Source organism: Bryocella sp. (assembly GCF_058498515.1).
This window is the reverse complement of sequence record NZ_JBMHYI010000024.1, coordinates 57,544-115,040: the sequence shown is the minus strand read 5'-3', so window position 1 is coordinate 115,040 and position 57,497 is coordinate 57,544. Positions and strand designations below refer to the sequence as shown.

Here is a 57,497-nt window from a genome sequence, read left to right as displayed (position 1 = left end):
GGCTTTGGCCAGTGCCTCCGGCGTAGGGAAGTGGTCGAAGAGCTCCGGAGTGACCTTGTTGACGGTCACGTCGGTGGTCTGGGCGGAGAGGATGGTTGCGATCAGCAGCTCGAACGCATTGCGGTGCGTGAGTGCGCAGACGACGTTGGGGTAGGTGCGCTGCAGGGCGTCGAGGATGGCTGCGATGCGCTCCGGCGCGAGGGGGTTCGCCGTACCCCCTTTGACCGACTTCTTCTTCGCGACAGGCTCGCTGGCGGCGATCTTGCGGGCCTTTGCTGCGGACACGCCTTTGACGGCTGCCGCGCGCTTCTTTGGCGAAAGCTTCTGAGGAGGGACGAGGGCTTTGGCGGTTTTCTTCGCTGGCATACAGAGAAAGCCTACCGCAGCTGCGCAGGCTGGGAGCGTCAGGCTTCGAAGCGATCCTTCAGCCGCAGGAACGGCCGCTCGATTGCCCAATAGCTGGCATAGGCCAGCACCGTCGAGCCGCAGAGGGCTGTGAGGACGGCGATGACGCCTGCGGGCGTGGGCGAGTGCCTGAGCGGTCCGGCCAGGAAATCAGCCAGCCGGTCCCAGGCCGATGTCAGGAAGACGTGCCAGAGGTAGATGCCGTAGCTGTAACGGCCCAGAAAGCGCGCGGGCGAGAGCGTGCAGAGGGCGTGGGTCCAGGTGCGGGGCTTGAGAGCCAGCGAAAGGACTCCTGCGGAGAAGGCCGCGGTTGCGGTGAGGCCGAGGGTGTTCATCGGGGCCTCGCCGAGCGAGAGCGAGTGCCCGCGCAGCGTGCACCACGCCACCACCAGCACGCTGGTCGCGATGATGACCCGGCTCCAGCGCGCGCTGGGTAGGCCGCGCAGCGCCATCACTGCGCCGAGCAGCAGGGAGTCCATGCGGGTGACCAGGTTCATCTGCAGGATGTCCTGTGTCGCGCCATGCTGCCACCAGACGAACCGTAGTAGAGGGGAGACAACGATCACCACCCAGCAGATTCGGAGTAGGGTCTGGCGCGAGATCTTGCCTGGGAGGACCAGCCATGGCCACAGGAGATAGAACTGCTCCTCCAGCGCGAGGCTCCAGGTATGAACCAGGGAGAATGGACCGATGGTCTGCGCCGCGGAGTGGAGGATGAGTACATAATTTGCGCCGTAGAAGAGATACCCGAGCTGCCAACGCGACCACCCAAGGTGGCCCGCCGCGATGCCGATGGCCACGATCAGCGCCATCGCGTAGTAGAGCGGAAATAGCCGCAGTGCGCGCCGCACATAGAACTTGCGGATGGCTTGCGGACGCCGCTGCTGGCGCAGCAGGATGCTGGTGATGAGGAAGCCGGAGAGGACAAAGAAAACGTCCACTCCGATCCAGCCGGCGCTGGCGAGCCTGAAGAGGCCAAAGCCTCCGGTGCGGGGAAGGAAGTGGAAGATCACTACGGCCACGACTGCCGCGCCGCGTAGACCGTCGAGGGCTGGAAGGTGCTTCAGCGGGCCGTGGCCCTGGGTCTCGCCTTCCTCCGTATGCTCAATCACTTGCGTAGTTTGGGTTGGAAGAGGCGGCGCCATTCGGATAGCGCGAGTTTATCAGCCGTGGCCGGTTCCATAGCGCTTGCCACTTTGGCTCGGTCGGTGCTCCGTCGTTCCGAAAGCGGTGCACCGTGCCTCATCCCATTTCGGTAGTTCACGGGTCGGGGCGGATCGAGAGGCTCGACCCCGGGATCATGATTCGCCCCGAGATGCCGATAACTGGGGGACGCTCGACGCAAGGCACCGTCGTGTCCGGTGCAGCAAGGGACGGCCCTATGAACTCTGAGCGAGAAACAGCGGATCTGATTACTTCGGATCTCGCCACCATCGTGTACTGCAGCATCAGTGCGATGAAGGGCACGACCGCCGAGGTTCAGGAAGGCCTCTTCGATCTGTTGGCGAAGGCGCGGGTGAAAAACGCAGAGCTCGGCATTACGGGAGCGCTGCTGTACAACGGCAGCCACTTTGCGCAGGTTCTGGAGGGCCCGCGCCAGGCGCTCGATGCCATGATCGCGTCGATCCGCGCCGACGTGCGGAACGAGAACCTTACGGTGGCGATCGACAGGAAGCTGCCGCAGCGGGACTTTCCCGACTGGTCGATGGCATTTGCTGCGAAGAGCGACGATCCTCCTGCCAGCGCTGCGATGGAGGCTGTGCTCACCGGCTCTCCGGTTGCGGGAGAAGAGGTGCTGCAGGTGCTCAAGCGGCTGATTGTCAAGGAAGACGACTGGCTGTTGTAGCTGAAGAGCACTCTGAGCGTCGGTCGATAGGTTTCCCAATTCCCACGAACGAAGGACGTTAACCGTTGCCGCTGTTTCAACGTTGTAAGGGCGGAGGCAATCGTGAACGATCGACGGACACCTACGTTTCTCCCAGCAGCGGTGGGCTCAATAGATAACAGCCGAGCCTGGGCTAACACAGCGCATCTGTTTCTATGGCTGATCGCGGGAGTCGTCGCCTTCCTTCCCTTTGCCCGTAGCACCTCGCCCTGGGACGCGGTAACGCTGAGGGTGCCCGGCAATCAGGGGAACTGGTGGCACTTTCTTGCTGGTGCTCCCTTCTTCCTAGCCTTCCCGATGATCTGGATCGGCGCTCGGGCGCTGTTTAGCACCTCTCCTCTCACAAGCACGGAGCGGCGTTTGATCTGGACTGCGTCCGCGCTTTCGATTGCCGGCACGATTCTCGTGGAGACACCATTCCTGCTTCATCTCGCGGGTACGAGCGCGTGGCAACGGTTCGCTGTCCTCAGCCTCGGGTTTGGAATCATGCTGGCCAGCATGGTGGTCCTGTCCCTCCGCCGCCACACGATCTCGCCGCTCCGCGCATGCTGTATCGCAGCATGTACCGCCTACCTTGCCAACGCCGCACTTTGCCTGGTTGTCTACAGCGATGCTCCAGGGGACGTACCGTCCAGACTCGGCTGGTTTGTATCGATGGTCATCCTCTGGCCAATGGCTCTTGAACTGTTGTGGTTCCTGCGGTGTCCGGAAGCAGCGTGAAGCGTCTTGTTTCAACACCGCCTCGATATACTGACGCAACATGAACAAGCTCATCGTATTTCTGGCGGGTCTCAGCGTCGGCGGCAAGTACACGCTCGTGTTTCTGCTCATGGCTGTCCAGTCGGCCTGCATTCCCATTCCGTCGGAGGTCATCATGCCGTTCGCCGGGTCGGCGCTGGCGCACTCGCAGACGGATCTGATTGTGCTCGCGGTGCTGGCCTCCATTGCGTCGAACCTCGGCTCGATTCCGGCCTACTGGGTGGGAGCGTCCGGTGGGCGTCCACTGGTCGAGAAGTACGGCCGCTACCTGCTGCTGAGCCGCCGCGACATCGACCTGGCGGACAGGTTCTTCCTCAAGTACGGTTCGCTGGCCGTGCTGCTGGGACGCATGCTGCCCATCGTGCGGACCTTCATCGCATTTCCGGCGGGCATCGCGAAGATGAACCAGGTTCGCTTCCACGTCTACACCTTCCTCGGATCGTTCCCGTGGTGCTATGCGCTGGCGTACATCGGGATGAGACTCGGGAACACCTGGCAGACGAACCCGGCGTTCAAGGAGACATTTCATCGCTTCCATCTGGCGGTGGAGGCGGTGATCGTGGTGGGCTTCGTGTGGTTCGTCTGGACGCACTGGAAGAACCGGAATGCGCCCGCGGGGGAGTAACGCTACGTTAGCGCTATAAACCGGGGCACCCCATAGGGCCGAGGCCACGAGCTTCGGCCCTATTTCCGTGCGAGGCGAAGAGCCTTCAACCCGCATGAATACAGCTTTTCCAAGCTATGGGCGATGTCCGCACGCCTCTGCGGCGACGCCCGCGTCGATACAAGGCGAAATGCTGCTGAAGACGAGAAATCCTTGATGAATCAAGGATATTCGCGTGTTTGGGCCGGAATCGCCGTTACGTTACCGTTGTCTTGTAACGCCGGAGTCGGTGCGAAATACTCGCCATGTCTGCGCCAGTCGCGCAAGTCCACCTAGAAGGGTAAGCACATCAACAATGGCAACACCTGACGCTGCGCCAACGAGCGCGGCAAGCATTACGCCCCACACTGGAAAACTTGGCATCATGATCCCGGGCATGGGAGCGGTCGCAACGACGCTCATCGCCGGCGTGGAAGCCATCCGCCGCGGCTACGCCAAGCCCATCGGCTCCATGTCGCAGATGGGCACCATCCGCCTCGGCAAGCGCACGGACAACCGCTCGCCTCTCATTAAGGACTTCGCTCCACTGGCTCCGCTAGACGACCTGGTCTTTACCGGGTGGGACATCTTCGGCGGCAACCTGTACGACGCGGCGAAGACCGCGGCCGTGCTCGACCGCGACCAGCTCGACGCGATGAAGCCGTTCCTGGAGTCCATCGAGCCCATGCCCGCGGTCTTCGAGGAGCGTTACGTCAAGCGCCTCACACCGAAGCATCAGAAGGTCGGCAAGAACAAGTGCGACCTCGCCAACCAGATCCGGAACGACATCGCGGAGTTCAAGGCCAAGTCCGGCACCGATCGCCAGGTGATGATCTGGTGCGGGTCGACGGAGATCTACATCGAGCAGAAGCCCGTGCACCAGACGCTCGAGGCCTTCGAGAAGGGGCTGACCGAGGACGATCCTGACATCTCGCCGTCGATGCTGTACGCCTGGGCGGCGCTCAAGGAAGGGATTCCGTTCGCGAACGGCGCGCCCAACCTGACCGTCGACATCCCGGCGATGCGCGAGCTCTCGAAGAAGATGAACACGCCGATCTGCGGCAAGGACTTCAAGACCGGCCAGACGTTCATCAAGACCGTCCTCGCTCCCGCCTTCAAGGCGCGGCAGCTGGGCGTTGCGGGATGGTACTCGACCAATATCCTCGGCAACCGCGATGGCGAGGTGCTGGACGATCCGGACAACTTCAAGACCAAGGAGGTCTCGAAGCTGGGCGTGCTGGAGCACATCCTGCAGCCGGAACTGAACCCCGACCTCTACGGCGACATGTACCACAAGGTGCGGATCAACTATTACCCGCCCCGCGGCGACAACAAGGAAGGCTGGGACAACATCGACATCTTCGGCTGGCTCGGGTACCCGATGCAGCTCAAGGTCGATTTCCTCTGCCGCGACTCGATCCTTGCGGCCCCGCTGGCGCTGGACCTGTGCCTATTCATGGACCTCGCGCAGCGCACGCCGAGCCTGCGCGGACTGGGCATCCAGGAGTGGCTGAGCTTCTACTTCAAGGACCCCGACTCCGCCCCCGGCGTGTACCCGGAGCACGATCTCTTCATCCAGGCGATGAAGCTGAAGAACACGCTGCGGCACATCATGGGCGAGGACCTGATCACGCACCTGGGACTCGATTACTACGGCGAGTAACTTGCTCCGTGCAAGAAGAGGCCCTGCGACCGGTTTGGTGGCGGGGCCTCTTCCGTTTGGGCCGTCTAGTTCGGGGAGGGCCTTTCTACGTGGTCGACGACGATGACCGGGGCTGGACCTTTGACTGCATCCAACCGCAGGCCAGTTGCTCCCTCAGCGCAGTGTAGAGCGACGGAGGAGCACCGGATTCATTCTCGACCGAGATGTCGTAGCTCCACTTCAGCGTGAAATCGTACCGGCCCGGAAGCGAGGTCTGGTCCACTACAGGGCGGTCCTGGTAGAAGTCGAGATTGAGCGCGAGTTCCGGCATGGACATGTTCGTGAACTTCATCGTGCGTTGCCCTGTGCTTCCGCTGTTGCCGGCGTTGGTAGTCTCGCCCGGATCGGCGACCTTGAGCCGTGGACCTCCCTTGGCGACGGTTAAGGCGTAGATCGGCATCTCGCGCTGCTCCTCGTGAACGACGAGGTGGAAGCGCTCCGCGAGCAGCTTGCGGTACATCTCTCGTGTCTGGGCGAAGTTCGGCACCCCGGGCACGTCGGGCGTGCCATGGATGTCATATCGATCGGTACTGAACCACCTGGGCCCGCCCGCAATCTGTCTGGCCTGGATGCTGTACGCCACGGCGACGATGTCCATGAGCGTGGCTCTCACGCAGGAGATGTGATGACCCTCGGACTCGAAGCTCCAACCACCGGTCGCGTCCGGCGCGCTGGGCGTGATGGCCGCCACCAGGAAACTGGGGCTCGCGTCGGCGGCCATGTTGGGCTCTTTTGCCGGCGGATCGGGCGTTTGGGCAACCGTCCGAGGAAGCGGGAGCAAGAGCACCATCCCTGTACATACACACCAGAGCGGATGCAGGCCATTGCGTCTCATCAGTCGTCCTCCTGCTTGGCGTATCTATCGATATCGAATGTACGACAGCGAGCGAGGATAGTTCCCTGGAGCCGCACCGCGCTCGAAATGCAGGGTTCGTTGCTCTCCTCGGAATGGCCAGAATTGCCGTATCGCACTGCACTAGAATCTAGTGAGTGCAAGCCTTCGATCTTCAGCTCCAGATCCTCCGCACCTACACACGCCTTGTCGACCTTCGCGAGGACTGGGCAGGTGCGCTCGTGTTGTCCTGCGGGCCAGAAGCTCCGCGTAGCGGGGTGGCGCCCGCCGCGTCCATTGCGGGAGCCGCATCGTTGCTAATCGATTCCGATGGCCATGAGATCAAGAAGGCTTTGCGGCGCGGTGAGATCGACTTCGTCATCGACACGCTCGATGAGGCGATTCGCGCGCTCAAAAATGAAGTCCGGAAGAAGCGGCCGCTCAGTGTGGCGTTGATCGCTGAAGTCGATGCCACGCTCGCGGAGATGATGGAGCGTGGTCTGCAACCCGACATGTTCCTCACGCGCGGAGCGTGGCCCAGCGCGGTTCAGCCGCTTCTTGACGCCGGCCTGCAGTACTTCGACACGGAGCTGGAAGTCGATCCCGCACAGGATGCCGTGCGGCCCGCGATGACGATCCACGGCGAGCAACATTACGAGTACTTCATCCCGACCGCGACGCCAACCCGGCTGCGCGAGGCCGATGCGCGAGTACTGCGCTTGCTGCCTCGCGATGAGGCCGTGCGGCGGCGTTGGATCGAGCGGGCGTCGCACTACCTGCGCAGCGCCACGGATGGGCGCTGGAGCTATCTCAGCGAAGGCGAGGCGATGCTGCTGGAATCCGAAGGACTGAAGCTGCGCGAAGGTCCTAGGTTGTCGTCCCCTGAAGAATCGCAGCCCACAGCGCCTTGATGCCGGCATCGGTCTTGGCTGAGACGGGCAGCACCGTGTCGATCTCATGTGCCTTCTTCAGCGCCGCCACCGACTTCGCCAGCTGGTTGTTGCTGAGCTTATCGGCCTTCGTTCCGACGACCACATAGGGCCGCTGCATCTGCTGCAGCGCATGGATCAGCTGTGTGTCGCTGGTCTGCGGAGGGATGTTGGTGTCGACGAGGCACAGGCACAGCGCGAGCTGTTCGCGCTCCTGCAGGTACGGCTCGATGAACGTCGGCCACTCGGCGGAGATGGACTTCGAGATCTTCGCGTAGCCGTAGCCGGGAAGATCGGCGAAGACCAGCGTTGGCGTGAAGGCGTGCTTCTGCGGCGTGCCGGTGTGCAGCGCGAAGAAGTTGATGGCGCGCGTGCGGCCCGGCGTCGCGGAGACCTTCGCCGCCGCCTCGCCCAGCAGGCTGTTGAGCAACGAGCTCTTGCCCACGTTGGAGCGGCCGAGGAAGGCGACCTCCGGCGCGTTGGCGGTCTTGGCTTCGCCGGGGAACTGCTCGGGCTTCATCGCCGAAAGTAGAAATTTTGCTGTGTACTGCATCGCTCTTGAGCTTACCGCTTCGAGAGGAGCGACGGGCATCGCTTTGCGATAATGGATAGGAAAGGCAGGTCCATGACCGAGCAGAACAACAAGTTTGAACACGCCCAGAGCTTCGCGCACGCGATGCTGCGTGAGATCTACGAGCAGCCGGCCGCGCTGGAGCGGACCCTCGATCACTACCTCGTCGACAACGGTCTGAAGACCGAGGCCTTCGACGGCGCGGCCAAGTGCTTCCGCGAGCACAAGGACCTCATCATCGCGGCCAGCGGATCGAGCCGCCACGCGGGCCTCGCCGCGGAGATCATGCTTGAAGACGCAGCCGGCCTGGCCGTGGACGTCGAGTACGCGAGTGAGTACATCACGCGTTCGACCAACACCAAGCGAGATCCCGCGGTGCTGGTGATCTCGCAGTCTGGCGAGACCGCGGACACGCTTGCGGCGCTGCGTGAGGCCATCCGGCGCGGCCATCCGACGCTGGCGGTGACCAATGTTGCGGGCTCGACGATGATGCGTGAGGCCAGCGTGGCTCTCCCTACGGAAGCCGGCGTCGAGAAGGCCATCCCCGCGACCAAGAGCTTCACCGCACAGCTTGCGGTGCTGCGTCTGCTGAGCCTCTTCGCAGCGCAATCGCGCGATGTGCTCGTCGAAGGCGAACTCGCCGCCGCGCTGGCAGCGCTGCGCGGTGTGCCGACTGCGATTGCCGCTCAGCTCGATGGCTGGAGCGAGGCGACGAAGGAACTCGCCGAGCGCTACTACGATGCGAAGACGCTGTTGTTCCTCGGCCGCGGTATTCACTACGCGATTGCGCGCGAAGGTGCGCTAAAGCTGAAGGAGTCGTCCTACATCCACGCCGAGGGATACCCCACGGGCGAGCTGAAGCATGGGCCCAACGCGCTCGTCTCCGACGAGGTGCCGCTCGTCGTCATCGCCACGCGCGATCCCAACGACGCCGAGTCGCAGTCGCGTTACGAGAAGACCGTGGCGTTGCTGGATGACATGCGCAAGCAGGGTGCGCGCACCATCGTGATCGCCAATCGCGGCGATGAAGCGGTGAAGCATGTGGCGTCGGATGTCATCGAGGTCGATGCGGCGAATGAGTATGTGCTGCCAATCCTCGAGGTGGTGCCTCTGCAGCTGTTCGCGTACTTCATGGCCATTCGCAATGGTGTGGATGTAGATCGCCCCCGCAACCTGGTGAAGTCGGTGGTGCGCGAGTAGGCGTTCGGACGCCTTTTTGCCGCTTCGCTCGGTCCTCCCGTTGGTCGGGCAGAACAGCGGTGCTGTGGTCAGGAGATTGTTCGCGCTGGCGTCGTGCACGCCTTCACGCTAGGATGGCTGCGAATCCGTTGCATACAGCAGAGGAGGATTCGTGCCCATCGCGCTGCATCGACGCTGGCTGCTGCTATGCGCGCTGGCATTTGCCGCGCATGCGCAGAGTGCAGGTTCGGCGCTACCGTTGCGTCCGGTGGCTGTTGCGTATGACGCCACGGGCAATGCCTACTTCGCCGACACCGACCGCAACCAGATCTACGAGGCCACGCTGGGCGGGGCGTTGCAGGTGGTTGCAGGCAGTGGGACGCAGGGCTCCTCGGGCGATGGCGGCGCGGCCACCGCTGCAGCGTTGAACGCGCCACAGGGTGTAGCCATCGGCCCCGGTGGCGAGCTCTACATCGCCGATACAGGCAACCAGCGCATCCGCGTGGTTCGCGCCGGAACGATCTCCGCCTTTGCCGGCAGCGGAACGCGTGGATTCAGTGGCGATGGTGGCCCGGCTGCCGCAGCGAGTCTCTCGACCCCCACAGCGTTGGCTGTCGATGCGACCGGAGCCCTGCTGCTTTGCGATACCGGCAACCAGCGTGTGCGGCGCGTAAGCAGTGGCGTGATCGCGACGATTGCAGGCAATGGCACGCAGGGCTTCGCGGGCGATGGGGGCCCCGCTACGGCAGCCGAGCTGGATGGCCCGCAGGGTGTGGCATCAGCCAGCGATGGGCGCGTCTTCGTTGCTGATTCGCGCAATCATCGCATTCGCGTCATCGACGCGAGCGGCGTGATCAACACGCTCGCAGGCACCGGCGTGCGTGGCTATTCGGGCGATGGCTCTGCAGCTACTGCAGCCGCGCTGAACCTTCCGCGTGGGCTCGTGCTCACCAGTTCCGGCGCCTTGGTCTTTGCGGACTCCGACAATCGCCGCATCCGTGCGATCAGCCCGTCAGGCGTCATCGGTACGTTGATCGGTGCGGGCACGCAGGGCGCGAGCGCGGAGGGCACTGCGGGCCTCTCTGCGTGGCTTAACGCTCCGCGTGCAGTGGCCATCTCTTCCTTCGGCGAGATCACGCTGGCCGATGCGGCAAACCGCAACGTGCAGATTCAGGCCCCGGCAGACAATGTCTACAGCGCCGCCGCCCTTGTGCCATCGCGAGCTTCCAACATCGCGCTCACCGGTCCGGCAAGCGCCGTATACGGGCAGTGGGCGGGACAGGTGAGCGTCACCGGCAACGCTTCGACGCCGCTGGGGACGGTGCAGCTCATCGATGGCACAACAGCAGTGGGCAGCGCGTCGTTGAATGCGGGGGCGGCAAGCTTTGCGCTGAGCGCACTCCCCGTCGGCCCACATGCTTTGATCGCGACCTATAGCGGCGATGGCATCAATCCCTCCGCCACGAGCAGCGCGCTGAGCTTGACCATCGGGCGCGCGCCGCTGACAGGGACTGCGGACGCCGCGTCGATGCTCTACGGCCAGGCTATGCCTGCTCTCACCGGCTCACTCAGCGGCGTGCTGCCGCAGGATGCGGGCAACGTAGCCGCGATGTTCCGCACGACGGCGTCGGCGCTCTCTCCGGTGGGGAACTATCCGATCACCGCGAGCCTCAGCGGAGCCGCGGCAGGGAACTACACGCTCAATCTCGGCCCTGCTTCGGGAGAGTTGACGATCGCGCAGGCGCCCTCTCAAACGCAGCTTCCGGCGCAGGCCACAGGAGCCGTCGCTGGAGCTCCGCTGGTCCTGCGCGCGGTGGTCAGCTCGACGACGAGCGGAACGCCGAGCGGCACGGTGAACTTCCTCGAAGGCGGAGCAACCTTTGCGCAGGCGGCGCTTACAGGTGGGATTGCGTCGGTCAACTACAGCGCAACCTCGTCGGGGACCCACACCATCAGCGCGGTCTATGGCGGCGACACGAACTTCCTCTCCAGCAGCTCGGCGGTCCAGGATGTTGTCATCGCCGCGATGCCGGACTTCACGATAAGCTCCAGTGGCTCAGCCTCGCAGACGGTTGTGGCCGGATCCGCCGCGACCTATGCTCTTGTGGTTGCGTCGCAGTCTTCGCCATTTAGCGGAGTGGTTTCGATGAGTGTCAGCGGCCTGCCGGCTGGTGCGGTCGCCACGTTCTCCCCTCCGGCGGTCGTGCCCGGCACCTCGAGCGCAGCCGTTACGCTGACGATCACCACGCCGGTACACGCCCAGCTTCGACTGTCGCATCCGGGTTCGGTGGTTTTCTACGCGTTGGTTCTATTGCCGCTGCCCCTGCTGCGGCGTCGCCGAGGCGCGGTGACGTGCCTTTGCGTTACGCTGGCGATGCTCGCGGTCGTGTCTCTCAGCGGCTGCGGAACGCGCACTGTGTCGCCTGCCTCAACCACGGGCTCCAGCACTGGCTACAACCTCATCGTAACGGGAACAGGCACGAACCTGGCCGGCACGGTGGTCATGCACAGTCTGCCGCTGACGCTCACTGTCGACTGAGCCCAAGCCGGCTTCGGATGTGTAACTTTCGTCAACAGGCAGCTTTTGCACAGGGCTGCTGCATCTACACGGAGGCGACGAGGCTTTTCCCTTCTTCACACCGGGGCCAGTCACTTCAGCATTTTTTTACGAAGCGAGAACCATGCGACGCACCCTTTTGCCGGGCAAGCCCTACCCTCTGGGAGCAACACCAAGCTCCCACGGAACAAACTTCGCGATTTATTCGGAAAATGCCACCGGCGTCAACGTCTGCTTCTTCGAAGAAGACGGAACCCAGGTGGACTGCGTCACGCTGAAAGAGCGCACCGCATTTGTGTGGCATGGCTTCGTGCGTGGCATCAAACCGGGGCAGCGCTACGGCTTCCGCGTCGATGGCCCCTGGGAGCCCGAGAAGGGCATGCGCTTCAACGCTGCCAAGCTGCTGGTCGATCCCTATGCGAAGGCGATCTCTGGAGACGTCGACCACAAGGGGCCGGTCTATCCCTACGATGTGGCGTCCGGCGACGACACCAAAAAGGACGATCAGGACTCGGCGAAGTTTGTGCCCAAGAGCGTCGTGGTGGACCAGTTCTTCGACTGGGAGGGCGACTGTCCGCCCGAGACTCCGATCGCCGACTCGATCATTTACGAGATGCATGTGCGCGGCTTCTCCATCACCAACCCGGAGGTGCCCGAGAATCTGCGCGGCACCTATGCAGGGCTGGCGCACGAGGCGAGCGTCAAGTACCTCAAGCAGCTCGGCATCACCGCCATTGAGCTGATGCCCGTGCATCACTTCATCGATGAGGGCAACCTGCTGGATCGCGGTCTCCGAGACTATTGGGGCTACAACACGCTGGGCTTCTTCGCTCCCATGGCGCGTTACAGCTCCACCGGTGAGACCGGCGGCCAGGTCGTCGAGTTCAAGCAGATGGTGAAGCGCCTGCACCAGGAGGGTATCGAGGTCATCCTCGACGTGGTCTACAACCACACCTGTGAGGGCAACGAGTTCGGCCCCAGCCTTTGCTTCAAGGGCGCGGATAACACGACCTACTACCGCACCATGGCCGATAGCCCGCGCCACTACATGGACTACACGGGCACCGGCAACACGCTGAACGCCTATAGCCCGCAGGTGCTGAAGCTCATCATGGACAGCCTGCGCTACTGGGTCACGGAGATGCACGTCGATGGCTTCCGCTTCGACCTTGCGTCGACTCTCGCCCGCGAGTTCCATGATGTAAACAAGCTCGGAGCGTTTTTCGACATCATTCACCAGGACCCGATCATCGCTGACGTGAAGTTGATCGCGGAGCCGTGGGATGTAGGCGAAGGTGGCTACCAGGTGGGCAACTTCCCGGTGTTGTGGGCGGAGTGGAATGGCAAGTACCGCGACACCGTCCGCCGCTTCTGGAAGGGCGACAGCGGTCTGCTCGCGGACTTCGCCTATCGCCTTACGGGATCGAGCGACCTCTATCAATCGGATGGCCGTACGCCCTCTGCTTCCATCAACTTCATCACCGCGCATGACGGCTTCACGCTGTGCGACCTCGTCAGCTACAACGAAAAACACAACGAAGCCAACGGCGATAACAACACCGACGGCAATAGCAATAACGACAGCTGGAACATGGGCGCGGAAGGTCCGACCGACGACGTGGAGATCAATCACCTGCGCGAGCGCCAGATGAGGAACTTCCTCGCCACACTGCTGCTGAGCCAGGGTGTGCCCATGATCTCCGGCGGCGATGAGATTGCCCGCTCGCAGCGCGGCAACAATAACACCTACTGCCAGGACAACGAGCTGAGCTGGCACGATTGGAAGCTCGACGAGCCTCGCAAGCGGCTGCTGGAGTTTACCTCGAAGCTCGCCCAGTTTCGGCGCGAGCACCCCAACCTGCATCGCCGCCGGTTCTTCCAGGACCGCCAGATCCGCGGTTCCGTGGTGCGCGACGTGGCCTGGTACGGGACCGATGGCAAAGAAGTGTCGGACGAGGTCTGGAACGAGGACTGGAGCAAGTCCATCGCCGTGCTCTTCAACGGCCGCACGCTGGATGTGACGGATGAGGAGGGGAAGCCAGTGGTCGATTGCAGCTTCCTGATCCTTGTGAACGCGGCGCCGGACGGCGTGGACTACGTTCTGCCCGATCCGCCCAACAAGACGCCCTGGCGTCAGGTGCTGGATACGGAGAACCTTGAGGACCCGTTCTATGAGACCGAGGTTCACGACCATGTCATCCTCGGCGGCCGCACTATCCGCGTGTACAGCGATGGCGTGGAGGTCTCCGCCAAGGCACCGAGCAAGACACGGCCGGCGCGGACGCTGTAGCGCGGGCACGGATTTCGTCATCAAATGATGCTAGGATTGGTGCGCAGCAGGAGGATCTGATGCGCACTACCCTTTCTCTTGATGACGAACTCGTCGCGGAAGCCAGTTCCTACACGGGGCTGGAGGAGAAGTCTGCCCTCGTCCGGGAGGCGCTCAAAGCATTGATCGAGCGTGAGAGCGCCCGGCGTCTGGCGAGCCTTGGCGGTACGGAGCCGCGACTGCGCGCGGTCCCACGTCGAAGGGCTGCGGCGCGTTGATCCTGGTCGACACCTCGGTGTGGATCGATCACCTGCGGCGATCGGACGCGGGGCTCATACGAATGCTATTGAGCGGACAGGTGCTGACGCACCCGCTTGTTGTTGGCGAGATCGCCATGGTGAGTCTTCGCCAGCGAGATCTGATCCTGAAACAGATGCAGGCATTGCCGCAGAGCGTGGTCGCACGCGATGCGGAGGTGCTGGAGCTGGTCAAACTGGAGAAGCTTCACGGTCTCGGCATTGGGTTTGTCGATGCTCACTTACTTGCGGCAGTACGTCTCACTGCCGGCTCGCGCTTATGGACGCGCGACAAGCGGCTCGTAGTTGTAGCGCAACGCGTGGGGCTGGTGTTCACCGCGGCGGCAAAGCCCTAGCTGCCCGCCATCAGCTTTTCGTATGCAGCGATCTGGTCCAGCGTGACACGTTGCAGGTCAGCGCCCTGCTGCGAAGCCTTGTACCAGGTCACCAGCCATTCGAGGGCGTCCTCAAGCCGTAGGCGAGGCCGCCAGCCTAGCTCCGCGCGGGCGCGGCTGGCATCGAGCTTGAGGAAGCCAGCCTCGTGCACACCGGGATCTTCGTCGAGCACCCAGTTCGCACCGTCTCCCCAGAATGTCACCATGCGTTCGACGATCCATGCTACGGGCTGAGCGTCGTCATCAAATGGCCCGAAGTTGTAGGCCGTCGCATACCGTGCGGGATCGTCCGAGAGCAACTTCTCTGCGAGCTGGATGTAGCCTGCCAGCGGCTCCAGTACATGTTGCCAGGGGCGAATCGCATTGGGGCGGCGGATGAGCACAGGCTCACCCGCAAGGAAGCCGCGGACGAGATCGGGGATCAAGCGATCAGTCGACCAGTCGCCGCCGCCAATGACATTGCCCGCGCGTGCGGTCGCGATGGCACAATGATGCTCATCCATCTTGGAGACAGGAAAGAAGCTCTGCCGGAAGGCGGCGGAGACGATCTCCGCGCATGCCTTCGACGCGGAGTAAGGATCATAGCCGCCCAGCGGATCGGTCTCGCGATAGCCCCACAGCCACTCCTTGTTCTCGTAACACTTGTCGGTCGTCACGCTGACCACGCCTCGCACCGAAGGCGTGCGGCGTACGGCATCGAGCACGCGCGCCGTGCCGATCACATTCGTTTCGAAGGTGCCGAGGGGGTCGGTGTAGGACAACCTCACCAGCGGCTGCGCGGCCATGTGGAAGACCAGCTCGGGCGCGAAGTCGGAGAGTGCGCGCTCCAGCGCCGCGGCATCGCGGATGTCGCCGCGAACGTCGTCAACGACCGAAGCGAGATTGGCCTGCGTGAAGAGGTTCGGCGTCGTCCAGGGATCGAGCGCATAGCCACGTACGACCGCGCCTTTGGAGGCGAGCCAAAGAGAGAGCCAGCCGCCTTTGAAGCCGGTATGTCCGGTGACGAAGACGCGTTTCCCTTGCCAGAACGAAGCGTTGAGCATCGAGTCTAGGATAAGCCAAGGATAGCCATGCCCCGAATCGTTATGCCGCCAACGTCAGGCGATTAGGAAGCCGGGGGCGGCTGACGGCGCTCCGGAATCGGCGGCACCGCCTGGCTACAGTGGCCGGCGGCATCGCAGGCCTCGATGCCGAAGAAGACATTGTCCTTGGAAACAGGCACGGTGATCTCGGTCTTGTCGGTCGTCGTGTAGCGCTGCCAGTCATTGGCCGTCATGTCCCGCCACAGGACGCGGTACACCGGCGTCGCGCTGGTCGAGGCTGGCGCACTCCACTTCAGCAGCGTGTTGTTGTCGAGGTTGGTCGTGAGCACCTTGACCTCTAGCGGCATACCGGGCGACGCAGCGAGCGAGGCCAGCGTCGCCATGTTCAGCCGCGCCACGTTAGCTATGTAGTTGAAGTCGTCGAATTTCAACAGGTCGCCGTATTCCGTGCCATTCTCGGTGCGGACCTTCTGATGCTGGTGGTTGAAGTTCTCGCGCCACTCGGTGAAGCGCACGGCGGGGAAGTTCAGCGCCGAGAACGAACTGTGATCGCCGCCACGCAGGAAGCGGTCAAGGCGAAGCTCCATCACCGCGGTGAAGGCCGTTGGCGTGTGCGGGAAGTAGCTGTGGTCGGTCTCGAGCACATAGCGAGCGAGCTCCCGCGAGCCAGAGTCATTGTCGAGGCCCAGCGAAAGATCGCGCGCGATGATGTCCGCGGGGTCATGCGGGTTGATGCCCTGCGAGAAGACGCGCACCAGCGACTTGTTCTGCAGCGTCTCGCCCGGCGTGGTATCGCCACCGACGATGTCGTTGTTCAGCACGCCCTCCAGCTGCCAGCCTTCCTGCTTGGCGAGCTCGGCGAGATGCTTGCTGCCGTTGAGACCTTGCTCTTCGCCCGCGACCGTGACAAAGACCAGCGTGGCCAGGAACTTATAGTGCGAGAGCACGCGTGCGGACTCGAGCGAGACGGCCGTGCCCGAGGTATCGTCGTTGGCTCCGGGCGCCGGGCTGTGCGTGTCCATCACGTCGCCTACCCGTGTGTCGTAATGGCCGGTGACCAGGTACATGCGCTTGGCCGCGGTCGGATCCGTGCCATGCAGGATGGCATACACGTTGCGCAGACGCGTGGGTTCGACGATGCGCGCGGCGCGGCCGCCCTTGGGAGGCTGCTCGATGAAGTCGTCGACCTTCACCTCGAGGCAGTGGCCGCAGCCGTCGCTGATGGCGTTGAACTGCTGCTCTATCCACTCCGACGCGGCAATGATGCCTGTGTTCGGCGCGAGGTCCTTCGTCACGGACGAGATGGTGCTGCGGTTGTTGAACGCGATCAGCGACTCGATGGTCTTGCGGATGCGCAGCGGCGAGACCTCATGCAGCGCCTTCACCACCTGCGGATCGGCCTTGTCGGCCACGACGGGCTTGCCGTAGGCAAGCGAATCGCGCTGGGCGAACGCGAGGCCAGGGAGCAGGAGAATGCAGGCAGCAGTAAGATGCAGATTGACACCAAGATCACGACGCAGAACCTTCATTCATCCTCCTCAACCAGCACGCTCGAACCAACCGCAAAGCTCAACCGCTAATGAGTCAACGCTGATCTTCGTCGAATCAGCACTCACCATTTGTGGAACATCTTCGTTTGCGGGTTCTCCGGAAAGAGACGCGGAAGACCACACAAAGGACGCGATGAGCCTGTGAAAGTTGAGGTTACGGGGTTCCTGCGAACAGCATACGGGATTGGGCGGAATTGTTTCTGCACTCGTTTGCGAAGCATCACAACCCCCACGTGTGACGGTGTCGTCTAACGGCCTGTATGCGAATGAAAGCCGCCATTTTCGTTATTTTTGCCCTCGGGCTCACGTTACAGGCGCGAGCAGACGATCCGGCACGCTTCACCCTCGATGGGCCCAAGATCTCCGTGCGTGTCACGCGCGGGACCGTCACTCTGCCCATCGCGCAGGTGCCGAACCTCGTTGCCGGGGACAAGCTCTGGGTGAAGGCTGATCTTCCCGATACGCAGCGCAATCACCTGCTGCTGATCGTCGCCTTCCTTCGCGGCACCACCAATGAGCCGCCGGATAACTGGTTCACCGAGATCGATACGTGGGACAAGAAGTTTCGCGAGGGCTCGACCATCGTCGTGCCTCAGGGCGCAGAGCAGGCTCTCATGTTCATCGCGCCCGAGACCGGCGGCGACTTCAAGACTCTCCGTGGCGCTGTGCGCGGCCGTCCAGGGCTATTCATTCGCGCTGATGCCGACCTCAATGAAGCGTCCTTCGAGCAGCAGCGCATCGAGCACTACTTCGCCGCGATGAAGGAAGCACCCCAGAGCGACGCCAAGGCCATCCAGGACCACTCCGCGAAGCTCGCGGCAACGCTTGAGCTGAAGCCCAACGACAAGTGCTTCAAGGAGCCCGTGGAGGCACAGGTCACCTGCCTCACACAGTCCAGCGCCCCGGTGATTCTCAATGACGGTCATGGCATCGGCGTCGCAGAGGCGTTGTCGTCGGGGCCTTCCTCGGACTTCATCAATCAAGCGTCGTATACGCAACCGGTCGGCGCGGGTGTGTACTCCGCCTACGTCGGTGCAGTCGTCGATCTCGTCCATCTCGTGAGCCTGCTCAAGACCGCGCAGTTCCAGTACATCCCCGGGCTGGGCTTTCCTCAGAACGAGGTCATCAGCCTGAAGCTGAACGCCCCGCCCTCGTTCATCAATCCCAAGACGGTCATCGTCATCGGCCTTCCCGCGATCCAGAAGGCGAAGCTGCCTCCGCTGCATCCGCATGATGCGAACGAAGTCGCCTGCCTCCTCAATCCTAAGATGGTGCTGCCCGTCGAAGGCGCGCCGCTGGTTTTCTCCACGACCTTCGCGCACGACCTCGTCCTGCACCTCAACCGCACAGGCTCGCCGACGGATATGCCGCTGCGTGCCGACGCGTTCGAAGGTGGTCTCGTCATCGCGAAGGATCCGGCCCGCAAGCCGCTCGATCCGCTGAAGCAGGATGAGGCGCCGAGGGGTGGAGGCAAGGCCGGCTCACCGAACGACCTTACGATTACCGGTACCATCGAAGGCTACTGGGGCTTCGATCACTTCACCGGACCCACCATCACGCTGCAGCAAAAAACCGGGGGCGGGTGGAAGGTCGTGGGCGATACGCAAGTCATGGCTGGCAAGGATAGCCACCTGAAGCTGACCGCGGATGGCACGGGTTGCGTCGAGCATGTCGCACTGACGAGCAACAAGGCTAAGGACATCGATGTGGCGTTCACGCCGTCCAAGGGCGGCGATGGCAAAGAGACGAAGAACACGCTGGACCTCGCTGTGTCGCTGAAGGAAGCTGCTCCCGGAGGCTATGCGCTGGGCATTCGGCAGTATGGCGACGCGAACGAGGAGAAGGTTCCGTTGACTGCGTATGACGCGGCGATTCATCTCGACTCGTTGAAGATTCACGCGGGTGACAAGATGGCGTTGCTTGCGGGCAAGGGACTCGGCGATGTCGTCTCCGTCGATCTCGGCGGACAGGCGTTTACCCCCACCGGAGCCGCAGGCAACGACGGCACGCTGACGCTGGTGTCGAAGGAAGCCGCAACCCCCAAGGACGGCAGTGAGGCGAAGGTCAAGCTGAAGGATGGCCGTGAGATCACCGTGAAGGTCTCGGAAGAGCCTGCGCGTCCCACGCTGACATTGCTTTCGATGACTAGTGCACCGCTGGAGCAACAGGGAACTGTGCCGGTGAAGGTTGACTCGAAGGAAGCGATTCCATTGAACGGCACGCTTCACTTCGTGGTGCAGACCAAGGCTGTCTTCCCGCGCACGCAGATGGTGGAAGTGGCGACGGCGGACGGCTCTGCGACCACCAAGCTTTCACTCCCGCAAGGCAATCTTGTGCTGCAGGATGATCACACCGCGGTCGCAACGCTCGATCCGCTGAAGGCCTTCGGAGCCTCCGCATTCGGCCCGCTGGCGATGCGGCCGGTCTCGTCGGACGGCACGGCAGGCGACTGGACGAGACTTGGCGTGCTGGTGCGTGCTCCGCAGATTACAGGCGTGGACTGCGCGGCTGGCGCGACCAACTGCACGGTGCATGGCAAGAATCTCTTCTTCGCAGCGGCCTTCAGTGCGGACAAGGAATTCGCACATCCCACGCAAGTGCCGACGGGCTTTGCCGAGGAATCGTTGCAGGTTCCCGCGCCCAGCGATGGTACGACGCTGTATCTGCGGCTGCGTGACGATCCGAGTGCACTCGCCGCGCTGGCATTGCCCAACCCAGTGAAGCCGGCTGCGACGGCGGCCACTGCGGCGGTTGCCACGCCCATCGCGGCCCCGACCGCTGCCGCGACGCCTCCGCCAGCTGCGCCGCCACAAGTGCCGAAGCTCTAAAGCAGAGATGAAACGCCCTACCAGGTCTTCCAGGGAGCCTTGCCGCTGGCCCACAGCGACTCGAGGTGCTGACGATCTCGAAGTGTGTCCATGGCCTGCCAGAAGCCGTGATGGAAGAAGGCCTGTACCTCGCCTTCATTCACCAGCTTCTCGATCGGCTCGCGCTCGAACATCTGCGAGTCGTCGGTTACGGCTTCGATGGCCTTCGGCGAGAGCACGAAGAAGCCACCGTTGATCCAGCCGCCCTCGTCCTTGGGTTTCTCCTGGAAGCTATAGATCGCGTGGTCCTTGATGCCGAGCGCACCGAAGCGCGCGACGGGTTGCACGCTGGTCAGCGTCACGGCCTTGCCGTGCTCTTTATGGAAAGCAATCGACGCGGTGATGTCGACGTCTGCGACGCCGTCGCCATAGGTCATGCAGAAGGTGTCTTCGCCTTCGAGGTACTGCGCAACGCGGCGCAGGCGGCCGCCTGTGCCTGAGTCCGCACCGGTATCGACCAGCGTCACACGCCAAGGCTCCGCAATGCTGTTGTGCACCGTCATCTTGTTCTCGTGCATATCGAACGTGACATCCGACGTGTGGAGAAAGTAGTTCGCGAAAAACTCCTTGATGATGTAGCCCTTGTATCCGCAGCAGATGATGAAGTCGTTGATGCCGTGCTGCGAGTAGATCTTGAGGATGTGCCAGAGAATCGGCCGTCCGCCGATCTCCACCATAGGCTTGGGGCGCAGCGAGGTCTCTTCCGCGATGCGCGTACCGAGTCCACCTGCGAGGATCACTGCCTTCATCGAAACGTCCTTTTTCCGCGTGCTGTTGGTGCGCCGCTTACGCAATGTGCTTCGCCCTTGGATGCACGAAAGTGCCGTCGCGTCACGGCCCGCTGCGCACCATGATACCTGTTGGGGCCAAAGGGTTTTGCTATCCTTAAGCCAATGAGCGAGCGCGCCGAACAGCTCCGTCAACAGATCCTCCAACTCACGGCTGAGTATCACAGTGAAGCCTTCGCCCCGCGCACGTTTGTTGCGGGCAGCTCCGCCGTCCCGGTCTCCGGTAAGGTGATCGACGCCGCTGACATGAGTGCGGTGGTTGAGTCAGCGCTGGACGGCTGGTTTACGACCGGTCGCTGGGCGAAGGAGTTCGAGCGCAAGCTCGCCAACTTCATCGGCGTGCGTTCAGCGTCACTGGTGAACTCAGGCTCGAGCGCGAACCTCGTCGCGCTGAGTGCGCTCACCTCGCCGAAGCTGGGCGCGCGCGCTCTCAAGCCCGGCGATGAAGTCATCACCGTCGCCGCAGGCTTTCCGACCACGGTCAACCCGATCTTCCAGAACCGCCTCGTGCCGGTCTTCATCGATGTCTCGCTGCCGACCTACGAGATCGATGTGACGATGCTCGAGGCCGCACGGAGCGAGAAGACGCGCGCGGTGATGATTGCGCACACGCTCGGCAACGTCTTCGATCTTGACGCCGTCAGCGCGTTCTGCCGCAAGTACAACCTGTGGCTCGTTGAAGACTGCTGCGATGCGCTCGGCTCGACGTGGAAGGGGCGCAAGGTCGGTACCTTTGGCGATATCGCGACGATCAGCTTCTATCCCGCGCACCACATTACGATGGGCGAGGGCGGCGCTGTACTTACCGACAAGCCGCTGCTCCAGACCCTCATCGACAGCTTCCGCGACTGGGGTCGCGACTGCTGGTGCGAGCCCGGTGTAGACAACACCTGCGGCAAGCGCTTCGACTGGCAGCTGGGCACATTGCCTTGCGGATACGACCACAAGTACACCTACTCGCATGTGGGCTACAACCTGAAGGCGACGGACATGCAGGCCGCGCTGGGCGTGCGCCAGATGGACAAGCTCGAGAGTTTTATCGAGAAGCGCAAGGCTAACTTTGCGTACTTACGCAGTGCGCTCGCTCCGCTCGAAGAGTTCCTGATCCTGCCGGAAGCCACTCCCAACTCCGATCCGAGCTGGTTCGGCTTTCCTATCGGCGTCAAACCGGGGGCGCCATTCAAGCGCGACCAGCTGACGAAGGCGCTGGAGGCAGCGAAGGTTGGCACCCGCAACATCTTCGCGGGCAATCTCGTGCGCCAGCCTGCGTATGTGGGCTGGGAGTATCGCGTCGTTGGCGAGCTGACGAACACCGACTTTGTGATGAACAATGTCTTCTGGATCGGTGTGTATCCCGGGCTTACGAACGAGATGCTGGACTATATCGTGAAGACCGCGACGGAGTTCGTCGTCAACGCGAAGGCCGGCCTCGTCATCGCGTAGTCCTAGACTTCCAGCGACCGCTTGCCATGCAGCAACTGCTCCACGCTGAGGCCGCGGATTGATGCATCGACGAGCTCGACCATGTGGAACGTTGGCAGCTCGGCCGCGCCGCGACGACGCAACGAGCTCATGATCTGCAGCAGGCAGCCGGGGTTTGCGCTCACGACAGCCTGCACATTGACGCTCAACATCTGCTCCGCCTTCATGTCGCCCAGCTGCTCCGCGGTCTCGGGATGGAGCAGGTTGTAGACGCCTGCTGAGCCACAGCAGAGGTTAGGCTCGGGCAGCTCCACGACCTCAAGGCCTGCGATGCGCGACAGCACCTTGCGCGGCTCGGCGAAGATCTGCTGTGCGTGCCGCAGGTGGCAGGCGTCGTGATACACAACGCGCAGCGGCAGCGGATGGCGCGGGTTCACGGGCTCATGCGCTGCAAGGATCTCGCTGATGTCCTTGCACCGTGCCGAAAACGCTGCGGCACGCGCAGCCCATTGCGGATCGTCGCGCAGCAGGTGGCCGTACTCCTTCATGGTGCTGCCGCAGCCTGCGGAGTTGATGACGATCGTGTCAACGCCGGCGAGCTCGAAAACCTCGATCATCTTCCTGGCATACACAGCTGCCTGATCTTCGAGTCCCGAGTGCATGGGCAGTGCGCCGCAGCATTGCTGCTGTTGCGGGATGACCACCTCAAACCCTTCTGCAGCGAGTACCCGCGCCGTTGCGGCGTTCACATGCGCGAAGTAGGCGTCCTGCACGCAGCCGGAGAGCATCCCCACGCGGCCCCGCTTCGCTGTCCTTGCCGCGATATCCGCCGGCAGCGAGTGGAACGGATTCAGCGGCACCGGCGGCAGCAGGTTCTCCATCGCAGAGAGGCGCTTGGGCAGAAGCTTCAGCAAGCCGGTCGCGCGCACCAGCTTCTGCAGCCCGCTGCGCTGATAGATGGCCAGTGGAACGCCAAGCACTCTGAGACGGTTCTTGTGCGGGAAGGTCGCGAAGAGCATCTGCCGATAGAGCCGGTCGGCGAACGTGCGCGGCGCGTGGCGCTCGACCTGGCCGCGCGTGTCTTCGATCAGCTTGTTGTACTCGACGCCCGACGGACATGCGGTCATGCACGCCATGCAGCCCAGACAGTTGTCCATGTGCGTCTGAAAGTTTGCGTCAATCGCAGCTTCGCCGAGCGAGCCTTTGCGCATCATCCAGATGCGTCCGCGCGGAGAGTCCATCTCCTCGTTCCACAGAGCGTACGTGGGACATGCGGGCAGGCAGAAGCCGCAGTGCACGCACTTGTCCATCAAACCGATCTCAGGCGCGTGGTGCGAGTCGAACGCGCTATGAGCTGCACCGCCGAGCTGCACGAGCTCCTGCAGGACGCTCTGCGGCGCGAGACCAACGGCATCACGGGGAGCCAGCGGATTGGGATTCGTGCCCAAGCTAGATACCTCCTACGAAGATGCCGGGGTTGAGCAGTCGCTCGGGATCAAACTCCTGTTTGATAGCGCGCATGACGCTGATCGCTGCGGGAGGTGGACCCCAGGGATCGACCTCGAACGGCAACGCTCCACCTTCAAGCACCGTCACGGTGCCCCCTGTCGACATCAGCCGCTCGCGAAGGTCCGCAACGAGCTCAGTCAGAAGCTTCGGCCCGTATTCATTGGCAATGACGATCTGTGCGGTCACGATGCCGACCGGGTCCGCCACGCAGAAGCATGTGTGATCGGGCAGCGCGTTGAGCTGCGCAAAGCCTGCAACCAGCGCCGCAAGCTTTGTAGGGAGCGCCGTCACCTTCAACGTGGTCGCCCCCCTGTGCTCGAAGAGCCGGTCGCGCGCTGCGAAGACGTCCGGAGCCGCCGTTGCCATGGACAGCGGCCCGGCCAGATCATGCAGCTTCGTCTCCTGTGCCACCAGCACCTCCGGCAGCGAAGCCAGCTCAACATCCAGTGCAAACGCCAAGGAGCCGTTTCGCAGCTGCATCCGCTCCGCCGAGAGTCCATGCTTCAGCACGGCACTCATCAGATCCGCGAGCGGCGCAATCTCCGGTGATTCAATCGTGAACGCCTTTGTATGCGGCTGCAGCCCATGCAGACGGAACGTCGCTTCCGTGATGATGCCGAGCGTGCCAAAGCTTCCGGTCAGCAGCTTGGGCAGATCATAGCCCGCGACGTTCTTCACAACCTTGCCGCCGGTGCGTGCGATGGTCCCATCCGCGAGCACGATGGTCATGCCCAGCACCAGGTCGCGCAGCGAGCCATAGCGCATGCGGAGCAGGCCGCTGTCGTTGGTCGCAAGCACACCGCCTACGGTCGCGAAGCCTGGATGCAGCGGATCAAGCGCTACACGTTGCCCATGTTGCGCGAGCACCTCCTGCATCTGCTGCCAGGTTGTGCCTGCCGCGATCGTTGCGGTGAGATCGCCCCAGCTGTGGTCGCGCACTCCCTCAATGCGCTTGGTGTGCAGCAGCACGTGCGCGTCCACATGCCTGCCCCAGGGCTTGGTTGCAGAGCCTACGGGACGCACGATGAGCTTGTTCGCCGAGCATACCTTCATCACTGCTGATACCTGCTCCGTATCGGCAGGGAAGACCGCGAGGTTCGTGCCCAACTCACGCACGTTGCCTTCGCCAAGCAGCGCGATGAACTCCTGAAGCACCGGTCCTTCCACCAGCGAACGAACGTCGGGCATCAAAACACCTCCGCGATGCCCGCAGCTTCGACGGGATGAGGGATGTACGCTCCGTGGCGGCGCTCTCCGCACAGCCGCGGCGTGGGGAAGAGCTTCTCGGGATTGGCGATGTTCTGCGGATCGAAGGCGCGGCGCACGCGCTGCATGGTGGCAAGGTCGGGCTCGTGAAACTGGTAGCTCATCACACACTGCTTCTCGCGGCCCACGCCGTGCTCGCCGGTGATGGAACCACCGGCATCGACGCAGAGCCGCAGGATGTCGTAACTGAGGATCAACGCCCGGTCCTCTTCGCCTTCGATGGTGCGGTCATAGAGAACCATCGGATGCAGGTTGCCATCACCCGCGTGAAACACGTTGGCGATGCGCAGGCCAGTCTCTGCGCTCATCTCGGCCATGCGCGCGAGCACGCGCGGAAGGGCGGTGCGAGGGATCACGCCGTCCTGCACGATGTAGTTCGGCGAGACGCGGCCCATCGCGGCGAAGGCAGCCTTGCGGCCTTTCCACACCAGCGCGCGCTCGGCATCGGTCTGCGCGAGACGCTGTTCCCACGCGCCGTTCTTCGTGCAGAGCTCGCGCACCTGGATCATCTGCGCATTCACTTCAGCAGTGGGCCCATCGAGCTCCACCAGCAACAACGCCTCGCAATCGGGATAGCCCGCATGGACAGCGGCCTCTGCCGCGAAGATCGATGTCCGGTCCATCAACTCCATCGCGCTGGGCAGCATGCCGCTGGCGATGATGTCGCTGACGGTCTGCGCCGCGCCGTTGACGCTGTCGAAGGCTGCAAGCAGCGTCTGCACCGCTTCAGGCTTGCGCACCACGCGCAGCACCGCACGGGTCGCGACGCCCAGCGTTCCTTCCGACCCGATGAATACGCCCGCGAGGTCATACCCCGGCGCGTCGACGACGCCGTGTTGGGAGCCGAACCACATCGCCTCACCCGAGGGAAGCACCACCTCGCAGCCCAGCACATGCGTCACGGTGAATCCATACTTCAGGCAATGCGCTCCGCCAGCGTTCTCGGCAAGATTACCTCCGATGGTGCAGACGGTCTGTGAGGAAGGGTCTGGCGCATAGAAAAAGCCCGCAGCCTTCACGGCATTGGTGACGCCTGTATTGGTGACGCCCACCTCAACGTGCACCCGCGCATTGTCGAGATCGAGCGCAAGAATCCTGTTCATGCGCGAGAGGCCGATGACAACGCAGTTCTCCGTGGGCAGCGCACCGCCGCTGAGCCCTGTGCCCGCGCCGCGCGCCACAAAGGGCACGGCATGCTGCGCACAGATGCGAACGATGGCCGCAACCTCCACCGTGGTACGCGGCAGTACCACCGCGCCGGGCAGGGTGCGGAAGTTGGTGAGACCGTCGCACTCATAGGTCTGCAGCTGGTTCTGCTCTGCGATGAGACCATGCGGACCTACAGCCGCGCGCAATTCAGCGAGTGCCGCCGGTGTCAGGTTGTTCGGTGCCGGGTTCGGTTCGCTCATGGAAGACGAGTCCAGAGAATCTAGAGAATCCAAGGGGAGCTCAGTGTATCCAACCGCCGCTTATTCGCCGAGCAGGAAGCGTTGCGTGTGGTAAGCGCGCCCTGTTGCTCCATCGCACGAGATCAGCGTAGCGCACATCTTCGGGTTGCCCTTGGCGGCTTCGAACTTGCCGGGCATACCCGTGAGGAAGCGCTTGAGCACAAGCTCCACCTCGACGCCGATCACCGAGTCGAAGGGCCCGCTCATGCCTACGTCAGTCTGGTACGCGGTGCCCTGGGGCAGAATGCGATCGTCTGCGGTGGGCACGTGGGTGTGCGTGCCCAGCACGGCGGTCACGCGGCCATCGAGGTACCAGCCCAGCGCGGCCTTCTCGCTCGTCGCCTCGGCGTGGAAGTCCAGCAGAATGACCTTCGCGCCGGAGTTCTTCTCGATCTGCATCAGCAGCTCATCCGCCTTGCGGAACGGATCGTCGCAGCTGTTCATGAAGACGCGCCCCTGCATGTTCATCACGGCGTACTTCTCGCCCGTCGGCAGCTCGCCTTCGTAGAGCCCAAATCCCGGCGTGGAGGAGGAGTAGTTCGCGGGCCGCAGCAGGCGGCGGCCACGGCCGTGCGAGTCCGCGGGGACGGTCATGTAGTCGAAGATCTCGCGCTTATCCCAGATGTGATTGCCGGTGGTGATCACCTGCGCGCCCAGGTCGAAGAGCTCCTCCGCGATGGAAGGCGTGATGCCGAAGCCACCGGCGGCGTTCTCGCCATTGATGACGAGGAGGTCGACCTGGTTGGATTCGACGACATGGGGAAGGTGCTCGCGAACGATGTGCCGGCCGGCGGAGCCAAAGACGTCGCCGACGAAGAGAATATTCACCCTCCGAGTTTAACGCGCCTGGGTGTGGGTTGGAGGTCGTTGCCGGCTGCTGGGAACGATTCTCCCGGAATCCGCGGAGCGAATCCGCAGGATCGCAAGCTATGCTCTTTGCATGCTCGACCGCCCTATCGATTTAGCCTGGAACTTTCCTCTGCTGCCCGGGCAGGGTGCGGAGTGGCAGGCCTACCTGGAGCGCGCCGTCCGCTCGCTGCACGTCGACGATCCCGTCGAGATGCGCCCCAGCTTCCGCGGCGCCGATGCCCGCCTGCGCGAGCGTGCCGCGCGCTGGCTTGGCGCCGATGCCTCGCGCACGTGGCTTACCTGCGGAGGCCATCACGGGTCGCTGATGTCGCTGCTGGCCGCGGACCTGGGCGGCAAGGAGATCGCGGTCGAGCGCGTGACGTACACCGGCATCATCGATCAGGCGCGCATGCTGCACGCGACGCTGGACGGCTGCGCCTATGACGCGGAGGGCGTGCGGCCGGAGTCGCTCGACGAACGCTGCCGCAACGCCGATGTGCGAGCCGTCTTTCTGATGCCTACCGTGCATAATCCGCTGGGCTGTGTGATGTCGCTGGCGCGCCGGGAGGCCATCGTGGAGATCACCCGCCGCCACGACATCCTCATCATTGAGGACGATGCCTATGGCTACATGGCGCCCAACGCTCCGCCGAGCTTGTGCGAGCTCGCGCCGGAGCGGACCTTTTACGTGCGCGGCCTGAGCAAGAGCATCGCTCCGCAGACCCGCACCGGCTTCCTGGTTGTGCCGGAGCGCTTCGCGGGCAACATCGAGGGGGTGCTCAAGAACACCACCACGGGTACGTCGCTCGCACACAACCTGGCTGCGATGGCGATGATCGAGGATGGCGCCTGGCAGCGCAGCGTGGACGCCAAGCTCGCCGAAGGCAAGGAGCGTAACGCTGCGGCGCGCGAGCTGTTGGGTGAGGCTGCGCAACCCGGAGCGGAGCACGCCTGGCACCTCTGGGTCTGTCTGCATGAGGGGCTCAACGGAGTGGAGGCCGCGCGGCTTTGTCTGGAGCGCGGTGTGATGGTCAGTCCTGCAGAGGGCTTTACGCCTCCCGGGGTTAAGTCTTCCTGCGCGATACGGTTGGGCCTGGGCGGCGAGGTCGAGCGCGAAACCGCGCTCGAAGGCGTGCGGCGGGTGGTTGAGGCGATTCGGACAGCCTAAGGAGACGACACTGCAGCTCGCCTACCTGATCCTCGGACACGCGCATCCGCGCCAGATCGTTCGTAGCATAGAGCGGCTGCGGACCTCGGCGAGCGTGTTCGTCGTGCATATCGACGCGCGCGCCGACGCCAGTGTCTTCGATGAGCTGGCGGCTTATGCGGCGACGGTCGAGGATGTGCTGCTTGCGCCGCGCAGGCGCTGCTACTGGGGAACGTACGGCATCATGGAGGCCGCGTTCGTCTGCATCTCCACGGTGCTGGCGAGTGGCAAGCCGTTCGACTATGCGGTGTTGCTCTCCGGGCAGGACTATCCCATCAAGCCGGCTGCGGAGATTGCGGCGTTCTTCGCCCAGCATGCGGGAGCGGAGTTCGTGGAGGCGTTTCCGCTGGACAAGCCCAATCGCTGGACGGCGCAGGGTGGGCCGTTTCAGGCTATGGCTCGGGTGCTGCACTGGACCTTGAACTTCCGCAGCCGCACGCTGCACATCCCGCTGCGACGACGGTTCTACAAGGGCTGGGAACCGCATGGCGGGTCGCAATGGTGGGTGTTGTCGCACGATGCGCTCGTGTGGATCGACCGCTATCGGAGCTCGCATCCCGCGCTGGAGAGGTACTTCCGGTTCGTGTTCATTCCGGATGAGGCGATGATCCAGACGATGCTGGCGAACTCACCGTTTCGCGAGAAGATCGACGGCACAGCGATCCACTACATCGATTGGGAGCGGCCGAATCCGAAGCCTCCGCGGACGCTGGATGAGGAAGATTTTGAGCGGCTGCGGGAGTCGGTGTGTTTGTTCGCGCGGAAGATGCATCCGGAGATGAGCGCGGCGCTCCTCGACCGCGTAGACCGCGAGCTGCTGGGCTGATCGCGATGCCGGGTGGCCCATCGCTATCGCCCATTTCGTCCGGTACCCATCGTGGACTCTACCCCTGTGCCATCAAGACTTTACAGACAAACACTGGGCTTTCGGTCCATTTTTCTGAAGTCCGGACCTAAAGTCTCTCGATCGAAGACTTTGCGCAAAAGGGGGGGTACCTACTCCGCTGACTCGCCGTGGGCTTCTTCGGTTTCTTCTTCCTTCTCGAGGTTGGTCTTGGCCTGGGAGCGCATGAGGGGGAAGAGGATGACGTCGCGGATGGAGCGGGAACCGGTGAGGATCATGGTCAGCCGGTCGATGCCGATGCCTTCGCCGGCGGTCGGGGGCAGGCCGTAGGCGAGGGCGCGGACGTAGTCGGAGTCCATCTCGCCCATGGCTTCGTCGTCACCGGCGGCTTTTTGGGCGAGCTGGTCGTTGAAGCGGCCTTCCTGGTCGACCGGATCATTGAGCTCGGAGAAGGCGTTGCCGACCTCGAAGCCACCGATGTAGAACTCGAAGCGCTCGGTCCATTCGGGCTCGTCGGGCTTGACCTTGGAGAGCGGGGAGACGGCGAGAGGGAAGTCGTAGATGATCGTGGGCTGGATGAGATGCTCTTCAGCGAGGGCTTCGAATAACCCAGCTATCGACTTACCGTAAGTGAGTTTCGAGCAGTTGGTCAGGGCATCTACCAAACTGGTCCGCAATTTATATAGACGATGGAGGATCGAGGGTTCGTCGGAATACGTCCGGGTATCGGCGACCGCGCTCAGTTCCTTGATTACGGCGGGAAACGCCCACTCGTCGCCCCGCTTTACCGGGGGCATCTCCGCAATGTTGCTATAGCTCTGCTGATCCTTTTTGAGCGGCTTTATGACGTCATCCAGATGGGCCAGCGATCTTCCGAGAAGATATTCAACAGCCTCATAATCTCTGAAGTCTTCGTGGTCTGGAACGGCTCCTAGCGCGAGATCCCAGAACTTGATGATGGCGTCGCGCATCGAGAGCTTCTGCCAGTTGGCAAGGTCGATCTCGACCCACTCGCCGGCGCGGGGGCCTTGGGGTAGGGGGAACTTGGCGACGGTGGTGCCGTTGACTTCCTTGGCGACGAACGTGATGAGTGACTTGGTGAGGTCCATCAGGTCGTGGTAGTTCGCGTAGGCCTGGTAGAACTCGAGCATGGTGAACTCGGGGTTGTGGCGGGGGCTGACGCCTTCGTTGCGGAAGTTGCGATTGATCTCGTAGACGCGGTCGAGGCCGCCGACGACGAGGCGCTTGAGGTAGAGCTCGGGCGCGATGCGCAGGTAGAGCGGCATGTCCAGCGCGTTGTGGTGCGTGGTGAAGGGGCGCGCGGTTGCTCCGCCAGCGACGGGCTGGAGCATGGGGGTTTCGACTTCGAGGTAGCCGCGGGTGTCGAAGAAGGTGCGGATGGCGCGGAGGATGGCGGCGCGTTTGACGAAGGTCTGGCGGACGTTGAGGAGCGGTTCTACGTTGTCCGTTGTGTGTTGTACGTTTTCTGTGGCGGGCTGGGAAGCAGGTCTCTCCGCTGCGTCTCCGCTTTGCTCCGACTTCGGTCGAGATGACACACCTGTAGAGGCGCCGGAGTTCATGATGAGGTCGACGTAGCGGCGGCGGTAGCGGGTCTCGATGTCTTCCAGGCCGGAGTACTTGTCCGGCAGGGCGAGCATGGACTTGGTGAGCAGGACGAGCGCGGGCTGGTTGAGCTGGAGGTCGATGGGGCGGGCGTGGAGGGTGAGCTCGCCGGTGCGGGTGCGCATGAGGGTGCCGCGCACGCCGACGATGTCGCCAAGGTCGAGGAGCTTGTAGAGATCGAAGAGGGGTTCGCCGACGTCGTCCTTGCGGACATAGATCTGGAGGCGGGTGCCGTTCTGCTGCAGCACCGCGAAGCCGGCCTTGCCTTGCTGGCGATGCGCCATGACGCGGCCGGTGATGGCCGCGGCGATGTTCTCGGCGGCGAGCTCTTCGGCGGTCTTGTCGGTTCCATCCGCGTGCTTGCCGAGGGGCAGCAGCTCGGGGATGCCGTCGATGCTCTTGGTGAGGGTGTGGGTGAATGGGAAGCTGTTGGGGTACTTCGCTTCGAGCTCGGTGGCAGCCGGGTTTGCGGTGCGCACGATGTCGGCGATGCGAGTCAGCTTTTCCTGACGCTCGGCAAAGAGCTTCTCTTCAAACTTGGAGTCGAACTGGGGCAAAACGGGGTCTCGCTTGGCGGATTTCTGGAGGGTCTTCGATCTTTGAGTATAGCGGCGGGTTGGGTCCCTCAGCGGCTAAAGCCGGGTGTGTGGGGCTGGCGCTGATGTCATGGCTGAAGCCATGACCTGCCGTTCGTGCAGGGGCCGGACGCGGAACAGCAGATTCCCTGCGGGAATGACAACAAGAGAGGCAAGAGGCGGAGGTGCGGACGCGGAGCCCCTTGGGGAATGACAACCGAAGGGGACGTGTGCGGCGCGTGGAGTTGGGAGCTTCCGCCAGCATTCCTGCGAACCCACATCTCAGAAGCGAGATGTGGGGCACCCGGATTCGTGCGAGTTCAAGAGTCGAAGGAGAGACGGCCGGCCGCTACGGGCGGGAGCCGAGGAGGAGGATGTCGACGAGGCGTTCGGCGGTCTCGCGCCAGTCGGGGGTGTTGGCGAGGTAGGAGACTCCGACAAGGGCCTTGATGAGATCCGCGCCCTTCACGTTCCTGCGCATGATGCCGTGAGCGATGGCCTGGGTCGTGAGCAGGTCGATGGCGCCGTAGATGAGCTGGCCGGATTGCGCGAAGACGCGGGCGGGGCCGCCGGCGAGGTTGTTGAGCGCGGGCGCGATGATCTTCTTGGTCTCGATGTAGTCGATGAAGAGGAGCATCCAGCGGCGGAGGGCTTCCTCGGGCGGGAGCGTGGTGGAGAAGATGGTCGCTGCCTCGGCCAGGCCTTCAAGGCCAGCCCTGTAGACGGCTTCGAGGAGCTCGTCGCGGTTGGCGAAGTGGCGGTAGAGGGTTCCGGGGCCGATTCCGGCCTGCTTCGCGATGTCGTCGAGGGAGACGCTGGCGATATCGCCGCCGGAGCGGGTGAAGGCTTCGCGGGCCACGGCGAGGATGCGGTCGCGATTGCGCTGGGCGTCGACGCGAAGCTTGCGGGGGGCGGCGGGAGGTTCGGAGGGGGTGGGTTTGGGGTTGGGCATGGTGAAAAGGGCGTGACTCCGCTTGCAAGCGGAGGGAGTCTCCGCTTATAGTATCCCTTAGCGGAGGATGTCTCCGTTTTACGGGGTGCAGCTCCCGGAGTCAAGCGGCCGCAAGCGAGCAGGCCCGCCGGGAACGACCTTCGCAAGGAGGAAAGTCAGATGGCAATCGCGATGGAAAACGCAATCGGGAAGAAGTTTGGCAACAAGTCGACCACGGAGGAGGTGCTGGAGGGGGTTCGGCTGGACGGCAAGCGCGTGCTGGTGACCGGTGTTTCGGCCGGGCTGGGCGTCGAGACCGCGCGGGCGCTGGTGGCGCACGGAGCGCACGTGGTGGGAGCGGCGCGCGATTTGAAGAAGGCTGAAGCGGCGACCGCGGGTGTCCGGGAAGCGGCTGCGGCCGGCGGAGGTTCGCTGGAGCTGGTCGAGCTGGATCTGGCCAGCCTGAAGAGCGTGCGGGCGTGTGCGGATGCGCTGCTGCATGATGGGCAGTTCTTCGACGTGGTGATTGCGAACGCGGGTGTGATGGCGACGCCGTTCGGCAAGACCGTGGATGGGGTCGAGACACAGTTCGGGACGAACCACCTGGGGCATTTCCTGCTGATCAACAAGATCGCGCCGCTGCTGCGGCCGGGATCGCGCGTGGTGAGCCTGTCGTCGGCGGGGCATCGGTTTGGCCAGCCGGACCTGGACGATATCAACTTCGAGAAGACGGCCTACGACCCGTGGCTGGGGTATGGGCGGTCGAAGACGGCGAACATCCAGTTTGCGGTGGAGTTCGACCGGCGGCACAAGGCGCGCGGCGTGCGTGCGACGGCGGTGCATCCGGGAGGGATTCAGACTGAGCTGGATCGTCACCTAGCCCCGGGGTGGGTCGAGCAACGGATTGCACAGATCAACCAGCAGCGTGCCGAGGCAGGTCTTGGACCCTACGAGATGAAGACGATCCCGCAGGGCGCGGCGACGTCCGTGTGGGCGGGTGCGGTGGCGGATGCGAACGAGGTTGGCGGACGCTACTGCGAGGACTGCCATGTGAGCCCGGTGGTTCCGAGCACGACGCAGATCATGGGGCTGGGCGAGGGCGTGTATGACTATGCGCTCGATCCGGCGAAGGCTGCAGCGCTGTGGGCGAAGAGCGAGGAGCTGGTGGGCGAAAGGTTCTAACGGCTCTTCGAGAAGAACGCAGGGGGGCGCGGCGAATGCCGTGCCCTTTTGCGTTGGTGCGGCAACGTGGGAAGAACGTCTGCTGTCGAGGTGCGAGGTGACAGGTCTGGGAGGTGCGAGGGTACTTCCAGATCTGGTGGTGGTAGTTTGGTTCACGTGGCGGACGACGGCGACAACAACAAGCAGGGCGGCGTGCTGAAGGACCTGGTGAAGGCCGAAGCGATGCTGCAGCTGGCGATCGCGCTGCCGCTGGGGTGCCTGGTCGGGTGGGGCCTGGGCGATCTGCTGGACAAGCACTTCCACACCACGTGGATGCAGGTGGTGGGGATTTTGCTGGGCGCGGCGGCGGGGTTTGTGCAGATCATCACGACGGCCCGGAGATTTTTGAAGCAGGAAGAGAAATGATTCCGTTGGCGCAGTTTACGGACGCGGATGCGACGCGCACGATTGTGAAGGCGTTGCGGCTGCTGGCGGTGATGGTGGCGATTGCGGCTCCGCTGCTGGCTTGGAAGCTGGGCTGGCAGACGGCGGTGCTGTTCCTGGTGGGGGCGGCGATCTCGGCGGCGAGCTTGTGGAAGTGGCTGCGGCTGATGGTCGCGACGCTGGCGCGGATGGAAGTTCCGGCGGATGGCGTTGCACCAGCTCCGGTACGTCCGATGGCTCCGGTGCTGATGGGTTTCTTCCTCACGCTGGGGCTGAGCGTGGTTGCTCTGTATGTTAGCCTTAGGTATCTGGATGGAAGTGTGTACGCGCTCGCCGCAGGATTGGCGCTGGGTGTGTTTGCGCTAGTCATCGAGGCTCTCCGGCTGGTCAAGGCGTGGACGGTGTGAGGTTGGCTTCGGCTGCCCGCCCGGCGTTCGCGTGCGGCGGCGGAAGGGCTTCGAGTCCTGCCAGAGCGGACTGATATGTCGAACCCATTGTTTTTGACCAAGGCACTGAATCAAGTCTTCGCCGGCCCGGTGGATGCGTTGCTCCGCGCGGTGCATGTGACCCCGGCGAACCCCCATGCGCCCATCAACAACACCTTCGCGATGGAGCTGCTGATCTTCGCCGCGCTGCTGGTGTACTTCCTTGTCGTGCGGCTGACGCTGAACGTGGAGAAGCCGGGCGCTGCGCAGCACCTGGCGGAGCTGACCACAGAGTTTGTGGACGATCAGTCGTCGCAGATCATCGGCCACGGGCATGAGCGCTTTGCGGGCTTCCTGACGGCGCTGGTGCTGTTCATCCTGTTCTCGAACCTGCTGGGCCTCGTCCCGGGCTTCGAATCGCCGACCGCTGATGTGGTGGTGCCGCTGGGTCTCGCGATCTCGGTGTTCCTCTACTACCACTACCATGGCATCCGCGTGAACGGCTTCGGCTACATCAAGCAGTTCCTGGGGCCGGTGTGGTGGATCAGCTGGCTGATGCTGCCGATCGAGATCATCTCGCACTTTGCGCGCGTGCTCTCGCTGACGGTGCGACTTTACGCGAATATGTTCGCGGGCGACCTGTTGACGCTCGCGTTCTTCTCGCTGATCCCGGTGGGCATTCCGCTGGTGTTCCTGGGCCTCCACCTTGGCGTGGCGGTGATCCAGGCGTATGTGTTCTTCCTGCTGGCGTGCATTTACCTGTCGATGGCGGTATCGCACGACCACTAAGGTTCAGTGAATAGTGAAGTAGTGAATAGTGAAGAAAAACGAGGGGCTTTAGCCTTATTCACTATTCACTTCCTCACTATTCCCTAGCAGTTCAAGATCTCGCGGAGGGTGCTCCCTTCCGCGGTGTGTACCCCGCCTTCGAGCGTGAGGGGGCCAGCACGGTGAGCCTCAACCACCCACTGGAAGGCGAAGACTACGGGAGCATGGAGTCACAATGCGTAAGTTGCAATATCTGTTCATGTCGCTGGCCGCTCTGTTGATCGCGGTTCCGGCGTTCGGTCAGGGTGGCGATGCCGCTGCCCAGTGGGTTCCTCTGGCTGCCGGTCTGGGTATGGCCCTCGCGGCTGGTCTCTGCGGTCTGGGTCAGGGTAAGGCGACGGCTTCGGCTACCGAGGCTCTCGCGCGGAATCCGGGCGCGCGTCCTGGCATCTTCATCTTCCTCATTCTCGGCCTGGCCTTCATCGAGTCGCTGGCGCTGTTTACCTTCGTCATCATCTTCCTGAAGGTGCACGCATAAACCTGGCGACGTCTTTCGAGACGATTGGCGAGAGAGCCTCCGCATTCGCGGGGGCTCTTTTGTGCCGTCGTCCAGCACGGAGCTACTGTCTGTTCGAGGAATCCACAGAGAAGCCCCCTCGGATCGCAAGACGTATCGACGTTTTGACAGACTGGCGTAGGATGTTTATCGGTGCGCCTCCGGGGCGCGGTTTGAGGGAATGCTTCTCGCATGAGTCTTTTTGACGTTTTGTTTGGCAAGCCGCTGGCTAGCAGTGAGCAGCATGCGGAGCACATCGGCGTGGCCGCCGGTGTTCCCATCTTCGGCCTTGATGGCCTGACGAGCGCGGCTTACGGCCCGGAATCGGCCATGGCGCTGCTGGTGCCGCTGGGGTACTTCGGCGTTCAGCACTTCCTGATGCCGATCTTCTCGTTCATCCTGGCGCTGCTGGTCATCCTGTACTTCAGCTATCGCCAGACCATCGTGGCGTATCCGAATGGTGGCGGCTCGTTTACGGTTGCGAGCGAGAACCTGGGCGACCAGGCTGGTCTGCTGGCGGCCGCGGCGCTGATGATCGACTACATCCTGACGGCTGCGGTGGGTATCTCCGCCGGCGTCACGGCGCTGGTCTCGGCGGGGCAGGGAACGCGCTTCGGCGAAGACCTGCACAACCATCAGCTGATCCTGTGCCTGGTGATCCTGGTGGTCATTGCGGGCGTGAACATGCGCGGCGTCCGCGAGTCGGGCTTCGCGTTCATGCTGCCGACGATCCTGTTTGTGGGCACGCTGCTGTACACGGTAGGCGTGGGTTTCTGGGATATCTGGAAGTCGCATGGGCACCCGATTCCACTGTCGGCTCCTCCGCCGGCGGACATGAGCAAGATCGAGCACCTCTCCGGATGGCTGCTGGTCTTCTGCATCATGAAGGCGTTCTCGAATGGTTGCGCGGCGATGACCGGCGTGGAAGCTGTGTCGAACGGCGTGACGGCGTTCAAGGAGCCGCGCAGCGTGCTCGCGAACCGCACGCTGACGATCATCATCTCCATCCTGATCGTGCTGCTGTTCGGCCTGGCGTATGTTGCTAAGGCGTATGGCGTGACGGCGATGGATTCCAACGCCAGCAACTACCAGAGCGTGCTGTCGATTGAGGTTGCGGCGGTGTTCGGCCGTGGCTGGTTCTACCTGCTGACCATGGGTAGCGTGCTGGCGGCGTTGAGCTTCAGCGCGAACACGGCGTTTGCGGACTTTCCGCGCATGGCGCGCGCGATCGCGGCGAAGGACTACCTGCCGCACGTGTTCCTGCTCAAGGGTCGACGGTTGCTGTTCTCGCATGGCATCTATGCGCTGACGGGCTTCACGGCGCTGATCCTGATCCTGTTCGACGGCGTGACCGACCGCCTGATTCCGCTGTATGCGATGGGCGCGTTCCTGGCGTTTACGCTGTCGCAGGCGGGCATGGTGCGGCACTGGCACAAGACGATGGATGCGCCGCACCGGCACCTGAAGATGGCGATCAATGGCCTGGGGTCGGTCGCGACGGGTATCACGCTGATCGTGATCCTGGTGACGAAGTTCATGTACGGTGCGTGGGTGACTACGCTGCTGATCCCGGTGCTGATCCTCACCATGCATGCGGTGCGGAAGCACTATGTGCGCGTGAAGCGCGAGACCGAGGACCCGACACCGCTGCGGCTGACCGGACTGGAGCAGCCGATTGTGGTGATCCCGATGGCGCGCTGGGACAAGATCACGGAGAAGGCGATGCGGTTTGGCCTGCTCATGAGTCCCATCGTGAAGGTGGTGCATGTGGACTCGGACGACGCCGACGCCCTGGGGCTGGTGTGGGACGAGATGGTGCTGAAGCCGATCCGCGAACACAGCATGCAGGAGCCTGAGCTGGTGACGGTGAAGTCGAACTTCCGGACGATTCTCTCACCGCTGATGGACTACGTCCTGAAGCTGGAGGACGAAAATCCGGGGCGGAAGATTGCGGTCCTGCTGCCGGAGCTGGTGGTTCGCCACTGGTGGGAGAATTTGCTGCACAATCAGCGCGTGCAGCTGCTGAAGTTGCTGCTGCTGCTGAAGGGAAATCAGCGGATCGTGGTGGTCAATATCCCGTGGTACCTGTAAGGAACTGCGGTCGGCAAGATTGCGGGCGCAGGATTTCGATCCAGTTGACCCTCGGGACGATTCGTCTCGTCTAACCAAATATGCAGGGATTGATGCATCGTCGTGTCTGGACGTTTGGGGCCGCATTTGCGGTCAGTGGGGCCGTGTGTCTGGCGCAGGCTCCGGCGCAGCAGTCTCAGCAGCCTGGCATGCATATGAGCTGCACGATGACGGACGAGAACGGCAAGACGATCAGTCTGCCGGAGTGTGCGAATCCTTCGTCGACGCCTCGGCCGGATACGCCAGCCTCGAAGAATGCGGCGCAGAAGTTTCCATACCCGGGGGAGTCGACGGGGTCGACCGCTCCGGATCAGGGTGCGCCGTCGTCTGGGGCTCAGACTTCTGGTGTGCAAGGGGGCGATACGGGTGGTTCGGGCAATCCCAATGCGGGCAATCCTAACTTGCCGGCATCGAAGCGGTTTCCGTTTCCGGGCGAGACGCCGGACACGCCGGCTCCAAGCGGCAATGCTCCGCAAAGTCAAAATCAAAATGCTGGGCCGCTGCGGGATGCGGGAAGCTCAGGCGAGTCGAGTTCGAGCTCGTCGTCAAGCTCGTCGAACGATCCGGATGCGATGAAGGACCTGGGGCCGAACCAGGAGACGACCGATCCGTATGAGGCCGATGAGGCCGCTGCCCGGGCGCGGGCGGCTTCGCGACGGTCCAAGCGCGAGGCTCCTGCGGCTAAACCCCAGACTGCGGACGAGCGCGTCGCGGAGGACCTGCAGGTTGCGTCGTTCTACAGCGGAGGTGGCAATTTCCGTGGAGCGTATCTGCGCGCCAGGGACGCGGTCGCGACCGAAGCTGAGGATCCAGAAGCCCACTTTGCGCTGGCGGAGGCTGCTCGCAAGCTGGGCAAGCTGGACGAGGCGCAGACCGAGTACAAGGCTACGCTGGCACACGACCCCATCCCGAAGACGAAAAAGGCCGCTGAGCGGGCGCTGAAGGAGATGTCGGGCAAGGGCTGACGGGCGCTTGCTTGGATTGCCCTCAGGGGCTGAAGCTCCTTTGTTTCTCGGGGCATTTTGTCACGGCTGAAGTCGTGACCTGCCGTTCGTGCCTTCTTCGTCGCCGGCCCTGGCCCGCATTGGTGCGGCCTCGGCATCCATTCGTGCCATGCCGTCTATGCCAGCCTCCATCGGACTCAAGTCCCTGGACTACACCCACAGGGAAAATGTTCTAGCGGGCTTGCGGAGGCCGCCGGAGAAAAGCCGGAAGGTCTGTCGGCAGGGGACGCGGGGCTGTCTTGGAGCGTTCGCTGTGCAGAGACTTGGCGTGGGCAGCCTGCAATTTGGGGGCAGTATGCACGGGTTTGCGGTCCTTCTGGGTGGCTTCGGAGCGTGAGTCGGCAGAGTGGCCTTCTCTCTGGGGAACGACAGTGAGCCGGGGAGCGGCTGCCACAACCTCGTGGTCCTCATGCGTGAACGCTTCGAGCAGGTCTGGCGTGTCCAGTGACGTGAGCAAGGGCAGATCCGGCATCATCTCCTCCTCCATGTCATCCGCGACGTGCATGTACTTACGGATGTAGCGGAGTGGCTCCTCGGCGAGGGCCATCTGCTGGAGGTGATAGCGCCAGGCGTCGCGGCGGGCGCTGCGGCGGATGTAGGGCTTGCGGCTGACCTGCGCGACGGAACCATCGGGCATGATGCGGTCGAAGCTGCGCGCGGCGATGGTGAAGGTGATCTCTTCGCCGGGCTTCCAGAAGGAGCGGGCGAACTCATGGCTGAACAGCAGCGAATAGTAGCGGCGCTGTGCGTCGAGTGCGGTAAGGGCTGCGTCCGTACTGATCCACGGAAGCCCAAGACGTGTGACGTACCAGCGCCGGAACTCGAAACCATTGGCGCGTGCACGGCCTACGACGATGCGAAGAAGTTCGAGTCTTGTCATGGGATCCGGTCGTGTACCGTTCCCGGGGAGAGGGTTGGAAAGTAAAAGATACCGTTCCGCCTAGTCGATGTCGTCCGTGGTTTCCTGGCGGATGCGGTTCCGGAGCTCATCAGTTGCTGGGGCTGGAAGTTCATTGGCTTGAGCAAGCTGATGGTGCCGACTATACCAATAGCGTAAGACGAAAACGATTACTACTAAGCCACCTATGGCCAGAATCCAAGGGACGATCCAAGCTACGTTATCGAAGCCGCCGCGTACGGGTGAGGCGAGCACGATGGGGCCGTATTTGGCCATGAAGGAGTCGAGGATCGCCTTGTCGGGATTGCCGAGGTCGATCTGGGTGCGGAGCTCCTGCAGCATGGGGCCGGAGACGGGGCAGCCGACGTGATTGCACTCCGAGAGGATCTGCCCGCAGCCGCACTGGCAGACGAGCTGGTGGCCGATGTGATCGAGGCGGGTGGTCTCGTCGCCCGCGCCCAGCATGGTGAAGGCGAAGACAGCAGCGATGAGGACTCCAAGAACGCGCTGCCAGGGCTTACGCATGATTCGCCCCTGGCTCCGCCTCCAGAGCGGATTTTGAGGCGTAGGCCGCGGCTCTCGCGGCGTGTTCGGCGGCAAGCTTCTCTTCGGACGCGGTGAGGCGGGTCTTGGTGGGGTTTAGGGGTGGAACCAGCGCAATGCCGGTGCCGACGATGACGATCAGGACGCCGAGCCAGATCCAGTTCACCAGCGGATTGAGGAAGACCTTGAGGATGGGGCGCTGGGTGTCGGGGTTCTGGCCTTCGTAGACGACGTAGATGTCGCGGGCGAGGGTGGAGTGGATGGCGACCATGGTGGAAGGCTGCTGGCTGGCGGCGTAGAAGCGGCGCTCGGGCGTGAGGCGGGTGACGAACTTGCCGTTGTGGTAGACGTCCATCAGGGCGTAGCTGGTGTCGTAGTTCGGATTGGTGTCCTGCGAGAAGGACTTGCAGATCAGCTTCCAGGACCCGATCTGGACGGAGTCGCCGAAGCTCATCTCCATTTCCTTGGACTGGTTGAAGGCCGAGCCGGCCAGTCCGATGAACATGATTACGATGCCGAAGTGGATGATGTATCCGCCGTAGCGGCGGGTATTGCGGCGAGTCAGCAGGATGGCGGAGCTGAAGAGGTTGCGGCCGGTCTGCTGGTGGAGGACTGCGGCGCCGCGCAGGAACTCGGCGAAGATGGCGGTGATGACGCCGGCAGAGAGCGACATGCAGACGAGGGAGTAGATGCTGGCCTGGGCGGACTCATCCTGCCAGGGGTGAACCCCGGCGGCGATGAGGATGATGGCCGTCGCGACGACGGCGATGCAGGGAAGGACGAAGTTGCGGCGGATGGCCTTCATCGAGGTCGCGCGCCACGCGAGCAGAGGTCCGACGCCGGTGAGGAAGATGAGGATCAGGCCGATGGGCACCATCACGCGGTTGTAGTACGGCGGGCCGACCGTGACCTTGGAGCCCTGCACGTACTCGCTGATGACGGGAAAGAGCGTTCCCCAGAGGACCACGAAGCAGGAGAGGAGCAGGATCCAGTTGTTGAGCAGGAAGCTGGCTTCGCGACTCACGAAGCTTTCAAGGTGGTTCTCGGTCTTGAGGTGGTCACGCTGCAGGACGAACGTGAACAGGCAGACAGCGAAGGTGAGGACGAGGAACCAGCTGAACCAGGAGCCGATGGAGCTCTGCGCGAAGGCGTGGACCGAGCTGACCAGGCCGGAGCGCGTGAGCAGCGTTCCGAGGATGGAGAGCATGAACGTGATGAAGATCAGCCACATGTTCCAGGTCTTCAACATGCCGCGCTTCTCCTGCATCATGACGGAGTGCAGGAAGGCGGTTCCGGCGAGCCAGGGAAGCAGCGAGGCGTTCTCGACCGGGTCCCAACCCCAGTAGCCGCCCCAGCCCAGCACGGCATAGGCCCAGTGCATGCCGAGGCAGATGCCGCAGGTGAGGAAGAGCCAGGTGACCATGGTCCAGCGGCGGGTGATGTGGATCCACTTCTCGCCGGGGTAGCGCATCATGAGCGCGCCGAGAGCGAAGGCGAAGGGAACGCTGAAGCCCACGTAGCCGAGGTACAGCATGGGGGGATGGATGACCATCTCCGGATACTGGAGCAGCGGGTTCAGGCCGAAGCCATCGGCCTGTAGCGGGCCGGGCGCGAAGGCGAACGGGGGCGCGGCGAAGGCCAGCAGCGAGAAGAAGAAGATCTGGATGCCGGCGAGGATCGTCGAGGCATAGGCGTGCAGCGTGACGTCGGTCTTGTGGCGCAGGCGCAGGACGAAGCCATAGGCCGAGAGCAGCCAGGCCCACAGGACGAGCGAGCCTTCCTGACCGGACCAGAGCGCGGAGAACTTGTAGTACCAGGGCAGCGCGCGGTTGGTGTGGTGCAGGATGTAGTCGACGGAGTAGTCGTTGGTGAAGGCTGCCCACACCAGCGCGAAGGCCGCGCAGGAGATGCAGATGAAGGTCATGATGCCGGCGCGGCGCGAGCTCTCGCGGAGGCGCTCGGGCGCAATGGCCAGCGGGCGGTTTTTGGCGATGGCGAACAACGCCAGGGCGCCGGCCAACAGTGAGTAAGCAGACAGACCGAGCGCGATGAGAATCGCCGCGCTACCGAAATATGGCATGGGATGCATGCGTTGCCGTTCCCTCGAGACTCATTGTCTCAGAGAACGACAGACACCCGTTGTGAGGCAGGTCACCGCGAGGGGGAAACCTGAGTCACAACGGGTAGGCGAAGGGAATGGAGCGGGGATGAGCCGGGCTCGGCTAGGCGTCGCCGTCGACGAGGCGATTGACGCTGGCGAGTAAGTTGTCGGGAAGCAAGGGCTTGAGGCGGAACAGTACATTGAGGCCCTGGTACTCGTCTTCGGCTTCGACCATGCCGCTGATGACCAGTACGGGAATTGTGGGATCGAATTCGCGGAGCTTGCGGACGAACTCGTTGCCATTCATGCCTGGCATGACGTGGTCGGTGATGATGAGGCTGATCTTGTCGGGGTAGTCCTGATTGCGGATCTGCTCGAGCGCGCGCTCCGGGGAGAGGACGGCGATCACGAAATAACCAGCGCGCTTGAGAATCGTCTGCCGTGTAGCAGCCTGCACGGCGTTGTCATCGATGAGGAGAATCGTAGCGGGCATGCGGGCGGGGCCAGTGTTTCCTTTGGGGCTCGAAAGTGCGACTAAGCTGATTGTCATCGGCGGGACGGTAGGGCTCTTCGGGTTCGATGCATATTCGGGACTGAGTATCCTTCGATGCCAGTAGTGTAGCGATACGCTGCCTGATCGGATGCCACTTTCTGGTAATCATGATCCTGCACGGAAGTGGGAAGGAGGGGCGTTGGGGTTTTGAGAGTCACGATGGTTCGTCTTCCACATGGGATGCAACGATTTCGCGACCGCCGCTTGCGATAATGGTGGGAGATGAAGCGCCGCGTTATCAAGCAGTACGAGATCCTGCGCAAGATCGGTTCCGGCGGAAGCGGTGTGGTGTTTCTTGCCAATGACACCCTACTGCAGCGGCCGGTGGTGCTGAAGCTGCTCAAGCGCGGGCAGCAGACGCCTGAGCAGGTGCGAACGACGCAGCTCCGCGAAGCCCGCCTGGCCAGTGCCATCGACCACCCTAACGTGTGCTCGATCTATGAGGTAGGCGAGACGACGGCGGAGGATGGCGGGAACGAAGCCTACATTGTCATGCAGTATGTCCCGGGCAAGAGCCTGGACAAGGTGATCGCCGAGGGACCGGCGAACCTGCAGCTGGTGCTTTCGAGCGGGATGCAGATTGCGGACGGTCTGGCGGCGGCGCATGGGCTGGGCATCTTCCATCGCGACCTGAAGCCGGCCAACGTGATGCTGACGGATGGCGGCCTGATCAAGATCCTGGACTTCGGCCTGGCGCGACAGCTGAAGCGCGAGAAGCTGCAGCCGCAGGAAGATCTTTCGTATGATTTCGATCCGGCGCTGGCGGGCCAGCCGCTGACGATTCCGCCGGGTGCAACCTACACGGCGCGCGGGGGCACGATTGCCTACATGGCGCCAGAGCAGTTCGTGACGGGGCAATCCAGCGTGCAGAGCGACATCTTCGCGCTGGGGCTGATTCTTTACGAGATGGTGAGCGGACGGCACCCGTTCCACCGGCCGGACGCGCAGGAGCTGCAGTCAATCCGGGCAATTCAGTTTGCCGAGCCTCCGTCTCTGAAGGAGATCGTGCCGGATGTTCCCACGGAGCTGGAGAGCGTGATCCTGCGGTGCCTGGCGAAGCAGCCGTCGGAGCGGTATGGCTCGGCCAGTGAGGTGCGCGAGGGGCTAAAGACGATCCTGAAGTCGCGGAACTTCGACTCCATGGTGATGCCGGGCGAGGGCGCGATCTCCATGCCGGTGCAGCAGCGGTTCGACATGGAGACCCCGGAGGAAGGGAAGCGGACGACCGGGATTCTGTCGATGCTGGCGGAGCGGTTCCTCGACACGCCGGGCGAAGAGAACTCCGGAGCGCAGACGCTGGTGGTGCTTCCGTTCCTCAATCTTGGAGGGAGCGAGGAGACGCCGTTCTACGGCTTTGCGCTGGCGGATGCGCTGGGTGCGCGGCTGGCGAAGGTGCCACAGCTGGTGGTGCGGCCTTCGAGCACGCTGTTGAACCTCGACCGGAAGCAACTGGACCCCCTGAGCGTGGGCCGCAAACTGCTGGTGGATTTCGTGCTCGCGGGCAGCTTCCTCAAGTCCGATAAGGGCTTCGACCTGAACTGGCAGATGGTGGATGTGAAGGGCAATAATGTGCGGACGGGTGGGTCGATCAACGTCGCATCGTTCGACCTGATCGCGGTGCAGAAAGAGATCTCGGACGAGGTCTATGCGGACCTGCGCGGCGGCACGCTGATCCCGGGAGGATTGGGCGGCGGCGTGGGCGAGCAGCGCCAGAGTTCGCTGAGCGTGGATATCTCCGAGGACTACCTGCAGGCGCGCGCGCTGCTGTCCTCGTTCATGACGCGGACGGGCAATCGCGAGGAACTGGACCGTGCGCGGCAGATCTTCGAGGGCGTGGTGAAGCGCGACCCTGAGTACTCGCCGGCGTGGGCAGGCCTGGGAATTACGCAGTTGCAGTATGCGCGGCATGGGCTGGGCGGACAGATGTATGTGCTGGAGGCACGGCGCGCGTTCGACAAGGCGCTGCAGTACGATCCGGGCTCGGTAGAGGCGAATCTCTACCGCGTGTATATGCTGCTCAGTCGCGGCGAGAAAGAGAGCGCTCGCCATGGCATCGAGCGCCTACTGCAGGAGGCCGGCAACGACTGGAACGTGCACTTCGTCGCCGCGCTGACGCTGCGCATTGACGGCATGTACGAGGAGGCACTGGACCAGTTCAGCCAGTCACTGCGGCTGAACCCCTCCAATGCACCGAATATCTACAATCACCGGGCGCGGGTGTACCAGTATCAGAACCAGCTGGAGCTGGCGGCGGATGAGATCGAGAAGGGGCTGACGCTGGAGCCGCGGCAGCCGCTGCTACGGATCTCTCGCGGCTATCAGCAGATGCGCGAAGGAAATCTCGCGAAGGCCGTGGAGACGCTGGAGAAGGTGATCCAGGACGACCAGACGCTGCGCATCGTGTTTCCGACGATTGCGCTGTGCTACGTGCAGCTGGGCGATCGCAAGCGGGCGCTGGAGTTCATCACCGAGGACACGCTGGCCGCGGCCGAGGCTGATAGCGAGATGGCCTATCGGCTGGCTACGTACTTTGCGGTCGAGGGCGACGAGAGCGAGGCGCTGCACTGGCTGCGGCGGGCGATCTACCTGGGTAATGAGAATTACCCATGGTTCAGCAAGAATCCGGCGTGGCGCGTGATGGCGGAGAATGCAGACTTTCAGCGGATCCTTGAAGACCTGAAGAAGAGTTTCAAGAAGAACCAGAAGAACTGGAAGCGACTGCTGGCGCAGGTGCGGTAACGCAGCGGCGCGGGACGCGCAGTGAGCGGTCGGTCGCTTCGCTTCCTCCGGTGGAGCGTTGCGCATCGGTGGGCTGCGCCCGTTAGCGGGGAGGCTTTCTGGCCGAATCCCTGGACATCGGAAAGGGAAACGGGGAACCCATTGGGTTCCCCGTTTTCGTGTTTCCGTTGTGGGAAGGTGGCTAGAAGGCGCCGTTGTTCGGCGCGGCAGCCAGGTTGAGCGGAGTGTCGAGCGCGAAGATCAGCTCGCTGCGGGCGGGGAGGATCTGCTCGCGATCGCGGCGCAGGTAGAGGACCGTGCCAACGCCTGCGCCGATGGTCGCACCGACGACGGCTCCAACACCTCCGCCGACCAACGCACCGGCGATGGCTCCGCCGCCGGTGGCGCCGCCGAGGACGGCGGCCTGCGTGCGGTTCACGGCGTTGTCCTTGATGGAACCTTCGGATGTGACGTGGGCGTTGGGGACGTTGTAGATGTCGACGACCTCGGCCATGAGCGGATAGCTGGTGCCGTCGGGCAGGGAGATGGACGTGGCTTCGAGCCGCAGCACGGCCGCGCTGGAGATGCCGTGTCCGCCATGGGCTGACGTCACGCGTCCATGCACGGTGCTGCCGTAGGGCAGGAGGACGCGGCCGTTGCGTACGACGTCGCCGGCAAGGATCGCGGTGAACTGATCGCCAGCCCTGGTTGTCCGCGTGGAGAGCGTGGTCACGAGGCGGGCGCGCAGGAGCGTGGATTGAGGAATCTGGTTGGGCGAGGTGGGAACGTCCATGACCACGCCGCTGGTCGGATCGTCGGTGACCGCGTAGTTGTCGTGGTGAACCGCAGCCGTGGAGGGCGAGGGGTTGTAGGGACGATAGACATCGTCGTCGTGACGTGCGAACTGCGGGTCGTTGGCGCGATCGTACGTGACGCCTGACGGCTGATCGGCGAGTTGCTCGTTCAGCGGGAGGGCGGAGACAGGCTGGTGCACGACGCTCCTGCTCGACGCCGCGCTGGCCGTCCCGTTGTAGGGAACGTAGGACGAGTCGCTATCGTGGCGCGGCTTCACATAATGGTCGGCCTGAGGGGTCGCTGGCGCGGGCTGGTAGTTCTGCACCTCGCCGTTGGGGTAGTTCTGCGACTGGTACATCGGAATGTCGGGCGAGGGCTTCGCGGGTGGGGGCGTTGCCGACTGCGTGGTGACGGGGTCGTCGAGCTGTTCGGGATGCGAGGTGCCTACGCTCTGGGAATAGAGCGGCATGGCGCAGAGGAGAACGGCGGCGGGAACGAGCGACGGCTTCACGATGGCCTCCGGTGCAGATCGTCTGGGCGAGAGACACCCTTGTAGAAGGGTACGGCGCGGGCGGCGTGGCAGCATTCGCATCTAGAGACAGGCATCCGCCCGGTTAATGGAACACAGACGGTTGGACCCGGTTGCGGGGGTGGATGGATTGAATCTCTGGAATGGGATGCCATTCCGGGAGAAGCGCAATTTTGGTTCAGACCGGGCGGTTCAGGGCGGCCACTGGCGAAAGGCGAACGCGGAGGACGCTACGTACGCAAAGGTACGCCACGGGAGCTGCGGCGGTCCTGATGTGTTCGAAGTGACACATCAGGGGTTTCCCGCGGCGGCCCTAGCCTTCGCCGCGGAGCACGCGTTCGTAGAAGTCCTCGTAGAGGGGGATGATGCGGCTGGCGCAGAAGCGGTCCTGGGCGGTGCGGCGGGCGGCGGAGGCCATCTCGTTGAGGCGGTCCCGATCCTGCAGCAGGGCGATGCCGGCAGCAGCCATGCTTTCGATGTCGCCGACCTCGAAGAGCAGGCCGTTGGGGACGCCACCGTTGGAACCGGAGGGTGACGAGCCGTCGTCGATGAGCTCCGGCACGCCGCCGACGCGGGTGGCGATGGCGGGTACGCGGCAGGCCATGGCTTCGAGGGCTGCGAGGCCGAAGGACTCCATCTGGCTGGGCATGAGCATGAGGTCGGCGAGGGTGAGGAGTTCGTTGACGTTCTCCTGCTTGCCGAGGAAGTGGACGCGGTCGCTGACGCCGAGGCGGTGCGCGAGGAACTCGGCGGCGGAGCGGTCGGGGCCATCGCCGATGAGCAGGATGCGGGCGGGAACATCCTTCGCGATGCGGGCGAAGACCTCGACAACATCGAGGACGCGCTTGACGGGGCGGAAGTTGGAGAGATGCACGAGGAGGCGTTCGTCCGGGGCCGCGAAGCGTGGACGAGTTGCGGCGACGAAGTCTTCGTTGCGCTGGTAGAAGTCGCAGTTGACGAAGTTGCGGATGACCTCGATGTGGCGCGTGATCTGGAAGGACTCGCGGGTGCGCTCGGCGAGGTCCTGGCTGATGGAGGTGACGCCGTCGGACTCCTCGATGCCGAACTTGGTGATGGGGAGGTACGAGCGGTCGAGGCCGACGAGGGTGATGTCGGTGCCATGCAGTGTGGTGATGAAGGGCAGCTTGATGCCGCGCGTAGCCAGCATTTGCTTGGCGAGCAGAGCGGAGACCGAGTGCGGGATGGCGTAGTGGACGTGCAGGAGATCGAGCTCGTAGAGCTCGGCGACCTCCGCCATGCGGGTGGCGAGGGCGAGGTCGTAGGGAGGGAACTCGAAGAGCGGATAGTTGGAGACCGGGACCTCGTGATAACGGATGTTGGCGTCGCGGCCGTTGAGGCGAAATGGTTGCGAGTAGGTGATGAAGTGGATCTCGTGGCCGCGCGCGGCGAGCTCGATGCCGAGCTCCGTGGCGACGACGCCGGAGCCTCCGTAGGTGGGGTAGCAGGTGATGCCGATCTTCATAGGACTAGGTAGCAGATGCTAGATACGAGAGGCTAGATGCTAAAGGCGAGATGCGAAGGGCGGGTAGGGGAATTCAGTTGCGAGTTTCCAGACACCAGATGCCAGTGGCGCGTAGGCCATCGTACAGGCGGGACGTTACATCATGCGTTCGTGGCCGGTGGAGGGTTGGTGCTGGCCGAGTTCGCGGAGGAGGCCAAGATTACCGAGGTTGCCGTAGTGGATGAGCTCGGGTTTGTCGGGTGAGGTGAGGCAGTCGAGCAGGGCCTGGCGCTCGATCTCGCGGGTAACGCGGAGGCGCGTGCGGATGGCATCGAGTTCGCGATCGTTGTAGCCGGGATGGCAGACGAGCTCGTAGGTGCCTTCGGCTGGCAGGCGTTGAAGGAGGGCGGCGAGCGTTTCGCGATTGAGGCGGCCGGTGGCGGAGATGCCGATGGTGCCGTCGGTGGTCTCGACTGCGTGGTTGCGGATCTGCGGCAGCTCGCGGAAGCGAGGAGCGAGGAGGCGATCGCAGAGGAGGACTTCGAGGCGGCGGATGGGTTCGGGGCGGCCCGCGCCGGAGGACCATGATTGCTCGAAGGGGCTGCGGATGGCGCCGATGCCGGCGCGCTCGGCGACGAAGAGCAACGGCTGCGCGATGGCCGGAAGCATGTGGGTGTGCTTGTGGGTGTCGAGGTGGGTGACGTCGATGCCGGCGCGCTGCAGCTTCTGCACCTGTGCCATGCCTTCGCGGATGATGTCCTCGGGATCGATGTGGCCGGCGAGGGTGGCGGCGATGAATTCGAGGAGTGAGCTGCGGAAGGTTTTGCCGTCGGCGCCCATGAGGGTGGGAATGGTCTCGGCGTGCGAGACGGGCATGCCGTCGGTAAAGACGATGTGGCAGCCTACGCCGAGCGTGGGATGCGAGAGCGCGATGGCCACGGCGTCGTCGAAGGCGGGGCCGCTGGCCATGAGGGTCGCAGAGGTGAGGGCTCCGGCCTCGTGCAGTTCGGCGACGGCGCGGTTGATGCCGTGCGTGAGTCCGAAGTCATCTGCGTTGACGATGAGGCGCGCTGCCATGTCCCGGGTCAGTGTATCGCGGCGTCAGTACGACCCAAGGTCCTGTGCAAACGAACAAAAGCCCCAGCATGTGCTGGGGCTTTGTTCGTTTGCTGCCGGTCTCTCTGGAAACCCACGTCTCAGAGTCGAGACGTGGGGCACCCGATTGTTGCCAGGTTGGAGACGCGCGTTACTGGATAGAGGAATCGCTGGCTGCGCCTGCAAGGATCCCGTTGAAGAGGAATTTGAAGGTGGAGTGCGGCTGTCCGCGGAAGGTGACCTCGGGGCCGTAGAGCACGATCTTGCCCTTGCCTAGAGGAGCTTCCGCGATGGCGGTGGTGTGGTTGATGTAGCTCTGTCCCCACGCCCAGCCGGAGGCCAGCAGGTTGTCGTCGTCATACCACGCGATGGCGTGCAGGCCGGTGAGGGCAGCATTCGGATCGAGGGTGAACGCCGGGCTGCTGTCGAAGTCCACGATGACGTTGGACGGCACGCCGAAGGCGATGGGGTCCTTGGTGTCGACGTGGGCCTTGAGCAGCGAGCCGGGGATGTAGAAGCGATCCGGTGGAACGGCCTTGAGCTCACCCTTCACCATCTCCATCGGAGCGTTGACGAGCGGGAGCTTGAGGGACGTCGCGAGGGAAGTGGAGCTGCCGATGGTGAGCAGCGAGCCGCCGTTCTGGGCGAAGGCCTGCAGCTGCGGGAACGTCTTGTCCGGAGTGATGGAGCCGAGCCAGGGACGGAACTCGGCAGGGATGTCTTCCGGCTTGGGAGCGCGGCCGAAGAAGCCCATGCCGCCACGGCCGTTGGGGTTGCGGATGACGCCGTCGGCGAAGACGAGGACGTCATACTTGGCGTTCAGGTTGCCGGCATCGAGCTCCTGCGAGTAGACGACGGTGTAGGGGAACTCGAACTGGTCGAAGAGCCAGCGGATCCAGCCGGAGGGCATGGAGCCGCCGTAGACGTCGGCCAGGCCGATGCGTACGGGGTGGATCTGCATCGCTGCGCCAGCCGGAGCCTTGGCCACGGCGTAGGCGGAGATGCCGAGCGACTTGGTGGCATCGGTGAGGGTCTTCGCGGTCTCGGCCGAGTAGGGAAGCCAGAGCGCGCCGGCCGGGAGGGTTTTGCCCTCGACGGTGGTTGCGTCCTTGAGCCAGAACACGGGCTGACCGGCCTTGAGGAGGCGGTTGGTCAGGGTGTAGGAGTCGTTGTACTCGTGGTCGACGAGGTAGCCGGCAGGAGTGCCGGTGACGCCGGCGATCGTGCCCGGGACAGGCTTGGCGAGGTCTTCCTTGATCGGAGCAAACGGGCCGGTGAAGGGCTCGGTGTAGCGATCGAAGTGGACGCCCATCTGGAACGCGAGGGTCCAGCCGGTGGTGTCATAGGGACGGTTCGGAGGACCACCCGGGTAGGGGAAGTCGTTGGGGTGATCCTGGGGCTCGAACATGTCGAGCACCTGCGGGCGGAAGGCCTGCGCGGTGTAGACGACGTACGAACCGGCGGGATACTGCTTGCCGTTGACGGTGAAGGCAGCAGATGCCTGCTGGACCTCGACGCCGGTCTTCATGAGGCTGTCGACGAACTTGGTGGCGGTGGGGAAGTCAGGCTGGTCGGCGGAGATGATGTAGCCGCGTGCGTCCTTCAGCTTGGGGTCATGCAGCACGGTGTCGTAGAGCTCGGAAGGGATACCCTGCGTCCGAGGCCCAAGGGCGTTGCTGGCATCGGGCGAGAGCACGCCGCCACGGGCCACGCGGGCGCCGGACTTCTCGGCAGCGGCTTCCAGAGCATCGACGCGCTTCGGCGTGGTGGTCCAGTGGTCCTCGCTGCCTTCTGCGATGGCGTTCCGGCCCATCAGATAGATGTTGTAGAGCAGATGGCTCTTCTCGCGCGAGGCATAGTCGAGCACAGCGCGATTGTTGGTCTGCTCGTAAGCGATGGACGTAGCGTAGTGCCACATCTGGGGCTTGATGGGGGCGACGAGGTCGGCGCGCGGGAGCTGCTGGCTGGGAAGCAGCGGGAGCGGCTCGGGCGTGGGGTTGCCGATGATCTCGGTGAGCAGGCCGATCTGGTTGTGGAAGTACGACACCGTGCGGAGGCTGCCATTGAACCATGTGGAGTAGGGAGCACCGGTGCGGGAGGTCGAGCCGAACTTGCCCTCTTCGACGAGGCGTTCGTGCATCGATGTGCCGACGGCCTCGATGCCGAGAACGACGAGCGGATCGTAGAAGTAGCTGGCGGGATCGCGGAAGGGCGGCATGAAGATGACCGTGCCCGCCGGGCCGGCCTGGTGGTGGTTGTAGACGATCTGCGGGAACCACTCGCGGCTCAGCTGGCGATTGACGTTGGTCGTCTCGGCCTGGTTGCTGATGTAGAAGTCGCGGTTGTCGTCGTGGCCGATGTACTTCTGCCAGAGGCGCGGCACATTCATCTCACGCTTGGTCTGGTCGGCATTACGCATGTACCAGTTGGAGACGAGTTCCATGCCGTCCGGATTGGCGAAGGTACAGAGCACGATGTCGTCGTTGAGGAAGCGCATCGTTTCGGGATCGGTCTTGGAATTGAGCTCGTAGATGGTCTCGATGAGCTGCTGGGCGCCGACGGTCTCGGAGGCGTGCAGGCCACCATCGATCCAGACGACTGCCTTGCCCTCTTCGGAGAGCTTCTTGGCTTCTTCGTCGGTGAGACCCTTGGCCAGAGCCAGTTTCTTGCTGATCTCCTTGTAGTGGTCGAGCTTCGCCATGTTGGCCGGGGAGCTGATGATCGACATGTACTGGTGGCGACCTTCGGCGGTGAGACCGATGTCGACCAGCTTCATGCGGTCGGACTCCTTGGCGAGCTTCTGCAGGTATTCCGACTCCTGCGTGTAGTTCACCAGCTGGTAGTCATCGCCGATGTCGTGTCCGAACTGCTGCTTCGGGGTGGTGATGGTGCGAGGTTTCTGTGCAGATGCAAACGGCGTCAGGGCAAGTGCAGCCATGCCTAGCGCGGTGGCGACGAAAAGCGGAGTGCTTCGACGAACCAGCACGGGATCTCCTTATCGGGCGATATCCGGGTGTTGAGAATATGGGGTTGATCCTACAGACGAACGGGCGGCATGCAAAGTTTCGGGCGTGTGAATCGGGCGATTTTTCTTTCTGTCGGGGCGCTTGGGAACGTGGCACAACCTGCGGTACAGTGAGTCATCCCCCCGGTTTATTCACTCCCAAGGAGCACGCCTTGCGCCGTCTTGCCGTCTCTTCGTCGAAGCTTCCTGCCGTTCTCGCAACCCTTGCACTGTTCGTGCTGCCTGCTGTGCTTCCGGCACAGGGCGGTGGCGGACAGGGTGGGGGACAGGCCGGCGCTCCCGCTGCACGTCCCGCTGCTTCTGCGCCTGCTGGAGGCGGCGGCGGCAATGGGGAAGACATCCTGCTGAAGCGCATGGATGACCTGATGTGGTACCAGAAGATTGGCGACATCGCGGAGATCGACAAGAGCGAGTTTGGCGGCGCGCCGAATGCGCACGTGAAGAACAAGAAGGCTCCGGGCGCGACCAACCCGCTGATCATCCACGTGTACACGTTTATCCCGAAGAACCTGGACAAGACGAAGAAGCAGCCGCTGATCGTCTATGTGCACCAGGGCGTGCACCAGTCGCTGGATACGACGATCGACGCGCACCAGGTGCGGGAGCTGCTGCTGCAGGGCTACACGATCGTGGCGACGGACTACCGTGGCTCGACGGGCTACGGCGGTGGCTACTTCCAGGAGATCGACTACGGTGGGCTCGAGGTGGATGATGTCTACCGCGGCCTGCAGTGGATGCTGCAGCGGTACAGCTTCCTCGACCCGAAGCGCGTGGGCATCGTGGGCTGGAGCCATGGCGGGCTGATCACGCTGATGAACATCTTCCAGCATCCGCATGATTTTGCATGCGCGTATGCGGGCGTTCCTGTGAGCGATCTTGTGGCTCGCATGGGCTATGAGACCGAGGGCTATCGCGAGATCTACTCGGCGCCGTATCACCTGGGCGTGGATGTGCACGATGACATTGAGGAGTACCGCAAGCGCTCGCCGGTGAACCATGCGAAGGAACTCGATACGCCGCTGCTGATCCATACGAATACGAACGACGAGGACGTGAACTTCCTCGAGGTGGAGCACCTGATCCAAGCGTTGACGTTCGAGAAGAAGCAGTTCGAGTACAAGATCTATAAGGACGCGCCGGGCGGTCATTACTTCAACCGCATCGACTCTCCGCTAGCGCTCGAGTCGCGCCATGAGATCTATGTGTTCCTGAATAAGTATCTGCATCCGGATCATCCGGTGCAGTAAGCACGGAGAGTGTTCCTGCGTAGTTCATGGTGGGCCGTTGGGCATAGTTGCTCAGCGGCCCTTACTTTTGCAGGCTGCTAACCGTGCGTGGCATCACGGTGCTGCGACCCTCGTTGTGCTGTCGCGTGATCTCGTCCGGCGATGTGAATCGCCGCTGTTTATCGTCGTATAGACTGGTGGTTATCCCGTGAAGGACTTGCGGATGGCTCTCTCGGCCGGACGATCCTTGCGGTGATTGCATCGCGGTTGCATTGCTATGGCATGTACCGCGACCCTGTTCGATTCGATGGATCAATTTCTTCCAAAACGTATTGAAAGGACTCGCTGGCTCGTGCCGGCGATGCTGCTGGGATGTGTCTGCGCCATGAGCGCTGGTGCCCAGGGAGCACCCCCGAACTCGACCTCCGTGTATCAGGCGAGGGGAGTGCAGTCGGTGCAGCAGGGGCCCGCGGCGAGGCCGCATGTGGCGGTGCAGCTGGATTCGGAAAAGGTCTACACGCTCTCCGATCTGATCGACGTAGCAGAGCAGCACAATCCTGAGACGCGCGTGGCGTGGGAGCAGGCCAAGTCTCGAGCCGCGGGGCTGGGGATTGCGCGCAGCTCGTTGTACCCGACGATCTCGGCCGTGGCGCTGGCGGTTTCGCTGCGTCAGGCTGCGCTGGTGGGGGAGAACTGGAATCGCCAGACCGAGGGTGTGTTCGAGCCTCTGCTGCATGTGGAGTATCTGGTGTTCGATGTGGGCGGACGCAGCGGAGAGATCGACGCAGCGAAGGCTGAGCTGCTGGCCGCGGATCTGCACTTCAACGACACGCACCGCAAGGTAATCGATGAAGTGGCTTCTTCGTACTATCGGCTGCTGAATGCGCAGGGACAGCAGCAGGCCGCGGAGTCGAGCCTGGCGAATGCGAAGGCCGTTGAAGAGAACGCGAGCGATCGGCTTGCGAATGGGCTTGCGACCAAGCCCGATCAGCTGGAGGCCACCGCAGCGCGGGCGCAGGCGGAGTACGATCTGCAATCGGCAGTGGGAGCGGTGGAGATTGCGCGCGGAGACCTGGCGACGGTGCTGGGCGTCGATCCGGATGTGGAGTTCAAGGTACAGGGGATCGGTGACCTGAAATTGCCCTCGGCGATGGCGGCTTCGATCGATGAGGAGATTCAGCGAGCCTTTCGTCAGCGGCCGGACCTGCTGCAGCAGCTCGCGCGGCTGCGCGTGGATGATGCCGCGATCAAGCGGGCGCGCTCGACGTACTTTCCGGAGTTGAGCTTCAAGGGTGATGGCGGAGAGGCTCGGGGGTATGGGCAGACGAATCTTTATCCCAGCCACTATGCGGAGGGTGAGGTATGGACCGCGCAGCTGGAGCTGAAGTGGACGCTGTTCGATGGAGCGCGGCGCGAGTATCGCGTGGCTCAGGCCAAGGCGGATAAGAGAACGACGCAGGCGGAGATCGATGCGATGCGCGATCAGATTGCGAATGAAGTGTGGGCCGCGTACTCGAACATGCGCACAGCATTGCGGCAACAACAAGCGGCAGCATCGTTGCTGACGGCGTCGCAGCAATCGTATGAGGCGGCGCATGAGTCGTACGGTTACGGTGTGCGCAACCTGCTGGATGTAGTCTCCGCGCAGAAGACATTGGCGGCGGCGCAATCGCAGGACATTGCAGCGCGCACACAGCTGTTGCTGCAGGTGACGAATGTGGCGTTCCGCACGGGCGACCTGATCCAGACGCAACACTGGACGCCTGTGCCATGAAGATCGTGAACAGAACGAAGGGAGTGTCTGAACTCGTGATCCTGCTCAAACGTCCGCTGATGCCGCTGGCGACCATGCTGTGCCTGGCTCTGGCTGGCTGCGGCCGCGCGCCCACCTTCGACATCCTCGGCTCGTTCTTTCCGTCGTGGCTGGTCTGCATGATTGCGGGTGTGGTGCTTGCGACGCTTGCCCGCTGGGTGTTCCTGCGCTTATCGATCGACAGCCACATCGTGTGGCCCGTCGTGGTTTATCCGAGCCTGGCGCTGTTGTTCGCGTGTATGCTGTGGCTCGCTTTTTTTCGCTGAGCCGGTGGGGAGATTTGGTTTGTTGATTCGGGGGAGAACCCATGGCGTCTGATTCATCCAGCAAAGGGCCTGTCATCGCAGGCCGCATCATCAGCATCGCGACGCTGGTGTGTACCGCTGTGGTCGCGCTGCTGGTCATCCGCGAGATCACCGACAATCCGCGCACGGACGATGCGGAGGTCTTCGCCAACTACATCGGGATCGCTCCACTGGTGAACGGCCCGGTGACGAAGCTGTATGTTGCGGACAATCAGCTGGTGAAGCAGGGCGATCCGCTCTTCGACATCGATGCGCGGCCCTATGCCTACGCGTTGGCTCATGCGAAGTCGGACCAGGAGACGTTGTCCGGACAGATCAACGATGAGCGACGCATCATTGCGGGCAAGTCGAGCGCCGTGGATGTGGCGCGGGCGACGGTGTTGAGTTCGGATGCGAGCGTGGCGCGCGCCGCAGCGGCCGTCGAAGAGGCCAGGGCCGACGTGGGCAACGCTACGGCTGCGGTGCAACGGGCCAATGCGGAACTCGATTACGCGACCAATAACCTGCATCGTTTGGAGCCGCTGCTGGCCAAGCAGTTCGTGACCGTCGATCAGGTTGACCAGGCGCGCACGCTGCAGCTTTCGCGGTCGCAGGCGGCCAACCAGTCGAAGGCGCAGCTGGCGTTGGCGCAGGCGGGATTGTTGGCGGCGCAGGCACAGCTGAAGCAGGCTGAGGCCATCGTGTCGCAGAGCCATCAGCAGGTGCAGCAGGCTTCGAACAACGTCACGACGCTGCAGCCGCTGGAGGGAGAGCTCGGAGGTAGGCAGGCGGCGATCGATAACGCGCAGTACAACCTGGACAACACGCATGTGGTCGCGCCGTTCGACGCGCGTGTGACCAACCTGACGATCTCGCAGGGAGCGTATGCCACGGCGGGCCAGCATGTGTTCACGCTGATCGATACGAGGGTGTGGTGGGTGATTGCGAACTTCCGCGAGACGCAGCTGCACCATATTCAACCAGGCATGAAGGCGGATGTGTACGTGCTGTCGCGGCCGACTGAGCGCTTCTCGGGCGTGGTGGACAGCGTCGGGTTCGGCGTGACTCCTGACAGCGACCTGGTGGGCAAGATTACGTCGCCGGGCCTGCCGGATGTGCAGCGCACGTTGAACTGGGTGCATCTGGCGTCGCGTTTTCCGGTGCGGGTGCGGATCGAGTCGCCTCGGTCGGACCTCTTTCGCCTGAGCGAATCCGCGGTGGTGGTCATTCGCGGTGAGACCTCCGCGAAGGGGAACTAGGGATGCCGGGCGAGGCGCAGCGGGCGTCTGGTTCTGGAGTATCTGGCTCCGGAGGCTTCGGCGAGTGGTTCCAACAGTTCCTGAAGCAGGAGCTGGCGCCTTACCCGGGGCGTGGTGCGGTGGTCGCGCGGATTGTGATTTCAGCTACGCTCACGATGATCCTCATCGTGACCTTCCGCATTCCGGGCGGTGTGGTGGGAGCGTTGTCGGCGTTCGTGTTGTCGCGCGAGAACCTGGTGGCCACGACGCGCTCCGCCGTATTCCTAATCTTGACGTTCGTCATTGGAGCTCTGTTCATCCCGATTGGAGCGCGCCTCCTGGCATCCCCTCCGGAGACGCACTTCGTGTGGGTGGCATGCAGCCT

Annotated in this window: 47 protein-coding genes (2 of these 47 only partly in view); 26 read left to right on the top strand and 21 right to left on the bottom strand. The window is 63.2% G+C overall.

The features are described from left to right. On the bottom strand, window positions 1–366 hold the beginning of the coding sequence (gene nth, locus AC5E6W_RS07380) for an endonuclease III (protein WP_491751628.1). Its footprint begins 444 nt before the window's first position; only the first 366 of its 810 coding nucleotides appear in the window; its start codon is at window positions 364–366; its stop codon lies off the left edge, out of view. A gap of 38 nt (window positions 367–404) precedes the next feature. Then, on the bottom strand, window positions 405–1,517 hold the full coding sequence (locus tag AC5E6W_RS07375) for an acyltransferase family protein (protein ID WP_491751627.1): 1,113 nt from the start codon (window positions 1,515–1,517) through the stop codon (window positions 405–407). Window positions 1,518–1,786: 269 nt separating this feature from the next. Between AC5E6W_RS07375 and AC5E6W_RS07370 the strand changes: the two genes are divergently transcribed. The 3 genes from AC5E6W_RS07370 (at window position 1,787) to AC5E6W_RS07360 (ending at window position 5,355) form a co-directional block, all read left to right on the top strand. Beyond that, window positions 1,787–2,251 (top strand): BLUF domain-containing protein, encoded by a 465-nt coding sequence (locus AC5E6W_RS07370; RefSeq protein WP_491751626.1) that lies wholly within the window; start codon window positions 1,787–1,789, stop codon window positions 2,249–2,251. A gap of 799 nt (window positions 2,252–3,050) precedes the next feature. After that, window positions 3,051–3,674 carry a DedA family protein gene (locus AC5E6W_RS07365; RefSeq protein WP_491751625.1) on the top strand — a complete coding sequence of 208 codons (624 nt, stop codon included), beginning with the start codon at window positions 3,051–3,053 and terminating at the stop codon, window positions 3,672–3,674. 334 nt (window positions 3,675–4,008) lie between these two features. After that, entirely contained in the window at window positions 4,009–5,355 is a 1,347-nt protein-coding gene (locus AC5E6W_RS07360; RefSeq protein WP_491751624.1) for an inositol-3-phosphate synthase, read from the top strand. Between the two features lie 85 nt (window positions 5,356–5,440). On the opposite strand, the gene AC5E6W_RS07355 is transcribed toward AC5E6W_RS07360, so the two are convergent. After that, window positions 5,441–6,115 carry a TIGR03435 family protein gene (locus AC5E6W_RS07355; protein WP_491751623.1) on the bottom strand — a complete coding sequence of 225 codons (675 nt, stop codon included), beginning with the start codon at window positions 6,113–6,115 and terminating at the stop codon, window positions 5,441–5,443. Window positions 6,116–6,384: 269 nt separating this feature from the next. Between AC5E6W_RS07355 and AC5E6W_RS07350 the strand changes: the two genes are divergently transcribed. Then, complete coding sequence (locus AC5E6W_RS07350) at window positions 6,385–7,137, top strand: hypothetical protein (RefSeq protein ID WP_491751622.1); 753 nt, start codon at window positions 6,385–6,387, stop codon at window positions 7,135–7,137. Here AC5E6W_RS07350 and yihA read toward each other — a convergent pair. Beyond that, a complete protein-coding gene (gene yihA, locus AC5E6W_RS07345) occupies window positions 7,094–7,708 on the bottom strand; it encodes a ribosome biogenesis GTP-binding protein YihA/YsxC (protein WP_491751762.1) in 615 nt (204 codons plus the stop codon). The two genes, AC5E6W_RS07350 and yihA, sit on opposite strands and share 44 nt — an antisense overlap. Before the next feature lie 72 nt (window positions 7,709–7,780). Between yihA and AC5E6W_RS07340 the strand changes: the two genes are divergently transcribed. The 5 genes from AC5E6W_RS07340 (at window position 7,781) to AC5E6W_RS07320 (ending at window position 14,383) form a co-directional block, all read left to right on the top strand. Continuing rightward, window positions 7,781–8,926, top strand: a complete 1,146-nt coding sequence (locus AC5E6W_RS07340; RefSeq protein WP_491751621.1) for an SIS domain-containing protein — start codon at window positions 7,781–7,783, stop codon at window positions 8,924–8,926. 151 nt (window positions 8,927–9,077) lie between these two features. Further along, entirely contained in the window at window positions 9,078–11,444 is a 2,367-nt protein-coding gene (locus AC5E6W_RS07335) for an NHL domain-containing protein (protein WP_491751620.1), read from the top strand. 142 nt (window positions 11,445–11,586) lie between these two features. Then, a complete protein-coding gene (gene glgX, locus AC5E6W_RS07330; RefSeq protein ID WP_491751619.1) occupies window positions 11,587–13,752 on the top strand; it encodes a glycogen debranching protein GlgX in 2,166 nt (721 codons plus the stop codon). 59 nt (window positions 13,753–13,811) lie between these two features. Continuing rightward, entirely contained in the window at window positions 13,812–14,009 is a 198-nt protein-coding gene (locus AC5E6W_RS07325; RefSeq protein WP_491751618.1) for a type II toxin-antitoxin system VapB family antitoxin, read from the top strand. Then, a complete protein-coding gene (locus AC5E6W_RS07320) occupies window positions 14,006–14,383 on the top strand; it encodes a type II toxin-antitoxin system VapC family toxin (RefSeq protein ID WP_491751617.1) in 378 nt (125 codons plus the stop codon). Before AC5E6W_RS07325 ends, AC5E6W_RS07320 begins: the two co-directional genes overlap by 4 nt. On the opposite strand, the gene rfbG is transcribed toward AC5E6W_RS07320, so the two are convergent. After that, a complete protein-coding gene (rfbG, locus tag AC5E6W_RS07315; protein WP_491751616.1) occupies window positions 14,380–15,465 on the bottom strand; it encodes a CDP-glucose 4,6-dehydratase in 1,086 nt (361 codons plus the stop codon). The two genes, AC5E6W_RS07320 and rfbG, sit on opposite strands and share 4 nt — an antisense overlap. Window positions 15,466–15,527: 62 nt before the next feature. After that, window positions 15,528–16,994 (bottom strand): M28 family peptidase, encoded by a 1,467-nt coding sequence (locus AC5E6W_RS07310; protein WP_491751615.1) that lies wholly within the window; start codon window positions 16,992–16,994, stop codon window positions 15,528–15,530. Between the two features lie 287 nt (window positions 16,995–17,281). Here AC5E6W_RS07310 and AC5E6W_RS07305 point away from each other — a divergent pair, with 287 nt between their 5' ends. Beyond that, complete coding sequence (locus AC5E6W_RS07305; RefSeq protein WP_491751614.1) at window positions 17,282–19,843, top strand: hypothetical protein; 2,562 nt, start codon at window positions 17,282–17,284, stop codon at window positions 19,841–19,843. 17 nt (window positions 19,844–19,860) lie between these two features. Here AC5E6W_RS07305 and rfbF read toward each other — a convergent pair whose 3' ends face one another. Further along, the gene (gene rfbF / locus AC5E6W_RS07300; protein WP_491751613.1) at window positions 19,861–20,631 is read right to left on the bottom strand and encodes a glucose-1-phosphate cytidylyltransferase; all 771 of its coding nucleotides are present in this window, start codon (window positions 20,629–20,631) and stop codon (window positions 19,861–19,863) included. A gap of 144 nt (window positions 20,632–20,775) precedes the next feature. On the opposite strand from rfbF, the gene rfbH reads away from it, so the two are divergent. Beyond that, a complete protein-coding gene (rfbH, locus tag AC5E6W_RS07295; RefSeq protein ID WP_491751612.1) occupies window positions 20,776–22,113 on the top strand; it encodes a lipopolysaccharide biosynthesis protein RfbH in 1,338 nt (445 codons plus the stop codon). A 2-nt stretch (window positions 22,114–22,115) separates the two neighbouring features. On the opposite strand, the gene AC5E6W_RS07290 is transcribed toward rfbH, so the two are convergent. Genes AC5E6W_RS07290 through AC5E6W_RS07275 form a run of 4 tightly spaced genes read right to left on the bottom strand, consistent with a single transcriptional unit; the run spans window position 22,116 to window position 27,143 of the window. Beyond that, window positions 22,116–23,540, bottom strand: coding sequence for a (Fe-S)-binding protein (locus tag AC5E6W_RS07290; RefSeq protein WP_491751611.1), 1,425 nt, complete (start codon window positions 23,538–23,540; stop codon window positions 22,116–22,118). 1 nt (window position 23,541) lies between these two features. After that, entirely contained in the window at window positions 23,542–24,789 is a 1,248-nt protein-coding gene (locus tag AC5E6W_RS07285; RefSeq protein WP_491751610.1) for an FAD-binding oxidoreductase, read from the bottom strand. Further along, window positions 24,789–26,276, bottom strand: coding sequence for an FAD-linked oxidase C-terminal domain-containing protein (locus tag AC5E6W_RS07280; protein ID WP_491751609.1), 1,488 nt, complete (start codon window positions 26,274–26,276; stop codon window positions 24,789–24,791). Before AC5E6W_RS07280 ends, AC5E6W_RS07285 begins: the two co-directional genes overlap by 1 nt. Before the next feature lie 60 nt (window positions 26,277–26,336). Continuing rightward, window positions 26,337–27,143, bottom strand: coding sequence for a TIGR00282 family metallophosphoesterase (locus AC5E6W_RS07275; RefSeq protein WP_491751608.1), 807 nt, complete (start codon window positions 27,141–27,143; stop codon window positions 26,337–26,339). A gap of 112 nt (window positions 27,144–27,255) precedes the next feature. Between AC5E6W_RS07275 and AC5E6W_RS07270 the strand changes: the two genes are divergently transcribed. After that, window positions 27,256–28,332 (top strand): aminotransferase-like domain-containing protein, encoded by a 1,077-nt coding sequence (locus tag AC5E6W_RS07270; RefSeq protein WP_491751607.1) that lies wholly within the window; start codon window positions 27,256–27,258, stop codon window positions 28,330–28,332. Next, on the top strand, window positions 28,310–29,197 hold the full coding sequence (locus tag AC5E6W_RS07265) for a beta-1,6-N-acetylglucosaminyltransferase (RefSeq protein WP_491751606.1): 888 nt from the start codon (window positions 28,310–28,312) through the stop codon (window positions 29,195–29,197). The genes AC5E6W_RS07270 and AC5E6W_RS07265 overlap by 23 nt, the downstream gene beginning before the upstream one ends. A 170-nt stretch (window positions 29,198–29,367) precedes the next feature. Here the strand turns inward: AC5E6W_RS07265 and AC5E6W_RS07260 are convergent, their stop codons facing one another. After that, window positions 29,368–31,395: a lysine--tRNA ligase gene (locus AC5E6W_RS07260; protein ID WP_491751605.1), complete on the bottom strand. Its 2,028-nt coding sequence runs from the start codon at window positions 31,393–31,395 to the stop codon at window positions 29,368–29,370. 367 nt (window positions 31,396–31,762) lie between these two features. Further along, entirely contained in the window at window positions 31,763–32,365 is a 603-nt protein-coding gene (locus AC5E6W_RS07255) for a TetR/AcrR family transcriptional regulator (protein ID WP_491751604.1), read from the bottom strand. 159 nt (window positions 32,366–32,524) lie between these two features. Here AC5E6W_RS07255 and AC5E6W_RS07250 point away from each other — a divergent pair, with 159 nt between their 5' ends. From AC5E6W_RS07250 to AC5E6W_RS07220, 7 genes are all read left to right on the top strand, one after another. Beyond that, window positions 32,525–33,526: an SDR family NAD(P)-dependent oxidoreductase gene (locus AC5E6W_RS07250; RefSeq protein WP_491751603.1), complete on the top strand. Its 1,002-nt coding sequence runs from the start codon at window positions 32,525–32,527 to the stop codon at window positions 33,524–33,526. A gap of 156 nt (window positions 33,527–33,682) precedes the next feature. Next, complete coding sequence (locus AC5E6W_RS07245; protein ID WP_491751761.1) at window positions 33,683–33,931, top strand: AtpZ/AtpI family protein; 249 nt, start codon at window positions 33,683–33,685, stop codon at window positions 33,929–33,931. After that, window positions 33,928–34,356, top strand: coding sequence for a hypothetical protein (locus AC5E6W_RS07240; RefSeq protein ID WP_491751602.1), 429 nt, complete (start codon window positions 33,928–33,930; stop codon window positions 34,354–34,356). Before AC5E6W_RS07245 ends, AC5E6W_RS07240 begins: the two co-directional genes overlap by 4 nt. A gap of 75 nt (window positions 34,357–34,431) precedes the next feature. Continuing rightward, the gene (gene atpB / locus AC5E6W_RS07235) at window positions 34,432–35,163 is read left to right on the top strand and encodes a F0F1 ATP synthase subunit A (protein ID WP_491751601.1); all 732 of its coding nucleotides are present in this window, start codon (window positions 34,432–34,434) and stop codon (window positions 35,161–35,163) included. A 214-nt stretch (window positions 35,164–35,377) separates the two neighbouring features. After that, window positions 35,378–35,680, top strand: a complete 303-nt coding sequence (locus tag AC5E6W_RS07230; RefSeq protein ID WP_491751600.1) for an ATP synthase F0 subunit C — start codon at window positions 35,378–35,380, stop codon at window positions 35,678–35,680. A gap of 210 nt (window positions 35,681–35,890) precedes the next feature. Then, a complete protein-coding gene (locus AC5E6W_RS07225) occupies window positions 35,891–37,789 on the top strand; it encodes an APC family permease (RefSeq protein ID WP_491751599.1) in 1,899 nt (632 codons plus the stop codon). Between the two features lie 92 nt (window positions 37,790–37,881). Continuing rightward, window positions 37,882–38,793, top strand: a complete 912-nt coding sequence (locus AC5E6W_RS07220) for a tetratricopeptide repeat protein (RefSeq protein ID WP_491751598.1) — start codon at window positions 37,882–37,884, stop codon at window positions 38,791–38,793. A gap of 211 nt (window positions 38,794–39,004) precedes the next feature. Here AC5E6W_RS07220 and AC5E6W_RS07215 read toward each other — a convergent pair whose 3' ends face one another. The 4 genes from AC5E6W_RS07215 to AC5E6W_RS07200 form a co-directional block, all read right to left on the bottom strand. Further along, complete coding sequence (locus AC5E6W_RS07215; RefSeq protein ID WP_491751597.1) at window positions 39,005–39,712, bottom strand: hypothetical protein; 708 nt, start codon at window positions 39,710–39,712, stop codon at window positions 39,005–39,007. Window positions 39,713–39,772: 60 nt separating this feature from the next. After that, a complete protein-coding gene (locus AC5E6W_RS07210; protein WP_491751596.1) occupies window positions 39,773–40,255 on the bottom strand; it encodes a cytochrome c-type biogenesis protein CcmH in 483 nt (160 codons plus the stop codon). Further along, window positions 40,248–42,353 carry a heme lyase CcmF/NrfE family subunit gene (locus tag AC5E6W_RS07205; protein WP_491751760.1) on the bottom strand — a complete coding sequence of 702 codons (2,106 nt, stop codon included), beginning with the start codon at window positions 42,351–42,353 and terminating at the stop codon, window positions 40,248–40,250. Before AC5E6W_RS07205 ends, AC5E6W_RS07210 begins: the two co-directional genes overlap by 8 nt. Window positions 42,354–42,495: 142 nt before the next feature. Next, on the bottom strand, window positions 42,496–42,867 hold the full coding sequence (locus AC5E6W_RS07200; protein ID WP_491751595.1) for a response regulator: 372 nt from the start codon (window positions 42,865–42,867) through the stop codon (window positions 42,496–42,498). 282 nt (window positions 42,868–43,149) lie between these two features. Between AC5E6W_RS07200 and AC5E6W_RS07195 the strand changes: the two genes are divergently transcribed. Next, entirely contained in the window at window positions 43,150–45,666 is a 2,517-nt protein-coding gene (locus tag AC5E6W_RS07195; protein WP_491751594.1) for a protein kinase domain-containing protein, read from the top strand. Window positions 45,667–45,847: 181 nt separating this feature from the next. Here AC5E6W_RS07195 and AC5E6W_RS07190 read toward each other — a convergent pair whose 3' ends face one another. From AC5E6W_RS07190 to AC5E6W_RS07175, 4 genes are all read right to left on the bottom strand, one after another. Further along, window positions 45,848–46,951 carry a hypothetical protein gene (locus tag AC5E6W_RS07190; RefSeq protein ID WP_491751593.1) on the bottom strand — a complete coding sequence of 368 codons (1,104 nt, stop codon included), beginning with the start codon at window positions 46,949–46,951 and terminating at the stop codon, window positions 45,848–45,850. Between the two features lie 331 nt (window positions 46,952–47,282). Beyond that, the gene (gene bshA / locus AC5E6W_RS07185; RefSeq protein WP_491751592.1) at window positions 47,283–48,452 is read right to left on the bottom strand and encodes an N-acetyl-alpha-D-glucosaminyl L-malate synthase BshA; all 1,170 of its coding nucleotides are present in this window, start codon (window positions 48,450–48,452) and stop codon (window positions 47,283–47,285) included. A 135-nt stretch (window positions 48,453–48,587) separates the two neighbouring features. After that, window positions 48,588–49,508 (bottom strand): ChbG/HpnK family deacetylase, encoded by a 921-nt coding sequence (locus AC5E6W_RS07180; RefSeq protein ID WP_491751591.1) that lies wholly within the window; start codon window positions 49,506–49,508, stop codon window positions 48,588–48,590. A gap of 169 nt (window positions 49,509–49,677) precedes the next feature. Then, on the bottom strand, window positions 49,678–52,512 hold the full coding sequence (locus AC5E6W_RS07175; protein WP_491751590.1) for a M14 family metallopeptidase: 2,835 nt from the start codon (window positions 52,510–52,512) through the stop codon (window positions 49,678–49,680). Window positions 52,513–52,703: 191 nt separating this feature from the next. Here AC5E6W_RS07175 and AC5E6W_RS07170 point away from each other — a divergent pair, with 191 nt between their 5' ends. From AC5E6W_RS07170 to AC5E6W_RS07150, 5 genes are all read left to right on the top strand, one after another. Then, complete coding sequence (locus AC5E6W_RS07170; protein WP_491751589.1) at window positions 52,704–53,798, top strand: alpha/beta hydrolase family protein; 1,095 nt, start codon at window positions 52,704–52,706, stop codon at window positions 53,796–53,798. A 364-nt stretch (window positions 53,799–54,162) separates the two neighbouring features. Further along, complete coding sequence (locus AC5E6W_RS07165; RefSeq protein ID WP_491751588.1) at window positions 54,163–55,551, top strand: TolC family protein; 1,389 nt, start codon at window positions 54,163–54,165, stop codon at window positions 55,549–55,551. Next, window positions 55,548–55,856, top strand: coding sequence for a YtcA family lipoprotein (locus AC5E6W_RS07160; protein ID WP_491751587.1), 309 nt, complete (start codon window positions 55,548–55,550; stop codon window positions 55,854–55,856). The genes AC5E6W_RS07165 and AC5E6W_RS07160 overlap by 4 nt, the downstream gene beginning before the upstream one ends. A 41-nt stretch (window positions 55,857–55,897) precedes the next feature. Further along, window positions 55,898–57,133 (top strand): HlyD family secretion protein, encoded by a 1,236-nt coding sequence (locus AC5E6W_RS07155; protein ID WP_491751586.1) that lies wholly within the window; start codon window positions 55,898–55,900, stop codon window positions 57,131–57,133. Between the two features lie 2 nt (window positions 57,134–57,135). Further along, window positions 57,136–57,497: the 5' portion of a hypothetical protein gene (locus AC5E6W_RS07150; protein WP_491751585.1), read on the top strand. 1,843 nt of this gene lie beyond the right edge of the window; 362 of the gene's 2,205 nt are visible here — the first part of the coding sequence; it begins with the start codon at window positions 57,136–57,138; its stop codon lies off the right edge, out of view.

What these genes read in the sequence shown, in the direction of transcription:
- AC5E6W_RS07370 (WP_491751626.1), top strand. Translation starts at nt 1,787, where the DNA reads ATGAACTCTGAGCGAGAAACAGCGGATCTGATTACTTCGGATCTCGCC.
- AC5E6W_RS07365 (WP_491751625.1), top strand. Translation starts at nt 3,051, where the DNA reads ATGAACAAGCTCATCGTATTTCTGGCGGGTCTCAGCGTCGGCGGCAAG.
- AC5E6W_RS07360 (WP_491751624.1), top strand. Translation starts at nt 4,009, where the DNA reads ATGGCAACACCTGACGCTGCGCCAACGAGCGCGGCAAGCATTACGCCC.
- AC5E6W_RS07355 (WP_491751623.1), bottom strand. Translation starts at nt 6,115, where the DNA reads ATGGCCGCCGACGCGAGCCCCAGTTTCCTGGTGGCGGCCATCACGCCC.
- yihA (WP_491751762.1), bottom strand. Translation starts at nt 7,708, where the DNA reads ATGCAGTACACAGCAAAATTTCTACTTTCGGCGATGAAGCCCGAGCAG.
- AC5E6W_RS07340 (WP_491751621.1), top strand. Translation starts at nt 7,781, where the DNA reads ATGACCGAGCAGAACAACAAGTTTGAACACGCCCAGAGCTTCGCGCAC.
- glgX (WP_491751619.1), top strand. Translation starts at nt 11,587, where the DNA reads ATGCGACGCACCCTTTTGCCGGGCAAGCCCTACCCTCTGGGAGCAACA.
- AC5E6W_RS07325 (WP_491751618.1), top strand. Translation starts at nt 13,812, where the DNA reads ATGCGCACTACCCTTTCTCTTGATGACGAACTCGTCGCGGAAGCCAGT.
- rfbG (WP_491751616.1), bottom strand. Translation starts at nt 15,465, where the DNA reads ATGCTCAACGCTTCGTTCTGGCAAGGGAAACGCGTCTTCGTCACCGGA.
- AC5E6W_RS07310 (WP_491751615.1), bottom strand. Translation starts at nt 16,994, where the DNA reads ATGAAGGTTCTGCGTCGTGATCTTGGTGTCAATCTGCATCTTACTGCT.
- AC5E6W_RS07305 (WP_491751614.1), top strand. Translation starts at nt 17,282, where the DNA reads ATGAAAGCCGCCATTTTCGTTATTTTTGCCCTCGGGCTCACGTTACAG.
- rfbF (WP_491751613.1), bottom strand. Translation starts at nt 20,631, where the DNA reads ATGAAGGCAGTGATCCTCGCAGGTGGACTCGGTACGCGCATCGCGGAA.
- rfbH (WP_491751612.1), top strand. Translation starts at nt 20,776, where the DNA reads ATGAGCGAGCGCGCCGAACAGCTCCGTCAACAGATCCTCCAACTCACG.
- AC5E6W_RS07285 (WP_491751610.1), bottom strand. Translation starts at nt 24,789, where the DNA reads ATGCCCGACGTTCGTTCGCTGGTGGAAGGACCGGTGCTTCAGGAGTTC.
- AC5E6W_RS07280 (WP_491751609.1), bottom strand. Translation starts at nt 26,276, where the DNA reads ATGAGCGAACCGAACCCGGCACCGAACAACCTGACACCGGCGGCACTC.
- AC5E6W_RS07270 (WP_491751607.1), top strand. Translation starts at nt 27,256, where the DNA reads ATGCTCGACCGCCCTATCGATTTAGCCTGGAACTTTCCTCTGCTGCCC.
- AC5E6W_RS07255 (WP_491751604.1), bottom strand. Translation starts at nt 32,365, where the DNA reads ATGCCCAACCCCAAACCCACCCCCTCCGAACCTCCCGCCGCCCCCCGC.
- AC5E6W_RS07250 (WP_491751603.1), top strand. Translation starts at nt 32,525, where the DNA reads ATGGCAATCGCGATGGAAAACGCAATCGGGAAGAAGTTTGGCAACAAG.
- AC5E6W_RS07240 (WP_491751602.1), top strand. Translation starts at nt 33,928, where the DNA reads ATGATTCCGTTGGCGCAGTTTACGGACGCGGATGCGACGCGCACGATT.
- atpB (WP_491751601.1), top strand. Translation starts at nt 34,432, where the DNA reads ATGTCGAACCCATTGTTTTTGACCAAGGCACTGAATCAAGTCTTCGCC.
- AC5E6W_RS07230 (WP_491751600.1), top strand. Translation starts at nt 35,378, where the DNA reads ATGCGTAAGTTGCAATATCTGTTCATGTCGCTGGCCGCTCTGTTGATC.
- AC5E6W_RS07225 (WP_491751599.1), top strand. Translation starts at nt 35,891, where the DNA reads ATGAGTCTTTTTGACGTTTTGTTTGGCAAGCCGCTGGCTAGCAGTGAG.
- AC5E6W_RS07220 (WP_491751598.1), top strand. Translation starts at nt 37,882, where the DNA reads ATGCATCGTCGTGTCTGGACGTTTGGGGCCGCATTTGCGGTCAGTGGG.
- AC5E6W_RS07215 (WP_491751597.1), bottom strand. Translation starts at nt 39,712, where the DNA reads ATGACAAGACTCGAACTTCTTCGCATCGTCGTAGGCCGTGCACGCGCC.
- AC5E6W_RS07210 (WP_491751596.1), bottom strand. Translation starts at nt 40,255, where the DNA reads ATGCGTAAGCCCTGGCAGCGCGTTCTTGGAGTCCTCATCGCTGCTGTC.
- AC5E6W_RS07205 (WP_491751760.1), bottom strand. Translation starts at nt 42,353, where the DNA reads ATGCCATATTTCGGTAGCGCGGCGATTCTCATCGCGCTCGGTCTGTCT.
- AC5E6W_RS07200 (WP_491751595.1), bottom strand. Translation starts at nt 42,867, where the DNA reads ATGCCCGCTACGATTCTCCTCATCGATGACAACGCCGTGCAGGCTGCT.
- AC5E6W_RS07195 (WP_491751594.1), top strand. Translation starts at nt 43,150, where the DNA reads ATGAAGCGCCGCGTTATCAAGCAGTACGAGATCCTGCGCAAGATCGGT.
- bshA (WP_491751592.1), bottom strand. Translation starts at nt 48,452, where the DNA reads ATGAAGATCGGCATCACCTGCTACCCCACCTACGGAGGCTCCGGCGTC.
- AC5E6W_RS07180 (WP_491751591.1), bottom strand. Translation starts at nt 49,508, where the DNA reads ATGGCAGCGCGCCTCATCGTCAACGCAGATGACTTCGGACTCACGCAC.
- AC5E6W_RS07165 (WP_491751588.1), top strand. Translation starts at nt 54,163, where the DNA reads ATGAGCGCTGGTGCCCAGGGAGCACCCCCGAACTCGACCTCCGTGTAT.
- AC5E6W_RS07160 (WP_491751587.1), top strand. Translation starts at nt 55,548, where the DNA reads ATGAAGATCGTGAACAGAACGAAGGGAGTGTCTGAACTCGTGATCCTG.
- AC5E6W_RS07155 (WP_491751586.1), top strand. Translation starts at nt 55,898, where the DNA reads ATGGCGTCTGATTCATCCAGCAAAGGGCCTGTCATCGCAGGCCGCATC.